This window comes from Methylorubrum sp. POS3 (genome assembly GCF_043352485.1).
In the GTDB taxonomy this organism is placed as follows: domain Bacteria; phylum Pseudomonadota; class Alphaproteobacteria; order Rhizobiales; family Beijerinckiaceae; genus Methylobacterium; species Methylobacterium suomiense.
In genome coordinates this window covers 687,334-740,883 of the sequence record NZ_JAPRBT010000001.1, presented here as the reverse complement: position 1 = coordinate 740,883, position 53,550 = coordinate 687,334, and the positions used below count along the sequence as shown (strand labels likewise).

The 53,550-nt window shown below is 66.6% G+C and carries 41 protein-coding genes and 4 pseudogenes; 18 read left to right on the top strand and 27 right to left on the bottom strand.

Annotated features, from left to right (window positions below; genetic code table 11):
* Positions 1-158: 158 nt before the first annotated feature.
* Positions 159-608 (bottom strand): annotated as a pseudogene (locus tag OWC43_RS03535) (IS630 family transposase); the annotation flags it as partial.
* Positions 599-1,369: pseudogene (locus tag OWC43_RS03530) on the bottom strand (IS5 family transposase); the annotation flags it as partial. The pseudogenes OWC43_RS03530 and OWC43_RS03535, both read right to left, overlap by 10 nt.
* A gap of 266 nt (positions 1,370-1,635) precedes the next feature.
* Between OWC43_RS03530 and OWC43_RS03525 the strand changes: the two are divergent.
* From OWC43_RS03525 to OWC43_RS03510, 4 genes are all read left to right on the top strand, one after another.
* Positions 1,636-1,938 carry a hypothetical protein gene (locus OWC43_RS03525; protein WP_393955731.1) on the top strand — a complete coding sequence of 101 codons (303 nt, stop codon included), beginning with the start codon at positions 1,636-1,638 and terminating at the stop codon, positions 1,936-1,938.
* 439 nt (positions 1,939-2,377) lie between these two features.
* Positions 2,378-2,944, top strand: a complete 567-nt coding sequence (locus tag OWC43_RS03520; protein WP_393955730.1) for an imm11 family protein — start codon at positions 2,378-2,380, stop codon at positions 2,942-2,944.
* A gap of 86 nt (positions 2,945-3,030) precedes the next feature.
* Positions 3,031-3,351: a toxin-activating lysine-acyltransferase gene (locus OWC43_RS03515; RefSeq protein WP_393955729.1), complete on the top strand. Its 321-nt coding sequence runs from the start codon at positions 3,031-3,033 to the stop codon at positions 3,349-3,351.
* A 348-nt stretch (positions 3,352-3,699) separates the two neighbouring features.
* On the top strand, positions 3,700-4,119 hold the full coding sequence (locus OWC43_RS03510) for a hypothetical protein (protein WP_393955728.1): 420 nt from the start codon (positions 3,700-3,702) through the stop codon (positions 4,117-4,119).
* Positions 4,120-4,583: 464 nt separating this feature from the next.
* Here the strand turns inward: OWC43_RS03510 and OWC43_RS03505 are convergent, their stop codons facing one another.
* Positions 4,584-5,705 carry a metallophosphoesterase gene (locus OWC43_RS03505; protein WP_393955727.1) on the bottom strand — a complete coding sequence of 374 codons (1,122 nt, stop codon included), beginning with the start codon at positions 5,703-5,705 and terminating at the stop codon, positions 4,584-4,586.
* Positions 5,706-6,054: 349 nt separating this feature from the next.
* Here OWC43_RS03505 and OWC43_RS03500 point away from each other — a divergent pair, with 349 nt between their 5' ends.
* The 7 genes from OWC43_RS03500 (at position 6,055) to OWC43_RS03470 (ending at position 15,473) form a co-directional block, all read left to right on the top strand.
* Positions 6,055-7,638: an amidase gene (locus OWC43_RS03500; protein WP_393955726.1), complete on the top strand. Its 1,584-nt coding sequence runs from the start codon at positions 6,055-6,057 to the stop codon at positions 7,636-7,638.
* Between the two features lie 142 nt (positions 7,639-7,780).
* Positions 7,781-8,533 (top strand): DeoR/GlpR family DNA-binding transcription regulator, encoded by a 753-nt coding sequence (locus OWC43_RS03495; protein ID WP_137831347.1) that lies wholly within the window; start codon positions 7,781-7,783, stop codon positions 8,531-8,533.
* Complete coding sequence (locus tag OWC43_RS03490; protein ID WP_393955725.1) at positions 8,508-9,791, top strand: Zn-dependent hydrolase; 1,284 nt, start codon at positions 8,508-8,510, stop codon at positions 9,789-9,791. The genes OWC43_RS03495 and OWC43_RS03490 overlap by 26 nt, the downstream gene beginning before the upstream one ends.
* On the top strand, positions 9,788-10,741 hold the full coding sequence (locus OWC43_RS03485) for a phosphotransferase family protein (protein ID WP_393955724.1): 954 nt from the start codon (positions 9,788-9,790) through the stop codon (positions 10,739-10,741). Before OWC43_RS03490 ends, OWC43_RS03485 begins: the two co-directional genes overlap by 4 nt.
* Positions 10,742-10,751: 10 nt before the next feature.
* Positions 10,752-11,690, top strand: coding sequence for a phosphotransferase (locus OWC43_RS03480; protein ID WP_393955723.1), 939 nt, complete (start codon positions 10,752-10,754; stop codon positions 11,688-11,690).
* An 8-nt stretch (positions 11,691-11,698) separates the two neighbouring features.
* A complete protein-coding gene (locus tag OWC43_RS03475) occupies positions 11,699-12,457 on the top strand; it encodes an inositol monophosphatase family protein (protein ID WP_137831351.1) in 759 nt (252 codons plus the stop codon).
* Between the two features lie 283 nt (positions 12,458-12,740).
* Complete coding sequence (locus tag OWC43_RS03470) at positions 12,741-15,473, top strand: PAS domain S-box protein (RefSeq protein WP_393955722.1); 2,733 nt, start codon at positions 12,741-12,743, stop codon at positions 15,471-15,473.
* Positions 15,474-15,937: 464 nt separating this feature from the next.
* Here OWC43_RS03470 and OWC43_RS03465 read toward each other — a convergent pair whose 3' ends face one another.
* The 11 genes from OWC43_RS03465 to OWC43_RS03415 all read right to left on the bottom strand — a co-directional run bounded on the left by OWC43_RS03465 (position 15,938) and on the right by OWC43_RS03415 (position 27,163).
* Positions 15,938-16,414, bottom strand: coding sequence for a hypothetical protein (locus OWC43_RS03465; RefSeq protein WP_393955721.1), 477 nt, complete (start codon positions 16,412-16,414; stop codon positions 15,938-15,940).
* 93 nt (positions 16,415-16,507) lie between these two features.
* A complete protein-coding gene (locus OWC43_RS03460; RefSeq protein WP_393955720.1) occupies positions 16,508-16,789 on the bottom strand; it encodes a hypothetical protein in 282 nt (93 codons plus the stop codon).
* Between the two features lie 14 nt (positions 16,790-16,803).
* A complete protein-coding gene (locus OWC43_RS03455; RefSeq protein WP_393955719.1) occupies positions 16,804-17,499 on the bottom strand; it encodes a tetratricopeptide repeat protein in 696 nt (231 codons plus the stop codon).
* A gap of 17 nt (positions 17,500-17,516) precedes the next feature.
* Positions 17,517-18,602 (bottom strand): hypothetical protein, encoded by a 1,086-nt coding sequence (locus OWC43_RS03450; RefSeq protein ID WP_393955718.1) that lies wholly within the window; start codon positions 18,600-18,602, stop codon positions 17,517-17,519.
* Between the two features lie 148 nt (positions 18,603-18,750).
* The gene (locus OWC43_RS03445) at positions 18,751-21,183 is read right to left on the bottom strand and encodes a N,N-dimethylformamidase beta subunit family domain-containing protein (RefSeq protein ID WP_393955717.1); all 2,433 of its coding nucleotides are present in this window, start codon (positions 21,181-21,183) and stop codon (positions 18,751-18,753) included.
* A gap of 122 nt (positions 21,184-21,305) precedes the next feature.
* Positions 21,306-21,746 carry a N,N-dimethylformamidase, small subunit gene (locus OWC43_RS03440; RefSeq protein WP_137831358.1) on the bottom strand — a complete coding sequence of 147 codons (441 nt, stop codon included), beginning with the start codon at positions 21,744-21,746 and terminating at the stop codon, positions 21,306-21,308.
* 408 nt (positions 21,747-22,154) lie between these two features.
* Positions 22,155-22,853 (bottom strand): urea ABC transporter ATP-binding subunit UrtE, encoded by a 699-nt coding sequence (gene urtE / locus OWC43_RS03435; protein WP_137831359.1) that lies wholly within the window; start codon positions 22,851-22,853, stop codon positions 22,155-22,157.
* Positions 22,854-22,855: 2 nt separating this feature from the next.
* Entirely contained in the window at positions 22,856-23,596 is a 741-nt protein-coding gene (gene urtD, locus OWC43_RS03430) for an urea ABC transporter ATP-binding protein UrtD (RefSeq protein WP_393955716.1), read from the bottom strand.
* A gap of 12 nt (positions 23,597-23,608) precedes the next feature.
* The gene (gene urtC, locus OWC43_RS03425) at positions 23,609-24,721 is read right to left on the bottom strand and encodes an urea ABC transporter permease subunit UrtC (protein ID WP_393955715.1); all 1,113 of its coding nucleotides are present in this window, start codon (positions 24,719-24,721) and stop codon (positions 23,609-23,611) included.
* An 84-nt stretch (positions 24,722-24,805) separates the two neighbouring features.
* The gene (urtB, locus tag OWC43_RS03420; protein WP_393955714.1) at positions 24,806-25,690 is read right to left on the bottom strand and encodes an urea ABC transporter permease subunit UrtB; all 885 of its coding nucleotides are present in this window, start codon (positions 25,688-25,690) and stop codon (positions 24,806-24,808) included.
* Positions 25,691-25,852: 162 nt separating this feature from the next.
* Positions 25,853-27,163: a transporter substrate-binding domain-containing protein gene (locus tag OWC43_RS03415; protein ID WP_393955713.1), complete on the bottom strand. Its 1,311-nt coding sequence runs from the start codon at positions 27,161-27,163 to the stop codon at positions 25,853-25,855.
* 546 nt (positions 27,164-27,709) lie between these two features.
* On the opposite strand from OWC43_RS03415, the pseudogene OWC43_RS03410 reads away from it, so the two are divergent.
* Positions 27,710-28,060: pseudogene (locus tag OWC43_RS03410) on the top strand (porin); the annotation flags it as partial.
* Between the two features lie 1,116 nt (positions 28,061-29,176).
* On the opposite strand, the gene OWC43_RS03405 reads toward OWC43_RS03410, so the two are convergent.
* From OWC43_RS03405 to pedF, 3 genes are all read right to left on the bottom strand, one after another.
* Entirely contained in the window at positions 29,177-30,988 is a 1,812-nt protein-coding gene (locus OWC43_RS03405) for a PQQ-dependent methanol/ethanol family dehydrogenase (protein WP_137831142.1), read from the bottom strand.
* A gap of 340 nt (positions 30,989-31,328) precedes the next feature.
* A complete protein-coding gene (locus tag OWC43_RS03400; RefSeq protein ID WP_393955712.1) occupies positions 31,329-32,195 on the bottom strand; it encodes a substrate-binding periplasmic protein in 867 nt (288 codons plus the stop codon).
* A gap of 2 nt (positions 32,196-32,197) precedes the next feature.
* Positions 32,198-32,617 (bottom strand): cytochrome c-550 PedF, encoded by a 420-nt coding sequence (pedF, locus tag OWC43_RS03395; protein WP_137831140.1) that lies wholly within the window; start codon positions 32,615-32,617, stop codon positions 32,198-32,200.
* A gap of 246 nt (positions 32,618-32,863) precedes the next feature.
* On the opposite strand from pedF, the gene OWC43_RS03390 reads away from it, so the two are divergent.
* From OWC43_RS03390 to OWC43_RS03370, 5 genes are all read left to right on the top strand, one after another.
* Positions 32,864-34,129 carry an ABC transporter substrate-binding protein gene (locus OWC43_RS03390; protein WP_393955711.1) on the top strand — a complete coding sequence of 422 codons (1,266 nt, stop codon included), beginning with the start codon at positions 32,864-32,866 and terminating at the stop codon, positions 34,127-34,129.
* Complete coding sequence (locus tag OWC43_RS03385; protein WP_171015563.1) at positions 34,126-35,121, top strand: YVTN family beta-propeller repeat protein; 996 nt, start codon at positions 34,126-34,128, stop codon at positions 35,119-35,121. Before OWC43_RS03390 ends, OWC43_RS03385 begins: the two co-directional genes overlap by 4 nt.
* Before the next feature lie 56 nt (positions 35,122-35,177).
* Positions 35,178-37,241, top strand: coding sequence for a 4Fe-4S binding protein (locus tag OWC43_RS03380; protein ID WP_393955710.1), 2,064 nt, complete (start codon positions 35,178-35,180; stop codon positions 37,239-37,241).
* Positions 37,238-38,230, top strand: a complete 993-nt coding sequence (locus tag OWC43_RS03375) for an FAD:protein FMN transferase (protein ID WP_393955709.1) — start codon at positions 37,238-37,240, stop codon at positions 38,228-38,230. Before OWC43_RS03380 ends, OWC43_RS03375 begins: the two co-directional genes overlap by 4 nt.
* A gap of 178 nt (positions 38,231-38,408) precedes the next feature.
* Positions 38,409-39,101, top strand: coding sequence for a LuxR C-terminal-related transcriptional regulator (locus tag OWC43_RS03370; RefSeq protein WP_393955708.1), 693 nt, complete (start codon positions 38,409-38,411; stop codon positions 39,099-39,101).
* A gap of 60 nt (positions 39,102-39,161) precedes the next feature.
* On the opposite strand, the gene OWC43_RS03365 is transcribed toward OWC43_RS03370, so the two are convergent.
* Entirely contained in the window at positions 39,162-41,252 is a 2,091-nt protein-coding gene (locus OWC43_RS03365; protein ID WP_393955707.1) for an ATP-binding protein, read from the bottom strand.
* Positions 41,253-41,563: 311 nt separating this feature from the next.
* On the opposite strand from OWC43_RS03365, the gene OWC43_RS03360 reads away from it, so the two are divergent.
* The gene (locus OWC43_RS03360; protein ID WP_137831134.1) at positions 41,564-41,827 is read left to right on the top strand and encodes a hypothetical protein; all 264 of its coding nucleotides are present in this window, start codon (positions 41,564-41,566) and stop codon (positions 41,825-41,827) included.
* Positions 41,828-41,863: 36 nt separating this feature from the next.
* Here the strand turns inward: OWC43_RS03360 and OWC43_RS03355 are convergent, their stop codons facing one another.
* The 9 genes and pseudogenes from OWC43_RS03355 to OWC43_RS03315 all read right to left on the bottom strand — a co-directional run.
* Positions 41,864-42,835, bottom strand: a complete 972-nt coding sequence (locus tag OWC43_RS03355) for a tripartite tricarboxylate transporter substrate-binding protein (RefSeq protein WP_393955706.1) — start codon at positions 42,833-42,835, stop codon at positions 41,864-41,866.
* A 124-nt stretch (positions 42,836-42,959) separates the two neighbouring features.
* Positions 42,960-44,465, bottom strand: coding sequence for a tripartite tricarboxylate transporter permease (locus OWC43_RS03350; RefSeq protein WP_393955705.1), 1,506 nt, complete (start codon positions 44,463-44,465; stop codon positions 42,960-42,962).
* Positions 44,466-44,496: 31 nt separating this feature from the next.
* On the bottom strand, positions 44,497-45,162 hold the full coding sequence (locus OWC43_RS03345) for a tripartite tricarboxylate transporter TctB family protein (RefSeq protein ID WP_137831131.1): 666 nt from the start codon (positions 45,160-45,162) through the stop codon (positions 44,497-44,499).
* Positions 45,163-45,348: 186 nt separating this feature from the next.
* Complete coding sequence (locus tag OWC43_RS03340; RefSeq protein WP_137831130.1) at positions 45,349-46,338, bottom strand: tripartite tricarboxylate transporter substrate binding protein; 990 nt, start codon at positions 46,336-46,338, stop codon at positions 45,349-45,351.
* Positions 46,339-46,506: 168 nt separating this feature from the next.
* On the bottom strand, positions 46,507-47,550 hold the full coding sequence (locus OWC43_RS03335) for a GNAT family N-acetyltransferase (protein WP_393955704.1): 1,044 nt from the start codon (positions 47,548-47,550) through the stop codon (positions 46,507-46,509).
* Positions 47,547-49,772 carry a TonB-dependent siderophore receptor gene (locus tag OWC43_RS03330; RefSeq protein WP_393955703.1) on the bottom strand — a complete coding sequence of 742 codons (2,226 nt, stop codon included), beginning with the start codon at positions 49,770-49,772 and terminating at the stop codon, positions 47,547-47,549. Before OWC43_RS03330 ends, OWC43_RS03335 begins: the two co-directional genes overlap by 4 nt.
* Positions 49,773-50,042: 270 nt before the next feature.
* Positions 50,043-51,326 carry a lysine N(6)-hydroxylase/L-ornithine N(5)-oxygenase family protein gene (locus tag OWC43_RS03325; protein WP_393955702.1) on the bottom strand — a complete coding sequence of 428 codons (1,284 nt, stop codon included), beginning with the start codon at positions 51,324-51,326 and terminating at the stop codon, positions 50,043-50,045.
* Positions 51,327-51,393: 67 nt separating this feature from the next.
* Complete coding sequence (locus tag OWC43_RS03320; protein ID WP_393955701.1) at positions 51,394-53,232, bottom strand: condensation domain-containing protein; 1,839 nt, start codon at positions 53,230-53,232, stop codon at positions 51,394-51,396.
* 13 nt (positions 53,233-53,245) lie between these two features.
* Positions 53,246-53,550, bottom strand: a pseudogene (locus OWC43_RS03315) (porin); the annotation flags it as partial.

Here is a 53,550-nt window from a genome sequence, read left to right as displayed (position 1 = left end):
ACCGGCTTTTCTTCATCGTCCGTCTCCTGATCGACGGACCCTAGCTGCAGAACGAGGGCAGGCCAGGGGGCAAGGTCACCGGGGATGTCACCAATCCGGCCAATTGCATCGTGGATCGTACGAGCTTCGCTCTGGCCTTAGGCTAGAGCCGTGCCCGTTCACGTAGCAACGCACAAGTCGGTTTCGTAGCCGGCGGCGGCGCGGGCGTTGCGGCACTCGTCTGCCGCGAAGCGAGCAAAAGCCAGTCGGATGGCGTGCCACAGGTCGGAGACCGTGCGGGCAGCTGCCGTTCGCAACAGAGCCTTCGGCTTGGCAAAGATCTGCTCGATGTGATTGAAGTCCGGGCTGTAGGGCGGGAGGTAGAACAGCCTCGCTCCGGCGGCCTCGATGGTCTCGCGCACACCCGCGACCTTGTGAGCCTGCAGGTTGTCGAGGATGACGGTGTCGCCGGGCCCGAGCACGGGCACGAGCGTGTCGGTGACGTAGGCTCGGAAGCGTGTGCCGTTGGTGGCTCTGTCGAACAGGGCAGTGGCACACAGGCCATCGCTGCGCAGGGCGGCGGTAATGGTGGTGGTCTTGTCGTGCCCGTGCGGAACGGCGAGGCGGCATAGCGCTCGTAGTCTTTGACGAGCCGGCGGAAGCGAGTGGCCCAGGCGAAGGAGCGCTCCACGACCCAGCGCCGGGGCAGCAGCACGTCCTGCGACAGGCTCAGGATGAGGGCCGCCTTTGGCTTCGGGCAACTTCACGACCTCCAGTTCGATGCCGTGCTTGCGCGCGGCTGTGGCTGGTTTCTCTCCGGTGTAGCCCTGATCGACGAAGGCGATTTTCACGCAGTCGTCGGTGGCCGCCTGCACGGCCTTGGCGAGATGTGCGACCTGGGCGCGGTCATCGGCGTTGGTGGGCGTGACGTGCAGGGCCAGACGTGCAGGGCCAGGAAATGGCCGAGCGCGTCCACCGCCATATGCAGCTTCGAGCCCTGCTTGCGCTTGGCCCCGTCGTAACCGGCCCGCTCACCGCTCTCGGGCGTCGCCCGCAGCGTTCGGCTGTCGAGGATGGCCGCCGACGGCTCGGCCTCGGATCCGGCTGCCAAGCCCAACACGGCGTGAAGGTCCTCGGCTCGTCGCTCGAAGCGGCCCGCCGACAGCCATCGCTGCGCCTGCTGGTAGACCGCCGCCCACGGCGGCAGGACGTGGGGCATCCAGCGCCACGGTGCGCCCGCCTTCACCACATAGCGCAGCCCATTGAACACCTCCCGCAACGGGTGCGCACCCTGGCCCGCATCCTCACGCACCAGCGTCAGATACGGGGCGACCAGCGCGCATTCGTCATCGGACACATCAGACGGGTAGACTTTCCGGGACTGGCTCATGACCTATCATCTGAGCCCCCAGCCAGCACGTCCATAACAGACTCTAGGGTGCTGGCGGCTCACTACCGCATCAATACGAAGAAGGTGGTGACCTAAAGGAAGCGCTCTTCGCAGGTCCAAGGTGTTGTCAGTCGAGGACGAGGTGGAGATCTTCGTCTTTTACAGGCGCGCACACCCTGCCGGCACTCGGCGCCTGCCTCTACGCGTATCACGCAACGATCTGGTACCTGTCGTGGTCATCCAAGACCGGCTTCGGCATAGCATGGATGGACGTGCCCTTCCGGATTTACATACAGCCTGCGCGACCGACTGGCGGGATCTACCACCTGGATCGATGGGCGCTGATATTATCTATAGATTTGATGATTGTCGTCTCGAAATTGATGGATCTTCACTGCCGATTTCATATTCTATATCTCATTACCCAGGCGGACAACACCAGCAACTTCCTGGCTCTGGCCTTCGGTGTGCTGTTCGTGGTGCTGTTGATCGGCGGCTCGGTCTGGATCATGGCCAACATGAACCACAACATGATGCACAGCCCGGCACCGGCGCACGCTCACCATTGACGGGACGTCGAACGACTCGTCCCCCCGAACCGGGCCTCCGCTCGATGATTGCAGGAGCAAGCTGTCTGGCGCAAAACTGGCCTCGGGCCTACCCGATCCGGCTCAAGCCGGAAGACTGGACGGGCGGGGAAACGGCGTGGCTGCTGGATGTGATCGCGCCGTCGCAACGTGTGGCGACGGCGGTTCTGAAGAACTTCCGATAGGTGGTGCAGGACCGTCCGGTGCGGGTGCACCCGGTTGTGGCGCAGTTGGTCGATTTGGCGTCGCTCGAAGCTGAGCCGTTATTTGATCAAACGTGACAGAATCACCTGAATTGTTTGGCCGAAGGGACGATTCGATGACATGGGGCCTCGTCAATCAAACAAATTTTGGCCAATGATTCTTACAGGGCAGCTTTATTCATTGGAAAGATAATATTAGAAAAATTTTCAATGGCACTATGGGAGGCGAACATACAGAGGCCTATGAAAGTTCGTTCTCTGAATATTTTATTGATGTTATCAATAAATTTATTGATGATCCGGAGAAAATCGCTGAAAAGGAGTACCCTACCGATTTCTATGTTATGAGTTTGCAGAAAAAATTTGGATCATTATTAGAGCTGGAAAATCGAATTATAGCAGTTGATACCGACTTGAAGACTCTTATCGAGCGTCTTGAGCCAAATACGCATCGGTTCTGGCCAATAAACATCTACCTAAAAACCGGAAACAAAACTGAAAAGGATTATTTTGGATTTGCAATTTCTCACTTCATCGACAGCTTCAAGCCGAAAAAAAGTTCTGGATTTTACACAAAAACAAACGGCAGATCATATTTTGCTGAAGATAATACAATGAAAGTATACAAAAATCTCTGTATTGACAGCAGTGTCGTAGGTGGCAGAAGTATCTGGAGGGAGAAAAAACTGAGTTCTCCGCGAATATTAATCTCTGACCAGCTTTGCAACGAAATAAAAAGGCAAAATTTAAAAATATTCAAACACTATAAGATGGACTCGATATGATTATATCGTCAAATGATACAACGAGCGCTTACGCTGGTCGGCCTGCCGCGATACCAGCACCTGGCCGTGTCGGATCTGCTGCCCCCGTGATCGAACCGTTGACGCGGGACGGGATCGCCCTGGCGCGCACGGGCGGCGAGGGGCGCCTGGAGGAAACGGCCGGGATCGCCATCTGGGCGAGCGTGTCCGGCGCGGTCGATGCCAAGATCCGCGAGCAGATTCAGGCCCGGGTGTTCCCGATCCGGCTGAAGCCGGAAGACTGGACGAGCGGGGAAACGGCGTGGCTGCTGGATGTGATCGCGCCGTCGCCGTGGGTGGCGACGGCGGTTCTGAAGAACTTTCGACAAGTGGTGCAGTGCCATCCGGTGCGGGTGCATCCGGTTGTGGCGCAGTTGGTTGATCCGTAATATTAAATAACAATGATATTAATGGGGCCAAATAATTGTAAAATTTCATTGTTACTATAGATTTGCTAAGTTGTAAAGCAGCCTTGGATAATATTGAAAGAGCTGGAGCATCGCATGAATGCAAAGGTATACTTCACGAACGTGGCAAAATCTTCAGAAGTTGGTTCGAAAGTAGGGCTTTGTTATAAGTATATGGATAGCGATTGGATCGATATGCGTAATAATCAGTGAGAAAGATCTGATTTTGTTAAACAATATGCATCTGGAAATACGCTGGATCGGAGCGCATTCCCGGAGAAGGCGGCATTAATTAAAAAAAAGTGGTTCGATCAAATTGGTGATATATTTTTGATTAGTGGGTTTATTGCGGTAAAACATGATTTAGCTAATATTATGTTTCATTCAAACCTAGGGAATGGGAGTTTGATAAAATTCCCGATTCTAGATTCCGATTTGCAGACTGAGACTTCACATGACTATTACTTTGTTAATTTAGGTTGCAAGAAAAACACATTCGTTTCAAATTTGAGTAAAAATGTAGAAATTGTAGTTTATAATGAGGATACACAAAAAGAAATTTGGTTTGTTGAAAACTGGGCAGCTGATGGGGATGTTGCCTTACTTGCTGAATCACTCGATGAGTTCGACATTTGGGTTGAAGAAAAAATCTATTCCACATTGTTCGTAAGTGACCGACTTGTTTCCCGTATAAAACTAAGCGGAATTAGAGACGTATTTATGTTAAAGGAGTGTAGGATTATCGAATGATTTGTGAATGTGATATGATTTAATAAAACAACTTTCATATGGTAGCAGCGTACTGAGACGTGTGCAATTCTCATTAGTTAGGTGCTCAAGATTGCCTGCTGAAATAAATATTGATTTTTAAAACTGCCGAAACATAGATGTTCGGTCGGTTGTGTTTGCAAGGATCGGTGCAACGGAATTTGATCACGTTCGCGAGATGGTGCTCAGGGTTGGGAAAAACAGCACATTACTCTAAAATGGGTGCAGTACGATGACTCTTGTGGTGGAGTAAGTACTCAAAATTTCCTAGATGATTTAAGATCTTGCCCGAATATATTCATCGTTTATTAGTGCCGTATTGCTTTCTGATAGTTGACAAGTGTATCAATATAGTCAAATCGACAGCGTTTCGGCCTTGCAGCTTATACGCTGCGACAAGTGGAAGATGAATTTTCATAGATTCATATCTGTGAACGGTTTGGAATTCATGAAGCCGAGCCCCGCAAAGTAATCCGCGTCAACTCGGACGGGCGGCCGAGCCGGAGTGCGAAGCCCGGCCAGAGCCCGGTGCCGTTGTTGACATAGAGCAGCATCGCCCCAATCCGGTACGCACCCGAGACGAAACCGGCATTGCCGCGGGCCACGAGCCGGTCGAGTCCGCGGATCATGCCGCCATGGGTGTGACCCGACAATTGCAGTCCCACCCCGTGTGCGGCCGCGCGAGCGGCGTTGGCCGGTTGGTGATCCAGCAGCACGATCGGTGCACCGGCGGGCGCGCCGGCCAGGGCGGCGGCGAGGTCGGGGCCGGCATGGCCCGTGGCGGGCGCCGAGCGATCGGTCACGCCCGCCAGTACGAGCGCGTCGCCGCCGCGCCTCAGAACCGTGTGGGCATTGGGGAGCATGCGGATCCCGAGCCCGGCGAGATGGCGCATCCAGCCGTCGAAATCGAAAAAGTGCTCATGGTTGCCCGGCACGGCCCACACGCCGTCCCGCGCCCGCAAGGCGCGCAGCGGCGCGACGTCGTTCCGCCGGGCCGCGAGCGATCCGTCGATGAAGTCGCCCGTCACCACGATCAGGTCGGCCCCGAGATCGTTGGCGCGGGCGACGACGGCCTGCGTCCACGCCGCCGGGAACAGGCGGCTGATGTGCAGGTCCGAGAGATGCAGGATCGTGTAGCCGTCGAAGCCGGGGGGCAGGTTCGGGAGGGCCGCCGTGACGTCCTTCGTCGGCGGCACCCGCACGGCCTGCGACACGGCCACCGCCGCCAGCGCCACGGCCACGAGGAGGGCGGCGATGCGCCAGGCAAGGGGGACCGCGAAACCGGTTCCGGGCAGGACCGCGCCGACCAGCGCCGCGGCATCGAGGGCGAGGAGCATGGGTAAGGCCAATGCGAGGGCGCCGAAGGCGAGGTTGAACAGGATCACCACCGGGCGCGGGAATTCCGGCGCGAAGACCGATCCGGAGGAGAGGCGGCTCCACAGGTGATACTGGGAGGCGGCGAGCAGGAGGGCGGTCAGGCCGAGCTTGAGCGCGAGCGGCCAGGGACTCGGCCACACCACCCGCGCGACGACGTAGAGGGCGGGCAGGCTGGGGATCAGGCGGATCATGCGCCCCTACATGGCGAGCGGAACCCCGCGCTTAAAGCTTGGCGCGGATTGAGGCACGGGGCCGGCCTCGCGTCCGCGGGGAAAGCCTGTCGAGGCAGGATGGCTGCACTCAGCGTTCGGGATCGGCGGGTGCCGCCGCGACGCGATGCGACGGCGGGAGCCCGGTTCGGCCCCATGCGCTGTTCCATGGCTCGCGACGCCGCCCGGCATGTTCCGAGGCCCTGCGAGGGATTTGTGGTTTTTGTGGCATAAGCCTTGCTGATCGGGGTCGGACATGACCGTGCGGACCGCGCCGCCCTCGATGGGAAGCGTCGCCCGCGATCGAGACCCTTCGACAGGCGAGACCCCGATGCCAGAGACCGCGCGACACGAGACCGAAGCCTTCGCCGAAACCGGAGAGGCTCTCGCCGCGCGCCTCGTCGAGATGACGGTCGAGGATGTCCGGCGGGCGCTCGACGGGGGTACGGTGACCGCCGAGGCGCTGGCCCGCGCCTTCCTGGACCGGATCGACCGCTACAATCCGCGCTACAACGCGCTCATCGTGATGAATCCGCAGGCGATCGCGGAGGCCCGCGCCATCGACGCCCGACGGGCGGCGGGCGAGACCCTGGGTCCGCTCGCCGGCGTGCCGGTGGTCATCAAGGACACCATGGACATGGCCGGGCTGCCGAGCACCGGCGGCTGGCACTTCCTCTGCGCGGCCTCCGGCGGCGTCGACCTGATCCCGGCCACCGATGCCCCCGTGACGGCGCGGATGCGCGAGGCCGGCTGCGTCATCCTCGGCAAGACCAACGTGCCGGTGCTGAGCCATACCGGCAGCCACGCCAACGACAGCTGGGCCGGCCCCACCCTCAACCCGGCCGCCCCCGACCGCATCCCGGGAGGGTCCAGCGCCGGCACCGCGACGGCCGTCGCCGCGAGCCTCGCGGTCCTCGGGCTCGCCGAGGAGACCGGCGGCTCGATCCAGAATCCGGCTTCGGCGCAGGGCTTGGTCGGCATCAAGCCGAGCTTCGGCCTCGTGCCCAATGCGGGCGTGATGCCGCTCGCGGGCTCGACCCGCGACGTGGTCGGCCCGATCGCCCGCTGCGTGCGGGACGCCGCGCTCACCCTCGACGCGCTCGCCGGCTACAGCGCCGCCGATCCCAAGACGGTCGCGGGCATCGGCAAGCGCCCGGCGGGCGGATACACCGCCGGCCTGACCGCCGATGCCCTGGCGGGCAAGCGCCTCGGCCTGTACGGGCCCGGCTGGCGGGATCTGCCGCTCTCGCAGGAGGCCGCCGCCCTCTACGGCCGGGCGCAGGACGAACTGACGGCCGCCGGCGCGACCCTGGTGCCCGACCCCTTCGCCGATACGGGCTTCTCCGCGCTGGCCGAGCCGACGCCGGGGCTCGTCTATTTCGACGCCCGCGGCTTCGAATCCGCGCCGTTCGACCTCCAGCTCTATCTCGAGCGGATGGGGCCCGACGTCGCCCTCAGGAGCTTCGCGGCCCTGGCCGAGGCGACGCGGGGCGAGGACGCCTTCGCGCCCGGCGGCGTGCTGCACCCGATCACGAATCTGCGCCAGCTCGCTCCCTGCCTCGCCGATCCGGCGCGTCCGCCGGACCTCTCGGACTTCCTCGCCGCCCGCGAGGCCTATCTCGCGTTGTTCGACCGGGTGATGGACGCGCACGGGCTCGATGCCCTGGTCTTCCCGCAGATGCGGGCCGAGCTGCCGCCGCTCCACGGGCCGGGGACGCTGCTGGAGACCACGGTCTGCGAGATCAACATCGCGGGTCTCCCCGGCGTGACGCTGCCGGCGGGGGCCTATGCCTCCGGTTCGCCGTTCAACCTCATCTTCGTCGGCCGGATGTGGAGCGAGGGTGACCTCCTCGCCTGCGCCTACGCCTACGAGCAGGCGACGCATCACCGCCGCGCCCCCACCCTCGACGCCTGAGCGGCGCGCCCGATGCCCGCGACCCGTCTCGCCCCGCTTCCGCGTCCTTCGGCGGCATCCTGCCTTGTGAATGCGCAAAGATCGCGCGCGACCGAACGACGGCCGCGCCGCTATCCTGGCCCCGAACGCGGAAAGGGCCGGGATGCTGACCGATCATCGCCACGAGGAGATTCTCTCGCAACTCGCCCAGACCGGGCGGGTCGGCGTGACCAGCATCGCGGCGGCTCTGGCGGTCTCCGACGAGACGATCCGGCGCGACCTGAAGATGCTGGAGGAGCGCGGCCTCCTGCGGCGCATCCACGGCGGCGCGGTGCTGCCGCGGCTCGATCAGGAGCGCCCGCTCGTGGAACGCAGCCAACTCAACAGTCGCGAGAAGGGACGCGTCGCCGCGATCGCCGAGGGGCTGGTGGAGGACGGCATGTCGATCTTCGTCGACACCGGCACCACGACGCTGGCCTTCGCCCGGCGCCTGACCACCCGCAAGCTCACCGTGACCACGAACTCCCTGGATATTGCCCTGCTGCTCGCCGACAGCCCGGCGCGGATCAACCTGACGCCCGGCACCCTCCGGCCGAAGGACAATGCCCTCGTCGGCTACGACACCGTCGACTACGCCCGGCGCCACTTCTTCGATCTCGCGGTGATGGGGATCGCCGCCTGCGATCTCGCGCAGGGGTGGATGGACTACGAGGAGCACGAATCCGTCCTGCGCCGGGCCCTGCGCGGGCAGAGCCGGCGGGCGGTGCTGCTCGCCGATTCCCGGAAGTTCGGGCGCCAGGCGAATCTCCAGACCTTCGACCTCGCCACGCCCCTCACCCTGGTGACCGACCGGCCGCCGCCCGAGCCCTTCGCGGATCGGTTCGCCCGGCATGACACCGACATCATCTGCACCTGATGCGGGCATCCACGCGCTGCTCGCGGCCTTCTCGGCCTGCGGGGCGACCGGCAGCGGCGGCATCACCCGGCTCGCTGCGAGCCCCGAGGACGGGCAGGCCCGCGATCTCCTGAGGGACTGCCTTCGGCGCCTGGACGCCGAGATCCGGGTCGATCGGGTCGGCAACCAGTTCGGGCTGCTGCGGCTCACGCGGGATCCGGACGCCCCGCTGGTCATGCTGGGCTCCCATCTCGACAGCCAGGCGCGGTCCGGCCGCCTCGACGGCACCTATGGCGTCGCGGCGGCCATCCTCGCCGCCGAGGCGCTGGCGCGGGAGGCGGCCGCGGGACAGCCCTTCTCGGCCAATCTCTGCGTCGTGAACTGGACCGGGGAGGAAGGCGCGCGCTACCGCCCGAGTCTGCTGGGCAGCGGCGTCTATGCCGGGCGCCGCGACGCACAGGCCGTGCTGGCCCTCCGGGACGAGACGGGCCTGACCCTCGGGCAGGCCCTCTCGGCCATCCGCTATGCCGGCACCGACACCCCGCCGCCGATGCCGGCCTGCTATCTCGAACTCCATGTCGAGCAGGGGCGCGTGCTGGAGGAGGCCGGCGCGGTGATCGGCGCCGTGACCCGCAACTGGGGGGCGGCCAAGCTCGATGCGGTGTTCGTTGGCGCGCAGGCCCATACCGGTCCGGCTCCGATGGCGGACCGCCGCGACGCCCTGCTCGGGGCGGCCTACGCCATCGCCGACCTTCGCGCTCTCGCCGACCGATTTCCGGGACGGCTGCACAGCTCGGTCGGGCGCATCCAGGTCGCGCCGAACTCCGCCAACGTCGTTCCGGCCCGGGTCGAGATCGCGGCGGAGCTGCGATCGGCCGACGACGCGGTGCTCGCCGAGGCGACGGCCCTCGCCGAGGCCGCCTTCGCGGCGGCGGCCGAGCGGGCCGGCGTCGCGGTGTCGATCCCGGCACGGGAGTTGCGGGGCATCCGTGCCCTTCCGGCGGCGGTGAGCGACCTCGTCGTCGCCTGCGCCGAGGCGGAGGGTCTGTCCTGCCGGCGCCTCGACACCGTGGCGGGCCACGATGCCTTGAGCCTGCTCGACCGCTGCCCGACGGGGCTGATCTTCGTGCCGAGCCTCGGCGGCATCGCCCACAACGAGGCCGAGGCGACGGCGCCGCACGACCTGGAGGCGGGGGTCGCGGTGCTCACGCGCGCCGCCCGCCGCCTGTGCCGGGCCGCCGGGTCGCCGGACCGCGCGCTCCGGGGAGAATTCGCATGATCGCCATCGGCTGCGCGTCGAACCCGTTCGAGAGCCGCATCGAGGCGGCCATTGCCGGCATTCCCGGCTGGGGCGCCCGCCCCGGCCGCTACGCGCTCGCCGCCGCCCCGGTCGCCTCGCCCACCCATCGCGCGGTCGCCGCCGATTGTGTGCGCGTCGAGATCGAGGGGAGGGGGGCCGCCTTCCTCAAGCTCCGCCACGACGACATGGCCGGCGACGTGCTGCCCTGGGCCGAGGCGGCGGCGATGCGGGCCGCCGCCTGCGGCGTCGGACCGGCGGTGATCGCCGGCGGCGCGGGCGTCCTGGCGCTCGACTGGCTGCCCGAACCGTGGCGCTACGCCCGCGTCGGCGATCTCCAGCCCCATGCGGTCACGGCCCGCGTGCTCGATGCCAAGGCATCGCTGCATGAATCGGGACCGTTCGGCCACGCCGTCTCGCCCTTCGACCGCGTGGCGGCCTTGGGCGGCGAGGCGCGTCGCGCCGGGGCGCCGTTGCCGAGCGACCTCGACCGGCTTCTGGCCGCGTCCGATCTCGCGCGCGGGGCGATCACGGCGGCGGGTTTTGATCCTGTCTTCTGCCACAACGACGGCATCGCCTCGAACGTGATGCTCGACGGCGCGGGCGGCGTGCAACTCGTCGATTTCGATCTCGCCGGCGACAACGATCCCTGGTTCGACATCGGCGCATTGCTGAACGAGGTCTACGAGTTCGACGGGGATCGCCGCGTCCTGATCGAGCATTGCGCGGGCAGCTGCCGCGAGGCCCTGTTCGCGCGCACCCGGCTCTACGGCTTCGTCGACGATCTGATGTGGGGTTTGTGGGGAATCACCCGCGCCATCACCTCGACGCGACCGGGCATCGAATTCTTCAAATACGGGCAGTGGCGGCTGCTGCGCGCCCGCACCACCCTGGCGCAGCGGGATTTCGAGACATGGCTGCGCGCAGTCTGAGGGAGCGGCCATGACTTGGATCGAGCACGGGGCGGGACGCAGCCCGTCGGAACGCGCCGTCGAGGCGGTGCTCGCCCGCTTTCCCGATTGGCGGGAGCGGCGGCTGCGCTACCGCCCGGTGACGGGGGGGATCAGCAACACCAACTGGCGCGTCTCGACCGGCGAGGCCCAAGACTACTTCGTCAAGGTGCCGGGCCGCGGCACCGAGATGTTCATCTCCCGCGATCACGCCAACGAGGCGAGCCGCCGGGCGCATTCCTGCGGCTTCGGCCCCGCCGTGCACGGCTACCTGCCGGAGGACGGCGTCGAGATCTTCGCCTTCGTCGACGGATACCGGGCTTCGACCAATCTCGACTTCCTCGATCCCGCCATCCGCCGCAACGCCGTGTGGGCGTTGCGCGCCTTCAACGACGCCGCGCCGCTGAGCCTGACCAAGACCGTGTTCGACATGATCGAGGAGCACGTCGCGCAGGTTGCGGAGGTCGGCGGCCGGGTGCCGCCGGACTTCGCCTTCCTGATGCGCGGCTTCGCCGAGGCCAAGGCGGCGCTGACGGCGGCCGGCCTCGACCTCGTGCCCTGCATGAACGACACCCTCGCGGGCAACTTCATGATCGGCCCCGGGGGCCACATCATGCTGGTCGATTTCGAATACGCCTCGAACAACGAGCGCGCCTACGAGATCGCCCTGTGGTTCACCGAGATGGCGTTCCCCGAGACGGTCGAGCGGGAGATGATCGAGGCCTATTTCGGCCGGCTCGATCCGGCGATGGAAGCGCGCATCAACGTGCTGAAGGCGCTGGCCGATTTGAAATGGGCCACCTGGGCGATGATCCAGGAGGCGGTCTCGACGCTCGATTTCGACTTCTACAAGTACGGCACCTGGAAGCACATGCGCGCCCGCACCCAGTTCCACCATTCGGATTGGGCGCGCTGGCTGCGGCGGCTGTGAGCGGATCGATGCACCCGGATCTCCTCTCCTTCGCCCTGCACCTGGCCGACCTCGCCCGTCCGCTGGCGCGGGCGCATTTCCGCACCCCGCTCGCCGTCGAGGCCAAGGCCGATGCGAGCCCGGTCACCCAGGCCGACCGGGGAATCGAGGCGCTGCTGCGCGCCGAGATCCGCCGGACCTACCCGTCCCACGGCATTCTCGGCGAGGAGGAGGGCGGCGACCTGCGCGCCGCGCGCACCTGGGTGATCGACCCGATCGACGGCACCAAGAGCTTCATCGCCGGCCTGCCCCTGTTCGGCACGCTGATCGCGCTGGCCGAGGCGGGACGCCCCGTGCTCGGCGTCATCGACATGCCGATCCTCGGCGAGCGCTGGCACGGCGCGGGCGGGCAGACCTGGTTCGGCGACGCCCCGGCCCGGACCAGCCGGCGACGGCTGTCCGAGGCGCGGATGTTCATCGCCTCGCCCGACCGCTTCGAGGGCGAGGACGACGCCGCCGTCGCGCGGTTGAGCGAGCGGGCGGCCCTGCGCCGCTACGGCGGCGATTGCTACGCCTACGGCCTGCTCGCCTCGGGCCATTGCGATCTCGTCGTCGAGGCGGGGCTCGCGATCTACGACGTGTTCGCGCTGGTGCCGGTGGTGGAGGGCGCGGGCGGCGTCATCACCGATTGGCAGGGCCAGCCGCTCGGGCCGGACTTCGACGGCCGGGTTCTGGCCGCCGCCAACCCGACGCTTCACCTCGATGCCCTGGACCGGCTCGCGGGATAGGTCAAACCCCATGGGCTCGACCGTGCGAAGGGCTGCTGACGGTGCGGGGCGAGCCTTGCCGCGGTCATCCGAGAACGGACGATCGACAGCCGACGCATGGCCGTCTCAACAGCCGTCGACCCATCGCGAATGCGGTTCTTTGTCGACCACCCAGGGCGCGATACTAGATGAGCCGCTTCCGATAGCCGCTGATTCCACCTCCGACGTGACGATGCGTCGGCGCTACGCTATCACGACCCTCCTGGGACGACGGCGATCGCCAGGGGGGCGGGCTCAACTCTCGATGGACAGTGATTTGCACGAGCTCTCGCGCGAGGAGCTTGAGGCCGAGATTCTGCGCCTGAGGGCGAAGCTGGGCGAGCGGCCCGATGGCGGTCCGGAGACGTCCAGCCCACGGCCGCACTCGTCCGCGGCCAATGCCGACGTGCTGTTCTCCGCCGTCGACAAGACCGGCCTGCCGATGATCCTGACGGATCCCAATCAGGACGACGACCCGATCGTCTTCACCAACCGCGCCTTCCTCGACCTCACGGGCTACGGCATCGACGAGGTGGTGGGGCGCAATTGCCGCTTTCTCCAGGGGCCGGACACCGAGCCTGACCGCATCGACGAGATCCGCGCCGCTCTCCGTGAAAACCGTGACCTGAAGACCGAAATCACCAATCACCGCCGCGACGGCACGCCCTTCGTCAACGCCCTCTTCATCGGACCCGTCTTCGACGGCGAGGGCCGGCTGCGCTACCGCTTCGGCAGCCAGATCGACGTCACCGAAGCGCACCGCAACCGGCGGCGATGGATCGAGAGCGAGGAGCGGCAGCGCGCGATCTTCAACAGCGCCAGCGAGATGGCGATCATCGTCACGGACACCGAAGGTCGGGTGACCGACTGGAACGTGGGGGCCGAGCGCATCCTGGGCTGGTCGGCCGATGAGATCCGCGGGCAGGCCATCGAGCGGATCTTCACGCCCGAAGACCGGGCCAATGGTCGTGCGCAAGAGGAAATGGCGATCGTTCTCCGCGACGGCCATGCCGAGGATGTGCGCTGGCACCTGCGCAAGGATGGCGGCCGGTTCTACGCGGTGGGCGACATGACCGCGCTGCGCGGGATGGACGGGGCGCATCAGGGTTACGTCAAGGCGATGTGCGACCGCACGGAGGAGCGCCACAACGCCATCAAGTATCAGGCCGATGCCGAGTTCATGCGCAGTGTGCTGGCGTCGTCTGCCGACTGTATCAAAGTCCTGGACCTCGACGGCGGCCTGACCTTCATGAGCGAAGGCGGCATGCGGGTGATGGAGGTCAGCGACTTCAATCACATCAAGGGCTGTCCGTGGCCCGACTTCTGGCAGGACCAGGGGCACTTTGATGCCCTCGCGGCGCTCGATGCGGCGAGGGCCGGCGGCATCGGTCACTTCCAGGGGGCCGCCGACACCTATCTCGGCACGCCGAAATGGTGGGACGTGCAGGTCACGCCGATCCTGGGGGCGGATGGTCGACCCGAGAAGATCCTGTCGATCTCCCGCGACATCACCGACCAAAAAGCCGTCGAAGGTCGCCTCGCGGAGAGCGAAGGACGCTGGCGCCGCCTGTTCGAGGGCATGCAGGAGGGCTTTTTCAGCGCAGAGATGATCCACGATGGCGACGCGGGGACGGTGGATTTCCGGTTGGTGGAGGTGAACCCGGCCTTCGCCAGTCTGACCGAACTACCCGCCGACAGCGCCGGACGGACGATGCGCGATCTCCTGCCGGATATCCCGCAAGGTCTGATCGACACCTATGCGCGCGTGGTGGAAACCGGCCAGCCCGAGAATTTCGAAATCGACATTCCCGAGCTGCGTCGAGCGTTCGAGGTGCGCGCGAGCAAGCAGGACGACCGGCGGCTGGTGGCGCTGTTTCTCGATATCACGGAGCGCAAGCAGGCCGAGGCGCGCCGCGCGGCGACGACCGAACTCGGTGACCGATTGCGCGACGTCACGCAGCAAGAGGACATCAGTGGGATCGCCGCCGAGATCATGGGGCGCACGCTGGGTCTGAGCCATGCCGGTTACGGACAGGTCGATCCGGACGCGGAGACGATCTCGGTGGCGCAGGCATGGACCGCGCCGGGCCTGACCGACGTCTCCGGGCTCCATCGCTTCCGCGACTACGGCTCTTACATCGAAGACCTCAAAGCAGGCCGCGATGTCGTCATCGGCGATGTCCGTCGCGACCCCCGGACCGGGGGCGATGCCGAGGCCCTCGCGTCCATCAACGCCCGCGGGCTCCTGAATCTCCCGGTCCTGGAGCAGGGCCGGTTCGTCGCCATGTTCTACGCGCTGAAGCCCGAGGCAGGGGATTGGTCGCCCGAGGACATCGCCTTCGTGCGCAACGTCGTCGACCGCACCCGATCGGCCATCGCCCGCGTCGAGGCGGAAGCGCAGCAGCGCCTGCTCAATCACGAGCTCAGCCACCGCATGAAGAACATGCTGGCGATGGTCCAATCGATCGCCACGCAGACGATGCGCGGCGCTGCCGATCTGGACACCGCCCGGGATGTGCTGGCCAATCGGCTGATCGCCCTCGGCAAGTCGCACGATCTCCTGCTCGGCGGGTCCCTGTCGAAAGCACCGCTGGCGAACGTGATCGAGAATGCGATCGACATCCACCGCGACCGCCCCGATCGGTTCAGCCTCCATGGCCCGCCCGTGATGGTCGGCTCCAAGGCGGCGCTGTCGCTGTCGCTGATCTTGCACGAGCTGGCCACCAACGCCGCCAAGTATGGCGCGCTGTCCAGCGCGGATGGCCATGTCACGATCACCTGCACCGCCGATGGGGGCGGCGATGACGCGACCGTCACGTTGCACTGGGTCGAGGCGGGCGGTCCGCCGGTGGTGGCGCCGAAGCGGACAGGGTTCGGTACACGGTTGATCGAGCGCGGCTTGGCCGGAAGCTTCGAGGGAACCGTGAATCTCCGTTACCCGGCACCAGGGGTCGTCTGCACGATCAGCGCGCCGCAGCGCGGCCTCCTGGCAAGCTAGACCCGGCCCCGTTCACCGAACCGAGCTGGGCGATTCGTCCGCTCGTGGTGAGTTCGGAAGTGGGTCTCTCGCGAGCCCGCATGAATCGAGGGCCGCCCCTCGCAGGGTCGGTGAAATGGGGTTTCGGTCCTGAGCCTTACACGACTTGGAAGGGAAGACGTGGCGGCCTCCGCCCGGAAGCGGCGCAGATCCAATCGCGGCCGCAGCGGGCGAGACGGCGGGCTTCCAGAACTCGACTTCGTCGTTTTCATCAACGCGATCGGGTTCGAAGACAGCGGCGGGCGCATGCTCATAGCCTGCTCGCCTCCGGAAACAGGCAATGCGGGGCAGGAGCCTGGAGGATCGTCCTGGATCCGACATCCAGGACGAGTCTCGAGCGTTCGCGGTCAACCAACCGAACCGCATGAAGGGTCACCGCGAGCGCTGCGTTGCGAGGCCGCTTTCGAGGCCTCGCAATCGGGGCATCACACGGCCAGTCCCCATTTCTCCGCGTCGGCCGGCTTACGCTTGTAGATCGTGCCCGCGAAATCGACATGCAGTTCGGTCCAGGGACCGTTGTCCTGCCGTGCCAAGACCTCGAAATGCTTCGGTTTGCGGCGAAGCTCTTGGTCGGGTGTCCATCCCGCCGCCTTTACCGCGCCGAGAACATGTCCCGGATCGGCAGGCATGTCCGGGTATTTGTGGCCTGGACCGTGATGGGGCTTCTTGTGCTCGATCGTCACCGGGGCACGGCCGGCAGCGGCGATGCGGGTGACTTTGATCTCGGAGGGGCGGCGCTCGCCCGCGATCGAGACGTGCAGTCCCGCCTGCAGCGGGAACGCCTCAAGTCCCTTGGGCGTCAAGTCGGCCAAGTGTGTCTGACCGTCTGCCGTCAGGGTGAAACGATGTGCGAAGACGTGTTCAATCGTGCCCTCAAGGGCAACGGTGTCGTGGTGCGGCATGATCTTCTCCGTAGAGCGCCCAACCGCAGGCGCGACGCTCAATTCGGGAGCGATCTACGGCTTTTCAAGCCTCTTCCATTTCGATCCGAAACCTCACCCGGCCCGCCGGAACAGGAAGACGTGGCGGCCCTCGCCCGGAAGCGCCGCCGCGCCCTGGCGTCCGCAGATCCAGTCGCGCACCATCGCGGCCGCAGCGGGCGAGACGGCAGGCTTCCACAGCCAGATGTCGCGGGCCTCATCGACGCCGTGCGCGCCGAACAGGGCGGCGGGCGCGTCTTCGGCCACGCCCACGGACCAGGCGGTGAAATCGGCCCCGAACTCCTTCACGTAGCTGATGAACTCGAACTTGATCTGCTGGACGCTGTAGGCGGTCATCTCGAGCGCCCCGCTCAGGCCGGGATCGGTGCGATGCGGCCGGGCTCGGTGCGCCGGGCTTGGGCGCGGGCGGCCCCCTGGCGCTTCTCGTCCGCCGACATCTCGCCGATGACCGCCTCCAGCGCGGTGAGCGCCGTGCCGACGCCGTGCCCAGCCGCCAGCGAGAGCCACGCGAAGGCCTCGATCCGATCCTGCTCTAAGCCGATGCCGTGCGCGTAGAGATGACCGAGCCGGGCCTGGGACGGGTAATGTCCCGCCTCGGCCGCGCTCCGGTAGAGCGTTGCGGCCCGGGCCGGGTCCGCAGGCAGGCCGTCCCCCTTCGCCAGCAGGGTGGCGAGATTGTAGGCCGCCAGCACGTCGCCGCTCGCCGCCGCGCGCTCCAGCCAGCGCGCGCCCTCGGCCCGGTCCTGGGCCACCCCCTGTCCCATCGCCAGCATGGCGCCGACATTGGTGGCGGCCGGGCCGTGACCCTGCTCGGCCGCACGGCGATACCACGCGAAGGCCTGTGCCAGGGAGGCGGGCACACCGGTCCCGCCCGCATAGAGCGCTCCGAGCCAGGCCTGTGCCTCGGGATCGCCCGCTTCGGCCAGCGGCCGGAACACGGCCCACGCCCGGTCGTAGGCGCGCGCCTCGAACGCCGCGACCCCCGCGGCGAGGGTCGTCACGGGGGCAAGGGTCACGGGGGCAAGGGTCATGGGAGCAAGGGTCATGATCATCTCCCGAACGGTCAGCAGCCGCGGCCCTGGGCCGTGGCGTAGAGGGGTTGGGTCTGCGCGGGCGCCGGCCGTGCGTGGACGCTGTCGGCGATGCGTTGCTGGAGCCAGAGGCCGGCGGCGTCGGTGACGATTGGTTCCCCGAATCCGGCGAGCGAGGCCTGCAGCGCGACCGCCGGGGCGAGCCGGGCGGCGATCTCGGCCTGCCATGCCGCCCAGGACGCTTCGAGGTCGGCCGGCGAGCTTCCGCCGCCGCCGAGCAGACCGACCCGCAGCAGCGTCTGCCCGAGGGCGGTGGGCTGAAGCATCACCGCGCAGGTCTCGCCGCGCGCCTCGATCAGCACGAGGTTCGGGAAATGGAAGGCGATCGATGCCGCCCCCCCGGTGGCGAGCTGTCCGGTGAGGTGCAGGCTCTGCGGGCCCGTCGCGCGGGGCGCGCCCGCGGCCAGCGCTTGCGCGGCAAGCTTCCAGTTGGCGGCGAACTCGACCCGCCGGGTCTCGCCCGCGAGCGCGACGAGGCCCGCAGGGGGCGCCTCGGACGAAGCCGCGCCGGGGTCGAGAGTGATCCGGATCAGCGGCCCCCAGGCCTGCACGGCCACCGGGAGAAGCCGTTCCGGCCGCAGGCCGAGATATTGGTGCATCGCCGGCGTCGGCCCCTCGCTGCCGGCGAGGAGCACGGTTCCGTCGCGGCTGTAGCCGCAGGCGGTGAACGAGCAGCGGGTTCGGGTGCCGGTGCGGCATTGCAGCGGCACCGCCCGGCAGCCGCCGTGCTGTGCCTTGTTGAAGCGCCCGACGAGCCCGCCCTCCGCCTCGCGCTGGACATGGATGCCGTGATGGCCGGCGGTGAAGGGCAGGAGGTCGCCGGGGGCGGGGATCTCGGCATCGAGGCCGATCGCGAGCCAGGCGCGGGTCCAGACCGCATCGTCCTCGAGTTCGGCGAAGGCGAGGGCGCGGTAGGCGGCGGGCGGCAGCAGGCGGGGCGCGGACGGATCGAGGCCGTCGGCGAAGAAGGCGGTATCGGCGAGGTCGAGCCCCTCGGCACGATGGCCGAGATCGGGGCGGTCCGGCACGAAGCCGGCGGAGGAGGCTGCAAGCGCCATCGGCTCTTCCTGGCGAAGGGAGGGGCCGGTGGCAGCGCCTGGAGGCTGGGGGCGCTGCCACCGTGACTCCGCCCAAGGAACCGGGAGGGCGGAGCGTCCGATCGGCCCCCGCGGGAACGGGGGCGGGCAGGTCAGTCAATCGGGCCCGTCAGGCGGGCAACGGCTCGCCGCGCTCCGTGCGGCTGCGATGCTCCATCGGGCTCGGATCGTAATCGGCCCGGCCGCGATGCTTGATCGCGCTCGCCGGCGGGGCCGGCAGAGGCCCGTCCATGGCGAAGCGGTCGAGCACGTTCTTGGTCAGCCGCGAGATGTTGTTGTCGCAGTTGTTCCACGGCAGCGAGCCGCAATAGGCGATCGACGAGAAGGCGAAGCAGGCGCCGCCGTTCGGCGTCTCGTGATAGGCGATGTCGCCGCGCACCCGCGGATGGGTGGTGCCGTCGAGGCCCTGCTGGTTGAAGCCGAAATCCTCCATGACGAGGAGATAGGCCTCCGTGTGCCGCCCGGCCGAGGTCGCCACCGTGAGGGTGTGCGGGGGCGAGCCCAGCATCGTGTCGACGATGTCGAGTTCGAGACCCGCCGCGCCGCCGCCGACGAGGCCGAAATTGCCGAGCTTCTCGTCGTAGGTGATGCCCTCGAACGCCCAGGCGACGCGGGTGTCGAGGCTGTCGGGCGTGCGGGAGAAGTAGCTCGACACGTCGAAGCCTTCCGAGGACATGCCGACGCCGGCCACCGAGTGCAGGTAGCGCCCGCGGAAGCGCCACATGCCGCCGAGCTCGCCGGTGCCCTGGTGGTAATATTCACCGGGATCGGCCCGCCACGTGCGGATGCCGGATTCGCAGCGGCGCATCTCGGTGACGACGCCGCGACCCTTGTCCTCGTAGGCCGGGTGGAAGGCGTGGACCCAGTACCACGCGTCCGCCCCCATATACATCAGACGTCCGCCGCGCTGGGTATAGTTGTGGAGCGCGTCGAGCTGGGTGCCAGAATTGTGCTCCGGGTGCGAGCCGGTGATGATGACGTTGTAGTTCTCGATGCGGGCGAGCCCGTCGTAAGTGATGTCCTCGTCGGTGAAGACATCGTACTCGTAGCCCATCGTCTCCAGCCAGTAGATCAGGTGGAGGTCGGCCGGGTACTGCCACGGCGCCTGGGCGAGGAAGTGATCGTATTTGGGCCGGATCGACAGGATCGGCCGCAGGCGCGACGAGATCGAGATACCGGTGCCGTCGGTGTGGGTGTCGTAGATCGAGCCACCGTATTCGCGGTGCTCGGACAGGAACATGTTCTGCTGCTGCATGATCGGCACGCGGTAGACGAACAGTTCGGCGCCTCCCGCATTGCAGGCCACATGCTCGTTGGCATAGGCCATGTAGCTGATGGTCGGCACCATCACCGCGATCTTGGCGGTCTCCTGGCCGATGCGCGGTACCACCCAGAACGGGATGAACTCCTCGTCGCCGTCCGCCGTCGTCAGCTTGGCGGCGTAGAACCGGCTCTTCACCCCGGTCTCCGGCACCGACCAGGCGAAGTCCGAGACCCAGCGGGCATCGTCCACGTCGTCGTCGTGGAAGCTGATGGCGCCGTATTCCTGCGGCGCGTGCTTCCAGTCGAAGTTCTGGCCGGACCAATTGTACCCGGTCATGCCGCGATTGGGGCAGTTCACCAGCGTCGCGTCGAACCGGTAGGGCCCCTCGTCCTTGCAGGTCAGGGTGTCGATGCCGACGGAGAAATTCCAGGCGGCGACGATGCATTCGGAGAGCTTGCCCGTCGGACCGGCATTGCGCCGCTCGGTCAGGCCGGGCTGGGCCCCTGCCTTCATCATCTCGATCTCGGCGCGGGTGAGCGCTCGGTTGCAGATGCGCGGGCTGTCGATCTTGCCGTTATACTTGCCGGCGAAGACCATTCCGGCCGGCTTCGAGGACGCGGCGAGCGGATCGTCGGGCGCCACCCTCTCGACATAGGCGCCGAGGGCGACCGGGACCGGCGCGTGGGCGATGGCGAGATTCAGGCGCGCCTCGACCGGCGCGATCTCGGGATCGAGGGCGTAGACCACCTGCGGCTCGTGGATCAGCGTGACGAGGCCGGTGGCCGCGTCGAAGCTCGCCGCGCAGAAATGCCAGGCATGGTCGCGGATTGGGACGCCGGTGGTGATCCGGTGCTCGTTGATGCGCAGTTCGAGGCAGCCGTCCTCGTTGATGAAGAGGCCGTAGCCGCACTCGTTCGACCATTTGGTCACCAGCCCCTGCGGGCCGTGCTTCCAGTAGCGCGGATGGGTTTTCGGCGCTGTCGGCCAGATCCAGCACTGGAGCGTGAAGCTCTCGACATGGAACGGCTTGGCATCGGGCACGTAGGCGTAGGAGCCGCCGTGGATGATCTGCTTGCGGCCCTGATAGCGGCCGTTGACCGCCGCATCGACCGGCTTGTCGATGTAGCCCGGCCCGCGCGGGTTGGTGTCGCCGTTGATCATCTGGACGATCTCGACCGTGTATTCGGACGGACCGTCGCAATTGACGTAGAATTGGATCGTATCGCCGGGATGGACGCCGAACTTGTCGGCGTAGCCGGTCAGCCTCATGGTGGTCATCGGGTCAATCCTTTGGGAGCGTCTTCGGTCCGCGCCTGCTCACTCACGCGTCCTTGCGTGGGGGCGCCGGGCGGCGTAGGTCACCGCCCGCTCATCGACGTCGCGTCGAGACATCCGGCCTCTCAGGTGATCGGCCAGTTGTCGTCCTTGCGCTTCCAGCCCTCGTGATAGTCTTCCGGGAAGCCGTAATTCTCGGAGAGTTCGTCGAGGCGCATCAGGAAGATCGTGTGCTGGATCTCCTGCTCGTCGGTATAGACCGTGTCATCGACGAAGACCGGCGGTACGCCGCGGATGCCCGAGAGCCGGGCGATCCGCCACTCGGCATCGACCTTCGTGCAGATCACGATCAGCTTGCCCTTCGGGCTCGCGCCGCGCATGCGCAGCAGCACGCGCTTGAGCACCGGGTCGGCATGGACGCCGCCGGTCACCACCGTGGTGTCGCCCGGCGTCTCGCACAGCAGCGCCGAATGGCCCGCCACGCCCTTCATCGAGTCGATGCAGGCCTTGTGCGCGTCGATCAGGCGCTGGCGTTCCGGCGTGCCCTTTCTCGGGATCGGTTCCATCGTCGTCGCTCCTCGTGATCCGCGCCGCGCCGTTGCGGCCGGATGGGATTGCAGGCCGTGCAAGCCGCCGGGGAATCCGGCAGGCGGCCCCTGCCGGCAAAGCATCCACGCTTTGCCGAGAAGTTTAGATGATAGTTTTTCCTCCGAATGTTCGTATATAAACATTCGACATCGGAGTATTTGCTTGTATTATGAGACTAGAGAGATTCTTGTTCTTTCGTCAAGTCGATAATTCCTAGCAGGAAACCTTTTTTACGCTGGGGCTGAATACCCGGGTGCATCTAACGGCGTTGGGCCGCGTCGCGCCTCCGGGGCCTGGTTCTGCCTCACCCGATCCCGACGAGCCGGTGGTCCCTCCGTCGGACGGTGCTCGAACCGCGCCCGCCGCCGCGACGCGGCGAAGCGCGGTCAGATGGTCATGTGCCGGTCGATCAGCTCGTCGGTCATCTCGTGGATCGGGCCACGGGCGACGATGCGGCCGTTCTCCATCATCAGGAAGGCGTCGCCGAGTTTGCGCGCCACCTTGATGTGCTGCTCGGTGAGGATCAGCGTGATGCCGAACTCCTTGTTGAGCCGTCCGAGCGTCTGACCGATCTCGGCGACGATGTTGGGCTGGATGCCCTCCGTCGGCTCGTCGAGGAGCAGGATGCGCGGGTTGGTGGCGAGCGCCCGGGCGATGGCGAGCTGCTGCTGCTGCCCGCCGGAGAGCAGGCCCGCCTTCCGGTGGAGGTTCTCCGCCAGGTAGGGGAACAGGGTCAGGCACAGTTCCGGCACCTCCCGGCGCCCGTCGGTGCGGGCGAAGGTGCCGAGCAGGATGTTCTCCTTCACCGTGAAGTGCGGCAGGATCTGGCGGCCCTGCGGGATGTAGCCGAGGCCGTACTTGGCGCGGACATGGGTCGGCGCCCGGCCGATCGAATCGCCGCCGATACGGATCTCGCCCGAGGTGCGGTCGGTCAGGCCCATGATGGTGCGCAGGAGCGTGGTCTTGCCCACCCCGTTGCGCCCGAGCACGCAGAGGCACTGCCCTTCGGGCAGGCCGAGGCCGATCTCCTTCAGGATCGGCGTCTTGCCGTAGTAGGATGTCACGCGGTCGAGATCGAGCAGCATCGTCAGACCTCCGCCTCGCCGAGATAGACCTCGCGGACCCGTGGGTCGGCCTCGATCTCGCTGAGCTTTCCCTGCGCCAGGAAGGTGCCCATGTGCATGACGGTGACAACGTCGGCGATCTGCCGGACGAAGCCCATGTCGTGCTCGACGACGATCAGGGTGTTGGTGCGCTTGAGCTCGTTGAGGAAGACGATGGTCTTCTCGATCTCGGCCTCGGTCATGCCCGCGACCGGCTCGTCGAGCAGCAGGATGGCCGGATTCTGCATCAGCACCATGCCGATCTCGAGCCACTGCGTCTCGCCGTGGGAGAGGAACCCGGCCTCCACGTCGAGGCGGTCCTTGAGGCCGGTCAGGTTCACCACCTCGTCGAGCTTGGCCGCGAAGCCCGGCGGGCGCCGCCGCAGCATGTTGCGGAACGGGTTGACCTCCCGGGAATAGGCGACCTCGAAGTTCTGGCGCACGCTCAATTCGCGGAACACCGCGGGCACCTGGAACTTCCGGCCGATGCCGCGCTGGGCGATCTCGTGCTCGGACAGCGCGGTGATGTCGTCGCCGCGCAGGGTGATGGTGCCCGATGTCGGCTTCTGGCGGCCGGTGATGAGATCCATCGTCGTGGTCTTGCCGGCTCCGTTGGGGCCGACGAGGCAGCACAGGGTCAGTTCGGTCACGTCGAGGCTGAAGCCGTTGATGACCTTGGTGCCGCCGAAGCTCTTGTGCAGGTCGCGGATTTCGAGAACGCCCATGGCTTCCCCCCCTCACTCGCCCGCGGCCGGCAGGCCGGCCGGTTCGGGCCGCGCATGCTTGGCCGGCTGCCGCGCGACGCTGCCCAGAATCTTCTCGAGGAGGCCGGCGAGGCCCTTGGGCAGGAAGCGCACGACCACGATGAAGAAGGCGCCGAGCATCAGCAGCCAGGTCGCCAGGAACTGGTCGCCGAGATAGCTCTGGCCGCCCTGGATCAGGAAGGCGCCGAGGATCGCGCCGAGCAGCGACAGGCGCCCGCCGATCCCGGCCCAGATCACCATGCCGATGCTGAAGGTGGTGTCGAGCTGGGCCGGGGAGACGTACTGGATCAGCATCACCCAGAGGCAGCCGGCGAGCGCCGCGATGAAGCCGGAGACCGCGTAGATGCAGGTCTCGTAGAGCGCGACATTGTAGCCGAGGAAGCGGACCCGCTCGGGATCGCCCCGCAGGGCCTGGACGACGAGGCCGAACTTGCTCTGGGTGAGCAGCTTGGCGCCGATCGTCGTGGCGACCAGCAGGCCGCAGACGATCCAGTAGGCCGTCGGGCTGTAGGGGTCGATCTGGGCCCCGGCCACGGTGAGGGGCGCGGGCGGCGAGATGCCGTTCGCCCCGTTGGTGTAGGGCTGCATGTCGAGGATCAGCGTGGCGAAGGCCGAGAGCATCGCCAGCGACATGATCGCGAAGAACGGTCCCGAGACCCGGGCGCGGAACATCAGGGTGCCGAACACGACGTAGAACAGCGTCGGGACGATCAGCGCCAGCAGGATGCCGCCGCCGGTGCTCCAGAACGGCTGCCAGAACCAGGGCAGGTGTTCCAGGCTGTTGTTGAGCATGAAGGGCGGGATCGGGTTCGAGTCCGGATCCTGCGACTGCATCTGCATGGTCATCGCCATGCCGTAGGCGGCCAGACCGAAGGCGATGCCCTGTCCGAGATTGAGGATGCCGCCGAAGCCCCAGCACAGGCTGATCGACAGGGCGAGCATGCCGTAGATGCCGTAGACGGCGAATTGGTTGAGCAGGAAGCCGTCGGTGACGAAGGTGGGGATCAGGGCGATGCCCAAGAAGAACAGGCCGTAGACCGCCCATTGCGCCGGCTTGCTGTGGTAGAGGTTCTGCGTCGTCGTCATCGGACTAGGCGCTCTCGGAACAGCGGGGGGAGGGGGAGCCGCAGGGAGGCTCCGTCGGTGTTGGACGTCGGAGGGAGGGATCGCTCATCGGCGGGCCTTGGCCACGGCGAACAGGCCGCGCGGGCGGAAGCGCAGGAAGACGACGATCAGCACGTAGAGGAGGAAGCGGGCGAAGGTGTCGTTGGTCACGAAGGCGAAGATCGACTGGAGCTCGCCGGTCAGCCCGGCCGCCGCGACGCTGCCGAGCAGCGTGCCGCCGCCGACCACCACGACGAGGAAGGCCTGCACCACGTAAGCGGTGCCCATCGTCGGCAGCACGATGGCGAGCACCCCGAACAGCGAGCCGGCGAGTCCCGCCAGCCCGGCGCCGATGGCGAAGGTCGTCATGTAGACCCGGTCGGCATTGATGCCGAAGGAGGCGGCCATCTCCTTGTTCTGCATGACCGCGCGCACCTGCATGCCGAAGCGGGTGCGATAGAACAGCCACGCGGTGGCGGCGACGACGAGCGCCGTGATGCCGATCACGACGAGGCGGAACACCGACAGGCTGGCGAAGCCGATCTCGACGTTGCTCTGGAAGATCTCCGGGACGGCGATGTATTTCGGGTCGGAGCCGAAGATCAGCCGCACGCCCTGCATCAGCACCAGCGAGACGCCCCAGGTGGCCAGCAGGGTGTCGAGCGGGCGGTTGTAGAGGTAGCGGATCAGCCCACGCTCGATGGCCAATCCCACCAGCGCCACCACGACGAACGAGGCAGGCAGGCAGAGCAGGAACGGCAGGCCGAGGAAGGATTGCAGGGCGTAGGAGGTGTAGGCGCCCAGCATGATGAACTCGCCGTGGGCCATGTTGATGACCCCGACGGTGCCGTAGATGATCGTCAGGCCGATCGCGGCGATGAGCCAGATGCTGGCAATGCTGGCGCCCAGGACCAGGGCGTTGGCGAACGGTGCGATGTCGAGGGACGTCACGGTGCCTCCGTCGGGAGTGGCCCGGCCGCGGATCGTCCGCGACCGGAGGGAGCGCTTTTTCGGCGAAGGGGACGCCGGTTCGTCGAGAAGCGCGGAGCAACGGGGAACCCGAGACGCCCCGACCCACCGGGTCGGGGGCGGCTCGAGGGTCACGGGACAGCGTCAGATGACGTTCTTGCGGCTCTTGCCGTCCGGAGCGACGAGGCCTGCGGCGGTGCATTTTCCGGCATTCGGATAGATTGAGTACGGATCGGGAGCGACGTGCTCCTTGGCTTCCGACACGATCTTGAAGCTGCCATCGGCCTGACACTGGCCGATCTTGGGCTTGAGCCACGTGTTGAAGTTGTCGCCGTCGATCCAGATCAGGCCTTCGGGCGAGATCGCATCCTCGACGCGCACGCCGCCGCTGACGTCGCGGATCATCCGCGAGGTGATTTCCTCGACATTGCCGGTCTTCTTAATCGCGGCTTCGAGTCCGGCCTTGAACACGTAGGCCGACAGGTAGGTCTCCTCCATGTTGTAATGGGTGGAGCCGTTCTTGCCGTACTTGCTCTTGAGGAAGTTCTCGACGAATTTCTGGTTGGTCGGGTTCTCAAGCGTCTGGAAGTAGGGTGCCGAGAGGAAGTGTCCGGCGCCGAACTCGGCGCCCATCGCCTTGGTCTCGATCTCGCCGGTGGTCAGCGAGGCGATCGGCATGGAATCGACCTTGAAGCCTTCCTGCTTGAACTGCTTGTGGAAGGCGATGTCCGAGGCGCCGACCACGGTCGAGAAGATGAAGTTCGGCTTGGCGTCGCGGATCTTGCCGAGCACCGGGCCGAATTCGGAGCTGCCGAGCGGGATGTACTCCTCGCCGAGCAACTCACCGCCGGCTTCCTGAAGCCAGATCTTCGCGTTCTTGTTCGATTCCTTTGGCCAGACATAATTCGAGCCGACGAAGAAGACCTTCTTGCCGAAGTTCTTGACCATGTACGGGATCAGGTCTTTCGAGTGCTGGTTGGCCAGCGGGCCCGTACAGATCGTGTTCTGCGTGCATTCCGCGCCCTCGTAACAGGTCGGATAATACAGCAGGCTGTTCTGCGACATCACCACCGGGAGGATCGCCTTGCGGCTTGCCGAGGTATAGCAGCCGAACAGCGCGATGACCTTTTCACGGATGATGAGTTCTTTGGCCTTTTCCGAGTAAACATTGAAATCGGACTTGGCGTCGACAATGACCGGCTGGATCGGGTGGCCGGCAATACCGCCGTTCTTGTTGATCTCGTCGATGGCGTACTGCATCACCAGCGTGGAGTCTTCTTCCGGCACGGCGAGCTGGCCGGTCAGGGAGAAGAGCAGCCCGACCTTAATCGGCTCGCCCTTCTTCAGCGTCGCCCCCCATGCCTCGCGGGCCGTCGGTAGCCAGAGGTGCGGCGCGGCGATTGCGGCCGCAGCGAGCGAAGACCGCTTCAAGAGATTGCGACGCGTGAGGTCCATGTCTGTCACCTCGAAATTTAGGCAATTGCCTGGATTTTCACCGCCATGCCGATGAATTCTGCAAGAGATCGATTTTCATCTTGCTTCTGAACGCTACGGCCGGATTTCGCACTGCGTCAAGAGTAATTTTCTTTCTGGGACAGATTTTTTCTCCAGGGGCAACGTGAGCGGCAAAACGATTGTCCACAGCCGAGGTGTGGCATCCGTGCAGGAGGTATGCCGCAAATGCCAAAAATCCCAATTACGGTGTTGACCGCATATCAGAATCGATGTCAGCCTAGTAATTACGGAAGCATATGATCAAAAATTGCGCATAGGCGTGAGTTTTGATCAATATGCCTCCCAAACGGACCGTCTGCCTGGGACGCCTGGGTTTGCTCGGTACCGGTCATAACCAGAAATCAAACATCACGCGGAATACCGCTCACGGTTGGTTCCGAGCACGACCTTGGATCGAGGTCGGCCTGTTTTGTGCAGCGCACAAGGCTGGGTTGAGCAAGATCTTTCAAGTCTTGATCGGGGCCGGTGCAACAAGGGGACACGACGATGCGACGCGACGGGCAGGGGGTAGACCGGGGGCATCCCCGATCAGGAACGAGGGCGACGGCGGCAGGATTGCTCGTGGCCGCGGGTCTGGCTTTTGGCGGGACGGCGGCGCAGGCGCAGCAGCCCTCGCCGGTGGGCCAGCTCAACGATCAGACCCAGCCGCGCACCGATCCCAACATCGCCGCCAAGCCCGCCGACCCCGTCCGCGTCGGTCCGCTCGCCCCCTGGGCTACCGACATGGCCGCCCGCGGCCTGACCTTCGACATCAACATCTACGACTTCTACCAGGCCAACCCGACCATGGGCCTGCGCCCCGGCGAGCAGTCCAACTCCGCCTACTTCGTCTTCGCCTTTTGGCCACTTCGACGAAGAGGGCCATGTCCCGCAAGACTTGGGGATGGGGCATGCTTGAGCCATCCGCTCCTAATTCAGAATGTCGCCCGCCACAATCATTCCAAGCCGCCCGATTGGATCGCTACAGCGTAGAAATAAAGTCTTGCGAGAAACGGTCGAAGGTCAGCACGAAAAAACGCATCGGCAGCGCCCGGAGCCCGGATGGAGAGTCCGAAGAACCGCTGCCTGAGAAACCTCACACCGGTTGCTGTTCCGCCGACACGGAGCAACAACCCATCAACGTGAGATACTTTTTGATTGTTCACTATCACCGGGAGAATTTTCCCGGCACTCCTAAACCACCTGATTTTTGACGCATGCCGATTTTGAAAAGGATCTTTGGCATTATGCCACGAATAGGTCTGCAACGTTGTCACATCGCGCGGAGGGTCGGACCATCAACGCGGCCAGATGCCTTTAATTTTTTATCCAAAAGCCTCTTGTCATGGGACGATTACGCTACGGCGGAGCATCAATGAAGCAGTACACGAGAGAAGTGATGAACCTGCTTCGATGGTGGCCATTGCATCAGATACTGGGGGAGATTAACCCTCTTTAGGGGCGCTCATCGAAGAGATACGGTGCCGTGTACCAGAATTGCCCGGCCAGTGCGCAGATCCTGTTCGCTGCAGCCGACGCGACATGGCGGACGGAGGCAGCCCGGCTGCTCGACCGGCGTGTCGATGATCCTACCCTCGACCGTTGCCCGGAAGCCAAAGGCCAGCCTCACAGCCTTCTGCGGATCGCCTACGAGGCACGTGCACGAGCCTTTGCCGGATGGGAACGTTCCCGCGATGGCGAGGCGACGGCCTAGCGCATCGGCCCGAAAGGTGGGGCCGGCTTTCGGGCCGATGCAGCACAAGAACCGAGAGCGTCGTGCCGGATCCGATATCCGGCACGACGCTCCAGGGCCGGATCAATCGCCTGGTGGCAAGGGATCGACGCTCGTCCCTCCGCCAAGACGGTCTGAACGAGAAAGCCCCGGAGCGGCCAACCGCTCCGGGGCTTTCTTTTCGACGATGGGCCGAAACCGAACCGAAAGCCGGCCCCCGAGAGGGCCGGCCCGGCCGGCGATCAGCGCGCCGCCATCTTCTTCGGCAGCTTGAAGGCCCAGAAGCTGCCGCCCTGGTTGATGCCCGCGGTGGACTTGGCCACCTCGCCGCCCCAGAGCGGAACCGCACCGCCCCAACCGGCCGCGACGCCGATCCACTGCTCGCCGTCCTGCTCCCAGGTGATCGGCGAGGAGACCACGCCGGTGCCGACCTGGAACTTCCAGACTTCTTCGCCGGTCTTGGCGTCGAAGGCCTTCAGGAAGCCCTCCGGCGTGCCGGTGAAGACGAGGTTGCCGCCGGTGGTGAGCACGCCGCCCCAGAGCGGAGCCTTGTTCTTGTAGTTCCAGACCACCTTGCCGGTCGCCGGGTCGATCGCCTTCAGCGAACCGATATGGTCGTCGAAGACCGGCTTGATGGTGAAGCCGGCGCCGAGATAGGCGGCGCCCTTCTTGTAGTTCACCGGCTCGTTCCAGATGTCCATGCCCCACTCGTTGGACGGGACGTAGAACAGCTTGGTGTCGGGGCTGTAGCCGATCGGCATCCAGTTCTTGCCGCCGAGGAAGCTCGGCACCGCGAACACGGACTTGCCCTTCTTGCCGTCCTCGGACTTCGACGGGTCGCCGGGGCGGAACGCGTCGTCGTAGATCGGACGACCGTCCTTATCGATGCCCTTGGCCCAGTTGATCTTCTCGACGAACGGCGAGGCCGAGATGAACTTCCCGTTGGTGCGGTCGAGGACGTAGAAGAAGCCGTTGCGGTCGGCGGTGGCGCCGGCCTTGACGGTCTTGCCGTCCTTCTGGAGGTCGAACGGCACGAACTCGTTCACGCCGTCGAAGTCCCAGCCGTCATGCGGCGTGGTCTGGAAGCCCCAGACGATCTCGCCGTTGTCGGGGTTGAGGGCGATGCGCGAGGCCGACCACTTGTTGTCGCCGGGGCGCAGGGCCGAGTTCCACGGGCCGGGGTTGCCGGTGCCGAAATACAGGAGGTTGGTCTCGGGGTCGTAGGTGCCGCCCAGCCAGGTGGCGCCGCCGCCATACTTCCACATGTCGCCCGGCCAGGTCTCGTTGACCTTGCCGGTCATCGTGGAGGGCTTGCCGTTCAGCTCGCCCATATGGCCCTCGATGACGGGGCGCTTCCAGATGACCTCGCCGGTCTCGGCGTCGCGGGCCTCGACCCGGCCGACGATACCGAACTCGCCGCCCGACACGCCGGTGATGATCTTGCCGTTCACGATCAGCGGGGCAGCGGTGTAGCTGTAGCCGGCCTTGAAGTCGTCGATGTCCTTGCGCCACACCACCTTGCCGGTCTTGGCGTCGAGGGCGACGAGCTTGGCGTCGAGCGTGCCGAAATAGACCTTGTCCTTGTAGAGCGCGGCGCCGCGGTTCACCACGTCGCAGCAGGGCAGAATGCCCTCAGGCAGACGGGCGTTGTATTCCCACAGCTTCTCGCCGGTGCGGGAATCGACGGCGTACATGCGCGAGTACGAGCCGGTGACGTAGATCACGCCGTCCTTGATGAGCGCCTGGCTCTCCTGGCCGCGCTGCTTCTCACCACCGAAGGAGAAGGAGTAGGCCGGGACGAGGCCCTGGATCGTCTCCTTGTTGATGGCCTTGAGCGGCGAGTAGCGCTGAGCCTGGGTGCCGAGGCCGTAGGTGACGACGTCGTCGGTGGTCTTGGCGTCGTTGAGGATCGCCTCGTTGCTCACACCGCCGCTGCTGGCGGATTTCTCGGTCTTGGTCTCGCTCTTGGCCTCGGGCGCCGCGAGGGCCTGGGAAGCGCCCGCGAGGAGCGCCGCCGCCCCTACGGCTGCGAGGAACCGGTCACGCACCTTCATCGGAACATCCCTCCTGATCTTGAGCGGGCTGCCGACGGACCTTATCGAGTCGCGGTCGTTGAAGCGGCATCCCTCGATCGCAAGCTAGCCACCGGGCGGCGGCCTGGTTATTGGCCATAAGTCCAAGATAAGAATGGTGCATTGCAGCAAATCGATTTTGACGAAGAAGTTCTGCAGCCGTCTACAGTCGAACGACTGAGACCGGATACGAAAAAGCCTCGGACCACGCGGGGGCGCGCTCCGAGGCTTACTTCGTTACAGCGTGTCGAAACACCGCAGTCCTGCCTCATCGAGTAGGCAACCGGTTCCGCATCACGCCGTCAGGGTGATCGCTGTCGGCTCAGAAGCCTTTCGGAGGCGTATAGGTCACGCCGTAGCGCGCGCAGATCGCCTTGAGCCGCCCGTCCTCCGACATGGCACCGAGGACTTCCCCGACGGCGTAGCCGAGGTCGCGGGAATCGGATCGTACGGCCCCGCCGAGTTCCCAATTGGTCTTCACGAGACCGCCGAGCGCGATCTCGACCACGGGGAAGCGGTCCGGCCCGACCTTTGCCTCGAACAGGGCCGCCTCGATCGCGGGCCGCGTGCCGGCCAGGATCGCGGTCTCGCCGGCCAGGAACGCCCTGGCCGCCTCCTCGAAATTGCGGAAATGCTTGAGGTTGTTCCGGTAGCGTCCGTTCTCGGCCATCAGGATCTGGAGGTCGGAGGCGCTGGCACCTTCCACCGCGATCTGGTTCTCCTCGATATCGGGAAAGCTCGAGAGCCCCTCCATCTTGTCCCGCGCCCAGGCGAAGGCGAGGCGCTGCTCGAAATAGGGACGAACGAGGAAGACCTGCTCGTTGCGGATGCCGAGCAGCTTGTCGTTCGGCACGTGCAGCATCAGGTCGGCCAGCGGCGAGCCGGCCAGATCGCCCTTCCAGAGGTTCAGGCGGAAATCGCCGTCGACATTCTCGCCGGCATCGACCAGCCGCAGATCGAGCTTGAGCTTCAGGGCCTGCGCAAGGGCCTGCGCGAGATCCACATCGATGCCGACGGGCTTGCCGTCGCGCATCTCCGAGAACGGCGCGTTCTCACCGTAGAGCGCGACCCGCAGGGTGCCGTCCGCGTTCACCTCATCGAAGGGTCGAGCGAAGACGGGTCGCGCGGCCAGCGCCGCGAGACTCGCCAGTGCCGTCAGCGCACCGCGCCGGGTGAAGGGGTGCGACACGACTACTCTTCGTGCTTGGCTTCGATGTAGGTGCGGATCGCCCACATGGCTTCCTGGGAGAGAACGCCATCGAAGGCCGGCATCTTGGTCACGCCGTTGACGACGGCGCCGTGCTTCATCCGCTCGACGAAGTATTCGTCGCCCTCCTTGCCGGTCGGCAGGTAGCGAAGGTCCGGGGCGAGGCCGCCGGAGATCATCTGCAGGCCGTGGCAGCGGGCGCAGTTCTGATTGAAGCCGGAATCCCCGATCGCCACCGCCTTGGCGTTGCCGCGATAGGGATTCTCCTCCTTCCACTCGGTGCCGAGGGGGTCGAGCCCGTCGGTGTTGACCGGCTGAGGCTGCACGTCGCCGTGGGCGAAGGCGCCGCCCGCGAGCACGAGGCCGAGCAGGAACCCGCCCGCCAGCCGAATCCGTGTCGTCATATCCGTCTCGCTCCCTGGCCGCCCCGCGGCACAGGGCGCACGGGGAACGGCTCGTGTCCGACGAGCGGGACCATGATCCGCACTCCTCGATTGTCCGTCACGGTAGCAAGCGGGCCGGAACCGCCCCATTGTGCTTTGGTACGACGCGCCGCACACGCTCGGGCTGCGACCTTGGTCCAATATCGGCGGGGACTCGGCCGCGCCTATGCTTGCCCCAAAATCCAGGGTGGAACCGTTCGGGACAGGATGCCGAGACGTGCCGATCTCGCCGAGAGCGGCCAAAGGGCTTTGAGCGGGCGTGCCCGGCACGCGCTGCGGGCCCTGCTGGCGGCCGGCATCGTCCTCGCCGCCGCCGCGACGCAGGCGGAGCCCGCTGCCGCCCCTCCCGCCGCGCCGCCGCTGACGATTCACTATATCGAGCGCCGGGTCGAGCGACCGACTCCCCTCAACAACGAACCGCCGATCCCCGACGACGAGGGGCTCAGCGGCGCCGAACTCGGCCTGCGCGACGGCAATGCCACCGGCCGCTTCGTCAAATTGGCCTTTGCCCTGAAATCGACGGTGGTCGAGCCGGGCGCCGATCTGCCCGCGGCGCTGGCCGCCCTGGCCCGCGAGAGCGGCCCCTTGCGCTTCGTCGTCGTCAACGCTCCGGCCGACGACCTCCTGACCATCGCCGACGCGCCCGAGATGCGGGACGCGGTGACGCTCAATATCGGCGCGCCGGATACGCGGCTGCGCGACCGGGATTGCCGCGCCCGGCTCCTGCACGTGCTTCCGTCGCGGGACATGCTGACCGACGCGCTCGCGCAGTTGCTCCTCTACAAGCGCTGGGGCCGCATCCTGCTGGTCTCGGGCCCCGGTGCCGACGACACCCTCTACGCCGACGCTCTGCGCAAGAGCGCCAAGAAGTTCGGCGCGCGGATCGTCGCCGAGGCGAGTTTCGACGCCCGCGGGGCCGATCTGCGCGACTCGGCCCTCAAGGAATTCGCCGTCATCACCCGCGGCCCGGAGCATGACGTGGTCGCCGTGGCCGACGAGCGCGGCGAGTTCGGCGCCAACCTCGTCTACAACACCGCCTCGCCCCGGCCTGTCATCGGCACCCAGGGACTGACACCGACCGCCTGGGGCCGTCCAGTCGAGGCCTGGGCCGCCGTGCAATTGCAGGAGCGCTTCACCAAGCTCGCCGGCCGGCCGATGGGCCCGATCGACTGGGCCGGCTGGATGGCGGTCCACGCGGTGACCGAGGCCGCGACGCAGCTCAAATCGAGCGACGCGACCGCGATCCGCGATCTACTCCTGTCCAAGAAGTTCGAGGTCGGCGGCTTCAAGGGCCGGGCGCTGAGCTTCCGGCCCTGGAACGGCCAATTGCGCCAGCCGGTCTTCGTGCTCTGGCCCGGCGCCGTGGTCGCCGCCGCCCCGGTCGAGGGATTCCTGCACCGGCGCACCGAACTCGACACTCTCGGTCTCGACGAGCCCGAGAGCGCCTGTCGCGCCTTCGGAGGCAATGGATGAGTCTTCTTCGATACTGCGTCGGCGCCGCCCTGTTGATGCCACTCGGCGCGCAGGCTCACGAAGTCTACGTCTCGAACGAGCGCGACAACACCGTTTCGGTGATCGATTCCGCCACCTGGGAGGTGACGCGCACCTTTCCCGTGGGGCGGCGGCCGCGCGGGCTGACGTTCTCGAAGGACGGCAAGCGCCTCTTCCTCTGCGCCAGCGATTCCGACGCGGTGCAGGTGTTGGATCCGGATACGGGCAAGCTCCTGCACGATCTGCCCTCGGGCGAGGATCCGGAGCAGTTCTCGCTGGCCCCGGACGGCAAGACCCTGTTCATCGCCAACGAGAACAACGCCACGACGACGGTGGTCGATGCCGATGCCCGCAAGGTGCTGGCGCAGATCGATGTCGGCATCGAGCCCGAAGGCATGGCGGTGAGCCCCGACGGCAAGCTCGCGGTCACGACCTCCGAGACCACCAACATGGTCCACTGGATCGATACCGGATCGCTGCAGGCGATCGACGCCACGCCGGTCGGCCAGCGCCCGCGCCACGCCGAGTTCACCCGGGACGGCAAGAGGCTCTGGGTCTCGTCCGAGATCGGCGGCACGGTCGCGGTGATCGACGTGGCGAGCCGCCAAGTGATCGAGACCATCGGTTTCGAGATCAAGGGCATCTCCGGCGACCGCATCCAACCCGTCGGCATCGCGCTGTCGGAGGATGGACGAACCGCCTTCGTCGCCCTCGGCCCTTCGGACCGGGTGGCCGTGATCGATACCGAGAGCTTCAAGGTGAAGGCGTATATCCTCGTCGGCCGCCGGGTCTGGCACGTCGCGGTGCTGCCCGGTGGTGAGCGTCTGGTGAGCACGAACGGCGTCTCCGGCGACGTGACGGTGATCGATACCGGCAGCCTGAAGGCCATCCGCAGCATCAAGGTCGGGCGCTACCCATGGGGCGCCGCGGTGCGGCCGGTGGCGAATGCCCGCTCTGCGGGAGCGGCCGAGTGAACCCCTTATCCCTCCGCGGAAGCAGGGATGCCGCGTGGGCGACCCTGTGGCGGTTCTTGGCCGGCATCGTCGCGGCGTTGCTGTGGCTGCTCCCTGCCCAGGCCGGCACCCTCGGCCGCGCCGGCATGGAGAAGAACTTTCCGCCCCCCCTCGTCGTCGGAGAGCGCGACGACCGCATCCCGGTCTGGCCGATCCTAAAGCAAGAAGCGGGCTCCTACGAGGTCATCGCCTACGCCTTCGAGTCGATCGATTTCGCCCGGATCCCCGGTTTCGGCGGTACGGCCCCGAACCTGCTGATCGCCCTCGCGCCGGACGGCACCTTTCGCGATGCGAAGGTGATCACCCATCACGAACCGGTCTTTCTCGAAGGCCTCGGCTCGGAACCGCTCTTCGCCTTCGTCGAGCAATATGTCGGGCTGTCCGCGCGTCAGCCGATCCGGGTCGGACGGCCGAACGCGCGGGCCGCCGGAGCGGCGCCCGCCACGACCGTCGACGGCATCTCGATGGCGACCGCCTCGACCCGCGTGATCAACGAGACGATGCTCACCGCCTCCCTCGCCGTCGCGCGGGAGAAGCTCGGCTTCGGCGCGGTCAATAGCGGCCTGCGGGTCGAGGCCAAGCCCGATTTCGAACCCCTGACGCTCGCCGAGTTGGAACGGCGCGGCTGGCTCAAGCGCTGGCGCGTCACCCCCGCCGAGGTCGATGCGGCCTTCGCCGGCACCGGTTTGAGCGATCCCGATCCCGGTCCGGCGGACGAGGCCTTCGCCGACTTGGCGATCGCCTATCTCAACGTCCCCACCATCGGCCGCACGATTCTCGGGGAGGCGGCCTATGCCCGGCTGATGCGCGAGATCGGTCCGGGCGGCCACGCGGTGATGGTGGTGAGCTCGGGGCGCTGGAGCCCGTTGCCGGAGGATTTCGTGCTCGGCTCGGTGCCGGATCGGCTCACGCTGCAACAGGGCGGCCTGACCGTGAATGCCCGCGACGCCGCCTGGGAGCGGCGCGATCTCGCCCCCGATCTCCCGGCCGGTCCCTGGACCATCCTGAAGATCGGCGACGCGGCCGGTTTCGATCCGTCCGCTCCGTGGTCGCTCTCCGTGAAGGTCACCCGCGAGCGCGGTCAGATCTTCCCCGAGAAGGTCTCCCGCGAAATCGCGACGGAGTATCGCCTGCCGCCCGATTTGTTCACCCGCGAAGTGCCGGATGCCGGGCCGAGCTGGATCGATTCCTGGCGCGCCCGCGGGGTCGAACTCGGGATCATCGCCGCCGCCCTCGCCCTGCTCGTGCCCGTTCTCTCTCGCCAGGAAGCCCTGGTGGCGCGGCCGCAGGCCTTCTCGCTGTTCCGCCTCGGCTTCCTCGCCTTCACCCTCGGCTTCATCGGCTGGTACGCCCAGGCTCAACTCTCGATCGTCACCCTGGTCGGCGCGGCGCGGGCCGCCTTCCATACCGGCGATTTCGGCTTCCTGCTCTACGATCCGCCTTCACTCCTGATCTGGGCCTTCGTGCTCGTGACCCTAGTCATCTGGGGCCGGGGCACCTTCTGTGGCTGGCTCTGTCCGTTCGGCGCGTTGCAGGAATTTGCCGCCTGGCTCGCCCGTCCCTTGCGCATCCGCCAGATCACCGTGCCGCCGCGCCTCGACCGCGCGTTGCGCCAAGTGAAATATGTGGGCCTCGCCGCGATCCTCGGCGCCGCCATCCTCGGCTCGCCACTCGCCGACAGCCTCTCCGAGATCGAGCCGTTCAAGACCTCGATCACCCTGTACTTCGTGCGCTCGCTCCCCTTCGTGCTCTACGCGCTCGGGCTGATTGTCCTCAACCTCTTCGTCTACAAGGGTTTCTGCCGCTATCTCTGTCCGCTCGGCGCGAGTCTCGCCGTGGCCGGGCGCCTGCGCCTCCTCGATTGGATCCCCCGCCGCACGGAATGCGGCTCGCCGTGCCAGCTGTGCAAGGTGCGCTGCCGCTACGGCGCCATCGCACCCTCGGGTCGGATCGATTATCCCGAGTGCTTCCAGTGCATGGACTGCGTGACGATCATCCACGATCCCACGCAATGCGTGCCCCAGGTGCTGGCAGCCAAGCGGGGCAAGCGCGCCGTTCTCCAGCCGGTGGCCGCCGAATGAGCCCCCCCTCCCCCCGACTGCGCCCCGTCGCCGAACGGCGGCGCGTGCTGCTCGGCGGCTTCGGCGCCCTGGCCGCCCTCGCCGCCGGACCGGCGGCGTTCCGAGCCCTGGCGGAGGAACGCGGACGCCGTGCCGCCACGCGCGCCGGGCTCGCCTTCGGCACCACGGTCTCGCTCACATTGGTGGCGGACGGTTCCGATCGCTTCGAGCCGGCCTTCCGAGACGCCTTCTCGGCGATCCGGGCGGTGGAGGCCGCGGGCAGCCTCTTCCAACCCGAGAGCGCCCTCTCACGCCTGAACCGCGACGGCACGCTCGCCACGCCCGATCCGCTGCTCCTCGATATGCTGCGCTTCGCCCTGACCTTGGCGGAGCGAAGCGGTGGCGCCTTCGACCCGACGGTGCAGCCACTCTGGACGCTCTGGTCCGAGGCGACCGCGAAGGGCGAGCGTCCGGGACCGTCAGCCCGTGCGGAGGCGGTGGCGCGGGTCGGCTGGCGGCATGTCCGGGTGGAAGAGACCGGCATCCACTTCGACCGGCCCGGGATGGGCGTGACGCTCAACGGCCTGATCCAGGGATTTGCCGCCGATCAGGTGATGGCGGCGCTCAAGGCTCATGGCATCGCCGATGCCTTCGTGGATACCGGCGAGTTCGGCGCCAGCGGCGCCCATGTCGACGGCTCGCCCTGGCGACTCGGCCTCGCCGCCCACGGCGACGACGCGATGTCCGACGTCATCGCGCCCTTCACCGGCTTCGCGGCCACCTCCGGCGACGACGCCACGACTTTCTCGCCGGATCGGCGCGATCATCATATCTTCGATCCCGCCACCGGCCTGTCGCCCACCGCGCTCTCGCGGGTGACGGTGACGGCACCGAGCGGACTTCTCGCCGACGGCCTCTCCACGGCAGCTTTCGTGATGGGGGCACAGGCTGGCCAGGCGCTCATTCAGCTTTACAGCGGGTGTTCGGCGCGCTTTACGGCGAAGGTCTGATCCCGGCCGGGTTCGCCGCCGCACATTCCCGCGACCGGCACGGCGGAACGGGAACGATCGGTTCGGGACAGTGTAAAGGAGCCGCGGCGAAGGATGCGGAGGCTTTCGACCGCACAGGCGCAGCCAAACTTCCCGAAGTTGAGCCGTGCCGCTCCGACCGCATGAAGTCTCGAACAGGATGTCCAGCCCCTTCACCCCGACAAAGCAGCCCTCCCCGACCGACGGGCCGGTCGCCGTCGTGGCCGATGACGATGCGTTCTTCCGCCTTGCCCTGACGACACTGCTCGTGCGCCGGCTCGGCTTCGCGCGGGTGGTGGAGACGGGATCCCTCGACGAGGCCCTGGCGGCTTTGGCCGAGACGCCGGAAGCGAGTCTCGCTCTGTTCGATCTGCGGATGCCGGGCATGGCCGGCGCCGCCTCCTTGAGCGCGGTGCGCGAGTGCTTTCCCACGGTGAAGGCCGCGATCCTGTCCGGCTCGACCGACCGCGACGACATCCTCACGGCGCTCGCCGCCGGAAGTCACGGCTACGTTCCCAAGACCCTATCCCCGCCGGAGGTCGTGAGCGCTCTGGAGATCATCCTCGGCGGCGCGATCTACGTGCCGCCGTTCCTGGCCGACCTGCCCATGCCCGCCCACTCAGCGCGCGGGGGCAAGGAGGCGGGCGATGTCTCCCTAACCTCCCTGACCCGGCGCCAGCGGGACGTGCTCGAACAGATCGTCGATGGGCGCTCGAACAAGGAGATCGCCCGCATCCTCGCCCTTGGCGAGGGGACCGTGAAGGTCCATGTCGCCGCTCTTCTGCGGACCCTCGGCGTCACCAACCGGGCCGCCGCCGCCGCTCTCGGCGCGCGCGCGCTCGGCCGAGCCTGAATCCAGAATGGGCCGCATCGGGTAGGCCCGATGGATGGCCGTTGGCCCTGCGAAGCAGGTTCAGGCGCAGCGGGCCGATGCGGGCTCGCCGCGGCGACTTGCCCAGCGCTCGACGGTGGCCAGAAGCGCGTCGCGCTTGAACGGCTTACCGATATGCCCCTGCATTCCGGCGGCCAGATAGTCCGACATCTGATGCGGCAGCACGTTGGCCGTCATGGCGATGATCGGCACCGCGGCGGCGGGCCCGCCCATCGCGCGGATGCAGCGGGTGGCGGTCATCCCGTCCATGCCGGGCATCTGGATATCCATCAGCACCAGATCGTATTGGCCCTCGGCCACCGCCCGGATCGCCTCGGCGCCGCTGGCAGCGACATCGACGCTGTGACCGCCGAGCGTCAGAACGGCACGTCCCAGTTCCTGGTTCAGGAACACGTCCTCGACCAGAAGCACGCGGCAGCTGCGGGAGCGGGATGGCTCCGCCGCCGGCACCACGGAGGGGGCCGCCATGACGATGGCGGGAAGCGGGACCTCGCATCGGAAGGTCGAGCCGATCTCCGGCTCGCTCGTGAGGCCGATGGTGCCGCCCATCAACTCGACCAGCTGTCGCGAGATGGCGAGACCGAGCCCGGTGCCGCCGAACTCCCGGCGGATCGTGCCGTCGATCTGGCTGAACCGCTCGAACAGCAGATGCTGCTTGCTGGCGGGAATACCGATGCCGGTATCCTGCACCGCGAAGCACACCCGGCCTTCCGCGGGGACCGTCAATGCGAGGGTCACGCCGCCGCGGCGCGTGAACTTCACGGCGTTGTTGAGAAGATTGAGCAGTACCTGCCGCAATCGATCGCGGTCGCCGACGACCGAGGCCGGCAGGTTCGGACCGAGCGTGACGGCGAGGGTCAGGCCCTTCTGTTCGGCGCTGGCGCGAACGATCGCGGCGGCCTCGTCGGCGAGCGGGGCGAGGGCGAAGGGTTCGGGAGTCAGTTCGATCTGTCCCGCCTCGACCCGCGAGAAGTCCAGGATATCGTCGACGATGGTCAGCAGGGCCGAGCCGGCGGAACGAACGCGTTCGGCGTGCAGGCGCGCGCCGGGCCCGAGGGACGGATCGTCGAGGAGGAGATCGGTATAGCCGAGCATGCCGTTGAGCGGCGTGCGGATCTCATGGCTCATGGACGCCAGGAATTCGGATTTCGCCCGGCTCGCCGCCTCGGCCTGGATGCGGGCCGCCTCCAGCTCCGCCGTGCGCTCGGTGACGCGCTCCGCCAGGGTCGCGTTGAGTTCGCGCAACGCCCGTTCGGCGGATTCGCGGGCCGTGTCGTCGCGCAGCGTCAACACGGCGCCGACTTGGCGCCGGTCGCCGTTGCGCAGGGGGCGCGCGGTGCCGATCGCCAGGACGCGCGAGCCGTCGGGGCGGTGAATGCGCCAGCGCGCATCGGCGACTTCCTCGCCGGCCACCGCGCGGGCAAGCGGAAGTTCGAGGGGCGGATGCGGGCGGCCGTCCTCGGTGAAGAGATGATAGGTGTCGCTGTAATGCTCGGGCTCGACATCGAGGCGGGCGATGCCGTGGATCGCCGCCGCGGCCTCGTTGACGAAGGTAATGCCGCCGGCGGCGTCGGTGACGATCACGCCCTCGGCGAGTTGGCCGAGAATCGCGGCGTTCTGGTCGGCCTGATCCTCGTAGAGGCGCAGATGCGCCGCCACGACGGTCGCCAGATCCCGCAATTGCGCGCGCGCCTCCTGCGAGAAGGAACGCGGGCGCCGGTCCATCAGGCACAGGGTGCCGACCCGGAGACCGGCCCGCAGGATCAGCGGCGCACCCGCGTAGAAGCGGACGCCCGGCTCACCCGTGACCAGCGGATTGTCGGCGAAGAGCGGTTCGGCCAGCGTGTCCTCGATGACGAAGATCTCGTCGGACAGGACGGCATGGGCACAGAAGGCGACCGTCCGGGGTGCCCCCATCGCCTCGATTCCGCACTTCGCCTTGAACCAGAGATCGTCCGCGTCGAGCAGGGCGACGGTGGCGATCGGGACCGCGAACAGGGTGGAGGCCGTGCGGCAGACCGCGTCGAAATGCGGCTCCGCCTCGGTTCCAAGAATGCGCAACGCATGCAGGGCGGCGAGCCGTTCGGACTCGTTCGGCGGATGAGCGACCATACCGATTCAGCGCCCTTCAAGGCGCACCCGGCGGAAGGGCCGTGTGCGTCGGACCCGACCATGAATGCGGGAACAATCGCACCGACCGGTTAGGACGAGTTTAACCGAGCGCCCGACGGCGGGCGCATCACGCTTTCGGGATGGGCCGCGACGCCGCGCTTCGAACCGAGCTGCGGGACCGTCCAGTCCTCCGCATGCCGCCGGTCCTCTGCGGCAAGTCGCGGCAGAGGGCTCCGGTTGATGCGCTGCCCTCTCCACCGGACTATAAGGACTTGTCGAAGACGCCGCCTCCCGCGGCTGAGGAACGACCGATGAGCGCCCTCGACGGATTGCTCCTCCTGGCCTTCCTGGCCCCGCCGACGCCGATCCGGCCGGAACCGCCACGACGTGTTCCCGGCTGGCTACCGGCCTTCCTCATGGGCGCGACCGTGTTCCTGATGGTCGCTCCCATGATCGCGATCTGGGGGTTCCACCGCCCGGACAAGCCGTTTCGCGATGCCTGCGAGGCATCTGGCGGCCGGGTGGTGCCGAACTCGCTGGCCGGCGACGGTCCACCCCGCTGTCGGCATCGGTGAGACGGGCTCCATCGGTCGGAGCCCGCTCCCGACCGCTTACGGATTGGCGTCGACCGCGTTGCGCAGCACCGGGGTCCAGCGGGCGACCTCGCTCTCGACGAGCTTCTGCAGGGCCGCCGGGCCGGCCTCCCCGTCCTTCGGCACCGTGCCGCCGAGTTCGAGGATCCGCTTCTTCGCGTTCGGATCCTTCAGCGCCGCGTCGAGGGCGGCGACGAGCTTCTTGCGCACGTCCTCCGGCAGGCCCTTTGGGGCGAACACCGCGTTCCAGGCGCTGACCTCATAGCCCGGCAGACCCGCCTCCTTGGTGGTCGGCACATCGGGCAGGCTCGGGTTCCGCTCCGGCGTGGCGACGGCGTAGGCCTTGATGGTGCCGCCGGTGATCTGCGTCGCAACATTGACGATCTGGTCGGTCATGAAATCGACCTGCCCGGCCATCAGGTCGTTCAGGGCCGGACCGGTGCCGCGATAGACCACGAGGGTCGGCTTCGCGCCGATCAGCGAGTCGAACAGCACGCCGGTCGAGTGGGAGACGGAGCCCACGCCCGCATGCGCCTGGTTGATCGAGGCGCCGCCCGTCTTCACCGCCTCGACGAAGCTCTTCAGATCGGGCGCGGCCATCGCCTTCTTGGCGACGATGACGATGGGCGTGCCCGCGGCCATGCCGATCGGGTCGAAGCTCGTCGCCGGATCGTATTTCAATCCCTTGAATAGGGCCGGGGCGGCGCCGTGCGTGCCCATGTGGCCCATCATGATGGTGTAGCCGTCGGGGGCGGCCTGCGAGGCGCGGGTGATGCCCGTGGTGCCGCCGGCGCCGGTGACGTTCTCGATCACCACCTGCTGGCCGAGGGCCTTCGACATCGGCTCGGCGACGATGCGGGCCACAATGTCGGTCGGTCCGCCGGCGGCGAACGGCACCACCATGGTGATCGGCCGCTGCGGATAGGTATCGGCGCGGGCGGTCACGGCCGTCAGGGCTACCAGAAACCCGAACGCGAGAGCCTTCTTCACGGTGTTCCCCCCTGCTTGATCTTGATGGACCGGCCGCGCTCGCCGCAGGCCCAATGTTTTTCGAAACTCACGCGCTAAACCGCGCTTCGACAAACGAAATACGTCGCCGGTTTAATCCCGGAGGTCAGGCCTCGGTGAAGACTTCGTCACGACCTTTTCGCAACGATGGCAGCAGAGCCGCGGCAAGGATCGCGAAGGCGACGATGAACAGCACCGCGCTGACCGGGCGCTCCAGGAACACCATCGGATCGCCGCGCGAGAGCGTGAGCGAGCGTCGCAGGTACTCCTCCATGAGCTTGCCCAGCACGAAGCCGAGAAGCAAAGGCGCCGGCTCGAAGCCGAACTTGATCAGCAGGTATCCCATCAGGCCGAAGAACCCGATCAGCATCACGTCGGTCGGCAGCGAATTGATGGAATAGATGCCCACCGAGCAGAACATCAGGATCGCGGGGAACATCAGCCGGTAGGGCACCTTCAGAAGGCGCACCCAGACCCCGACGAGGGGCAGGTTGATGATCAGCAGCATCAGGTTGCCGATCCACATCGAGGCGATCATGCCCCAGAACAGGTTGGGGTTCTTGGTCATCACACCGGGCCCCGGCACGATGCCGTGGATCGTCATGGCGCCGACCATCAGGGCCATCACGGCGTTCGGCGGGATGCCCAGCGTCAGCAGCGGGATGAAGGCGGTCTGCGCGCCCGCGTTGTTGGCGCTTTCCGGCCCCGCCACGCCCTCGATGGCACCGCGCCCGAACCGGCGCGGATCCTTCGCGATCTTCTTCTCGATCGTGTAGGCGGCAAACGGACCGAGCACGGCGCCGTTGCCCGGCAGGATGCCGAGGATCGCGCCGATGGCGGTGCCGCGCAACGTCGCGGGCGCCGCCTGCTTGATGTCGGCCAGTCCCGGCAGGAGCCGGCCGATGCGCTCGCGCACCACGTCGCGGGTCTCGGTCTGGTCGAGATTGCGCAGGATCTCGGCGATGCCGAACAGGCCCATCGCCAGCACCGAGAAATCGACGCCGTCGGTAAGGAAGGAGAACCCGAACGTCATCCGTTCCTGGCCGGTTTCCAGATCCGTGCCGACGGCGGCGAACAGCACGCCGACGAGGATCATCGCCACCGCCTTCAGGACCGAGCCGTGGGCGAGGACCACCGCGAAGGCCAGCCCCATCACCATGAGGGCGAAATATTCGGCCGGGCCGAAGATCAGGGCGAGCTTGGTCAGCGGCGCGCCGAGCGCGGCGATCAGAACGGTCGCGACCGTGCCGGCGAAGAACGAGGCGATCGCCGCGGTGCCCAGCGCGATGCCGGCCCGGCCCTGACGGGCCATCTGGTGACCGTCGAGCGTCGTGACCACCGAGGTCGCCTCGCCGGGAATGTTGACGAGGATCGCGGTGGTCGAACCGCCGTACTGCGCACCGTAATAGATGCCGGCGAGCATGATCAGCGCGCCGACGGGATCGAGGCCGAAGGTGATCGGCAGCAGCATCGCGATGGTGGCGATCGGCCCGACGCCGGGGAGCACGCCGATCAGCGTGCCGACGAGGCAGCCGAGGAAGCACAGGGCGATGTTCTGAAGGCCGAGGGCGACCGAGAAGCCGAGGCCGAGATTTGCGAGAAGGTCCGGCAAGGGGGCCGCTCCGAGTCAGATCTTCGAGGGGTCAGGTCGTCAGGGAGTGGCGCGCCACGTCGACGGGTTCGCGCCGGCCCGAGCGGCGCTGCACGAGGAGAAGGCCGAGCCCGGCCAGCGCCATGACGCCCGCCGCGATCCGCAGCAGGGTGCGAGCCGGCAGCACACCGGTCATCGCTTGGACGACGGCGGTGGGAAAGATCGGGATCGGCAAATTCAGCAGATCACCGAACAGCAGCATGCAGCCCGCGGTCAGGAACAGCGCCAGGGTGAGCAATTCGAGGAAGCGCGCCTCGGTGCCGGCATAACCCGCGATGACGATGGCAAGCGGTCCGGCGACGATGAGGCCGAGGCCGGGGGTCGTGATGCCGCCCAGCACGAAGGGCCGGATCGTGATGGCGAAGGCGAGAACCGCCAGGGTGATGACGACGGGTCCGCGGACGCTGAAGGATTGCAGCGGCGCACCATCATGGGTGAAGCCGGCAATGGCCAGTGCCAATCCGCAGATCCCGACGCCGATGGACAGCCAGAACGGCATCAGGCCGGGGCCGATGGCGCGGAGCGAGCCGTAATCGAGATCGCTCGACGCCCAGACGCCGAACACTCCGAGTCCGATCAGGCCGAGACCGGCGACCAAGCTCTGCGGTGCCCGCACCGCGCCGCGGCGCGACGACGTCCCGTCGAGGGGCGCGTCCATTCCCGTTTCCTCCAGATGATCATGCCGCCGTCGGGGGCGGCCCTTTTTGTCGTTCTGGCACGGCACGCGGGGCGCGTCGCGCTCGAATTCGTGGCGGCGGCCCGCCATCCACCGCGGGCCTGGCCGGATGGTTGCCGTGCCGCGCCAGTCGACGAACAGGTCCGGTCCGTCGACTGGCGCGTCGGATCAGTCGGCCTGGATGCCGGCTTCTTTGACCACCGGCGTCCACTTGGCGATCTCGGACTTCACGTGTTCGGCCAGGGCCTCGGGGGTCGAGGGGGTGAGCTTGGCGCTGAAACCCTTCATCCGCTCGGCCAGCCCCGAATCGGCCAGGGCTTTGACGGCGGCGGCGTTGAGGGCGTCGATGATGGGCTTCGGCGTCTTGGGCGGCGCGAACAGCGCGTTCCACGTGTAGGTCTCGTAAGCCGGCAGGCCGGATTCCGCGATGGTCGGGACGTCGGGGAAGGAGGGTGCGCGCTCCTTCGTCGTCACGGCGAGCGCCCGCAGGCTCCCGGACTTGATGAATTCCGACGCCGAGGGAAGATTGTCGAACTGGATCGGCACCTGGCCGGCCACCACGTCGTTCAGGGCCGGACCGGAGCCGCGATAGGGGATGTGCTGCATCTGCACGCCCGCCAGGCTCTTGAACAGCTCGCCCGACAGATGGAGCGGCGTGCCGACGCCGGAGGACGCATAGTTGTACTTGCTCGGATCGGCCTTCAACAGCGCGATCAACTCCTGCACGTTCTTGGCCGGCAGGTTCGGGTTGACGACGAGCACGTTGGGCACGACCGCGAGCAGGGCCACGGGACTGAAATCGGTGACCGGGTCGTAGGGCTTGCGCTTCAGGATCAGCGGGTTGAGCGCATGGGTCGCCACCGTGCCCATCAGGATGGTGTAGCCGTCGGGCTCGGCCTTCGCCACGCGCGCCGCACCGACATTGCCGCCCGCGCCGACGACGTTCTCGACCACGACCTGCTGGCCGAGGATGTCCGACATCTTCTGCGCCACCAGCCGACCGACCACGTCGGTCGAGCCGCCGGCCGCGAAGGGGACGACGAGCGTGATGGGCCGCGTCGGATAAGCCGGCGCCTGGGCGCGCGCGCCGAACGGCAGGGCCGCGGCGATCAATCCGCCGACGACGAGCGCGCGACGCGACAGGGGTGACAAACCCATCCAAACTCCTCCCGATCATCTCATTGGCCTGCCGACGGATCGACACGCCTCTGTATCAAGGGGAGGAACGAGGCCTCACGCAACCCGTACGCAGCGCGGATGTGCAACAGACTTGTGGAGTCGCAACGCAATCCGCGCCGGACTTCCCGCGAGCGCGCCGCCGCCCGCTCAGGCCGGCCCGGAATGGGGCGGGCCGAAGAAGGTCTCGCGCTCGATGAAGATCAGCTCCGAGCGCTTGTGCGGCAGGTCGAATTCCTTGAGCCGGACGAAGCCCTGCTTCTGCATGTACTCGATCCAGCGCACGTGATCGATGCGCGGGTCGCCGATCACCCGTTGCGTTCGGGGATCGTCCAGGAACATGTAGTGCAGCACGGCACGGAACCACGCCTCGACCTTGCCCGGCCCCTGATGCCGGGAATCGCCGACGAGAAGATGCAGGCCGCGGTCGTAATCCTGCACGTCGAAGAACGGCGAGACCCGGTCTTCCTTCGCCCAGTACATCTCGAAATAGGCGAACGGCGCGTCGTCGAAGCAGCCGACGAAGCTGATCATGTGCGGATCGGCCTCGACGGTCTTGAGATAGGCCCGGTGCTGGTCGAGATCGCCGCGCTCGTTCCAGAACTCGGCCACGCTGTCGAGGTTCATCCAGTGATTGAAGGTCGCGAGATCCCCCTCGATATCGATGGCGCGGATCGAGAAATCCGCCTTGAAGCGGGGCATGTGCCGCCGATAGACCTCGCCGACAGGCTTCGGCGGACGCTTGGGATGACGCTTGTCGCCGCTCATCGCGTAGGCGAGCGGTGTCTGGCCGCTGGCACGGCCCTTTAGCCACAGCGCCGGATGCTGCCAGAACGCGCCGCGGTGAGCGCTGAGCCGCAGGCCGCCCTCACCCGGCTCCGCGGACTGGACGATACCGCCCCGGATCGCTTCGCGGACCCAATCCTCGGAGGCCGGCAGGGTCAACTGCGCGACCTCGATCTTCGGGCGCCGGGCGAAGAGATGGGCCAGCAGGGGCAGCAACGCCTCCGGCGGCATCGCCGCCTCGAAGCCGTCCACAGCCCTGAGGATGTGCGGCTCGGACCGGGCGAGGGTGAGCGTGCCACCCCCCTCCACGATCACGCGGGCGCTCTCGTCGCCGAGTTCGGCGACGACCCGCCGCCCGTCCGCGAGAACAAGGGTGAAGGGTACGATCGTTTCGTCCTGAAAGCTCACCACGTGTAACGGGCTCCGACGATGATCTTCCGTTCCTGACCGTAGAAGCACGACGTCGGGTCGCCACAGGCGCTGACATACTTTCTGTCGGCGAGATTGCGGATGTTGAGGGAGAAGCGCCAATTCTCGTAGGCGTAGGAGACGCCGAGATCGACGAGGAAGAATTCCGGCACCCGGATCGGCGTGAGACTGATCGAGCCGGCGGAGGCCCCGGTATAGCGCAGGCCGGCGCCGAGCCTCAGTCCGCGAAGATCGCCGGTGAGGAACGTGTAGTCGCCCCAGATCGAACCGATACGGTCTGGCACCGCCGTCGGACGGGTGCCCAGTTCCTCCGGCGCATCCAGACTGCCGATCACCCGCACGTCCTGAAGGGTGTAGGAGCCGATCATCCGGAAGCCATTCCCGAATTCGACGAGCGCCTCCATCTCATAGCCGCGCGAACGCAGATCCTGTGCGTAGGAAAGGAGCCCGAAAGTCGAGACGACGTTGGTCTGGGTGATGTCGAAGGCGGCGGCGCTGAGAAGGATCGGCAGGCCGGGCGGCTGATATCGGAGCCCGACTTCTTCCTGCGTACCGAGGCTCGGCCGGAACGGCCCTGTCGCCACGAACTCATTGTCACGAGCGAACCTGCCGCCACCCGGATTGACGGAGAACGACTCCGAATAGCTCACGTAGGGCGCCAAACCGTTGTCGAAGAGAAAGACTGCGCCGACTCGCGGAGACAGGGCCGTATCTTTGGATACACCTGTCTCGTTGGGACTGGCAGAATCTTTGAAATTATTGTTGGCAGCGTCGTATCGAAGGCCTCCCGTCAGCACCAGCCGATCGAAGAACTTGATCTGATCCTGAAAATAAACACCGACCTGGGAAATTCTTTGCTTCTCATCCTGAATCAAGGAAGGCACGCCGGCCGCAATCGGCTCGCTGGCACCCGAAAACACGTCCAGTCTGCCGCCGTCGCGATAGGTCAGGCGATCGAAATTATACTGATTGAGGTAATCTACCCCGACCAAGACGGTATGCTTCGACGGTCCGATCGCGAAATCGGCCTGCAGCTGATTGTCGATCGTGAAAACACGGGAACTGACATTACCGCCGAGCGCAGCGCGATTCATCAATCGTTCGCTGGGATCGGTGCTATCGAGGCCAACGCCGTAGTTTGTGTTGATACCATTACTGACGGTCGCGTAGCGCAAATTTTGCCGAACAGCGAATACATCGTTGAAGCGATGCTCGAATTCGTAGCCAATCGCGTATTGCGTTTTGATGACCTTGTCGAAGCTCCGGGTACCCGTCCAAAGTCGGCGAGAGATGCGCCCATTGATGTTCGGCAGCACGGTGCCTTGAGCCGGCAGGAAGTCGCTATCGATATGGGTGTCGTCGTGCAGGAACGAACCGAACACGATCAGAGAGGTCTGATTGTCAGGCTTCCAGGCGAAGGACGGCGCCAGCGCAATGCGCTGGCCGGTGAAGGGATTGCCGCCGTTGAGCTGACTGTTCTGGCCGAGGCCGACCATTCGGTAGCTCAGCGTACCGTCGTTGTTCAGCGCTCCACCGAAATCGAGGCCGATGCGCGGCTGCTCGAAAGTGCCGGCCTGCATGTCCACGAGGGCGAAGGGCACCGGGGTCGGACGTTTCGAGACGTAGTTGATGGTACCGCCGGGACCGCCCTGACCGTAGAGGACCGATGAAGGGCCGCGCAACACTTCGATGCGCTCGGTCATAAACGGATCGACGCGGTAACCGCCATAGGGCCGCGTCGTCGGAAGACGCAGGTTGTCCTGGAAAAAGTTCGCCGGCAAGCCGCGGATCGTGATGTAGTTGTCCGAGCGCGAGCTGCTGCCATACGTGTCGGCGTTGATGCCCGGCGTATACTGGAACACTTCGCTCGCGCTGGTCGATTGCAGCGTCTCGATGCGGTCGCGCCCGATCACCGTGATCGATTGGGGCGTCTCGATGATCGGCGCGGCGGTCTTGGTGCCGGCGGTGCTGGTCTTGGCGACGAAGCCCTCGACCGGCCCCTTACCGCCCGCCTCGGGATCGCCGGACACCGAGACGACGGCGCGGCTGGGCGCTCCGTTGCGCGTCGGACCACGGACGAGACCGTCGCCCTGAACAGAGATTTCGTCCAGCCGCGTCGTTTCCTGGGCGAAGGCATCGTGGGGCGTCACGAGGCCGATCGCGCCGAGCATTGCCGCCGATCCGGCCGTCAGCGCCGACATTCGGAATCTACCCGCCATCCCCATCAATACCCCCCCGGCAGCACGCATCGTCCAATATCCTAGCCTGCTATACGCTTGACTAGTGTTATGCAACGCATCGATTAAATACTAGAACGGTTTTAAGAACCATTCTATTGTAGTCGATCACGGCATAAATAGTGTTAATCATCAATCGAGGGCTATCGTCTGTGCCCCAGCGGTGACAGCCTCGAGAAAACCATCTCACGCTGCGGAGCTTGCAAGAACTCGCCTCAGAGTAGCAATGCCGGATCAGCCCGTCGGGGCCAATGCCCGACCCGTTTGGCCGGATAGGAGGTCGCCGACGATCTCGGCCGCGCGGAGGGGGAGAATCGAGAGCAGCGTATCGGACAGCCCGTGGCTCCGTTCGTTGCAGCCCTGGAGATAGATTCGCGCCGTGTAGGAGGCCGGTGTTCTGAGCCGATAGAACCGATCGACCTCGAATCCTCCCAGATCTGCCGCCAAGCCCGCCAAAAGTCGCTCGTGGCTGTCATGACGGTAGCCGGTCGCCAGGATCGCGAGGTCGAAGCCTTCGCTGGCGACCGCACCGGTCACGCTGTCCCGCAGGTCGAGGACGAGCCCGTTCCGCTCCTGGACAGCCTCGATGCTGCGCCCGGCCAGCACCCGATGCCGCTCGGTGTCCGCGACCCGCTGGCGATAGAGCAGCGCGTAGATGCGCTCGATCAGGTCGTGGTTCACCACCGCGTAATTGGTGTTGCGCATGGAGGCGATGAGATCGCGACGCGCCTCCGCCTCCATGGCATGCACCGCATCGACGAAAGCGGCGTCGAACACCTCGTTGACGAAGGGGCTGTCGTCGGCCGGGCGCAGGGCGTGGTCCCGCAGGATCAACGTCGCCGCCGCTTCGGGGAAGCGCTGGGTGACGTCGTAGAACACCTCCGCCGCACTCTGCCCGCCCCCGATCACGGCCACCCGCACGGGCCCCCGCCCGGCGATCCGGTCGTCGCGGCGCGAGAGATAGGACGAGGTGTGGATGATCCGCTCCTCTCCCAGCCCCTCGAACAGGGCGGGGATGCGCGGCCGCCCGCCTACGGCGACCACCAGGTCGCGGGTCAGGCGCTCGAAGCGCGCGCCCGACGCGTCGCGGGTCAGAACCCGCAGGCGCGACACGGTGCCGTTGCGCGCCACCGGCTCCACTGCCTCGACGGTCTCGCCGTAGCTCACCCGATCCGTGAAGGCGGCGGCGGCCCAACGGAAATAGTCGGTGAATTCCTCACGCGTCGGCGCGTCCTGCTTCAGGTTGATGAAGCTCTCGAGCCGGCCCTTGTGATGCAGGTAATTCACGAAGGTGAACGGGCTCGTCGGATCGCGCAGGGTCGCCAGATCCTTGAGGAACGAGATCTGGACGGTGCTCCCCTCGATCTGCATGTCGCGGTGCCAGTGGAACCCGTCCTGGCGCTCGACGAAACCCCAATCGAGCCGTTTCGCGCCGGGCATCTCGGCGAGGGCCACGGCCAGGGCGAGATTGGCCGGGCCGAAGCCGATGCCGATCAGATCTTTCTCCTTGTGGGTCATGCGCATCCCGCTCGTTCCGTTGTGCTGTCCGGGGCGTCCAGCGCCGCCCGTGAGGGTCTTCGGCCGGTCAGGCCGCTTCATCGGGCAGGGCCGGGGGTGGCCAGAGCCGTGCGGCGGGGCGGTCCGGGTCGCGGGCGGCGGCCTCCAGCACACCGGAAAGGTCCTGCGCCAGCGCCTCGACGGTCGCGGAGTCGAACAGAGCGGTGAGGTAGCCGATGGAGACGGCGAGCCCCCCGTCGGCCCGCTCCTTGAAGTCGAATTCGAGTTCGAAACTCTCGTCGGTATCGGCGACCGGAAAGTCCCTCGCCCGCAGGCCTGCCAGCAGGTCGGCGCTCTCGGGCTCGACCCGGAGGTAGCTGAACAGGACTTGGAACGGCGCCGCCGCGTGGCTCAGGCGATCCCGGCGGGCGAGAGCGTCGAGGAGGCGGGCGTAGGGAACCGGCCCGGCGGCCTGAGCGGCCAGCCGCTCGTCGCGCACGGCGGTGAGTATCCGTGCGAACGACTGCGCTGGATCGATCTCGAGCACAGCGAGATCGGTGGCGACGAGGCAGCCCATCACCGTCTCCAGCTCCGACGGGCCGCGGTCGGCAACCAGGATGCCGAGGCTCATGGCATCGCGGTCGCTGCGGCGGCGCAGGGCGATACCGAGGGCGGCCATCGCGGCCATCGGCAGGGTGGCGTTCAAGGCCCGGGCGTTCGCCGCGAGGCGCAAAACCGCCGCTCCGGGGATCTCGAAGCGAATTCGGGCACCGCGCATGCCGAGATCGGGCCTGCGGGGTCGGTCGGTCGGGACCGGATCGGGCCGCCATGGGCCGGACAGGCGCTCCAGGGTCTCGGCGAGCCGGGCCTCCGCGGCGGGAGTCCGATCCTGCGCCCGACGCCAAGCGGCGTAATCGATCGCCTGCCGGGCCGGCTCGGGCAGACCGGGCTCGGATCCGCCCGCGAAGGCCCGATAGCCGGCGCCGAACTCGTCGAGCAGCACCGCCATCGAGCGCCCATCGCCCGCGGCGTGATGGACCGCGAGGGTGAGCACGTGGTCCTGACGGCCGAGCCGCACGAGGCCGACGCGGATCGGCAGATCCACCGCCATGTCGAAGGGACGTTCCGCTTGGTTCTGCGCGAAGCCGAGGGCCGCCGTCTCGATGTCGCTGCGGGGGCGGTCCGTCAGGTCGAGGCGCTCGATCCGGATCGGCGCGGAGGGATGCACCACGAGTTCCAGCCCCGCCGCGCCAGCCCGGAACGTGGTGCGCAGGGCCTCGTGTCGAGCGACGATGCGGTCGAAGCTAGCCCGCAACGCGTCGGTGTCGAGGGGGCCCGACAGGCGCAGCGCCCCGAAGATGGTCCAGGCGCTGCTGTCCGGATGGCGCCGCTGCCAGTGCCACAGCCCGGCCTGCATGTCGGTGGCCGGAACGGCCCGGTCGCGGGGCGCACGCGGTACGGCCATATTCGTTTCGGCCGCCACGGCGGGTGCGGCCTCGATACGGGCCGCGAGGGCCGCCAGACCGGGCGCCTCGAACACCGCCCGCAGGGGAAGATCCCGCCCGAATTCGGCGCGAATGCGCGCGACGAGCTTTGCGGCGAGGAGGGAATGCCCGCCGCGCTCGAAGAAGCCGTCCGTCCGGCCCACCCGCTCGACGCCCAGCAGCGCCGTCCACAAACCCGCCAACGCCGTCTCGGTCGCCCCCTGCGGCGGCGCCGCGTCCCGCCCCCGCCAATCCGGCGCCGGAAGCCCCGACCGGTCGAGCTTCCCGCTCGCCAGACGCGGCAGCGCGGCCAGTTCCACGATCAGCGACGGACGCAGGTGAGCCGGCAGACGCGCCGCCAGATGCGCCGACAGGATTGCGGCCAGGTCTGCTTCGCCCTGGGCGGCATCCCCCGCCGGACCCCGCCCGGCGACGTAGGCCACGAGATGCGCCTCCGAGCAGCACGCCGAAGAACGAGTTGAAGCGGATCGGGATGGTCGGGTCGAAGGCGTAGCCGGTGCCGGTGTAGAGCGAGACGGCGGTGGGGTGCAGGTTGACGTCGCCCTTGGTGATCAGCCCGCCATCGGCGCGCCAGACCGTCTGCTTGCCGGTGAGCACGACGCCGGAGGTGCCGGCCTTCTGCAGCACCGGGGCGCCGGGGTTGAGGCCCTTGGAGGTGCCGAAGATGGTCTTGAAGTTGTCGTCGTGGTCGGCGGTGTTGACGAAGCCGGTGAGCGAGACGCGGCCGGGATAGGCGGTGA

Excerpts from the sequence above, each read along its gene's own strand:
- OWC43_RS03525 (WP_393955731.1), top strand. The coding sequence starts at position 1,636 with ATGGACGTGCCCTTCCGGATTTACATACAGCCTGCGCGACCGACTGGC.
- OWC43_RS03520 (WP_393955730.1), top strand. The coding sequence starts at position 2,378 with ATGGGAGGCGAACATACAGAGGCCTATGAAAGTTCGTTCTCTGAATAT.
- OWC43_RS03505 (WP_393955727.1), bottom strand. The coding sequence starts at position 5,705 with ATGATCCGCCTGATCCCCAGCCTGCCCGCCCTCTACGTCGTCGCGCGG.
- OWC43_RS03500 (WP_393955726.1), top strand. The coding sequence starts at position 6,055 with ATGCCAGAGACCGCGCGACACGAGACCGAAGCCTTCGCCGAAACCGGA.
- OWC43_RS03495 (WP_137831347.1), top strand. The coding sequence starts at position 7,781 with ATGCTGACCGATCATCGCCACGAGGAGATTCTCTCGCAACTCGCCCAG.
- OWC43_RS03490 (WP_393955725.1), top strand. The coding sequence starts at position 8,508 with ATGACACCGACATCATCTGCACCTGATGCGGGCATCCACGCGCTGCTC.
- OWC43_RS03485 (WP_393955724.1), top strand. The coding sequence starts at position 9,788 with ATGATCGCCATCGGCTGCGCGTCGAACCCGTTCGAGAGCCGCATCGAG.
- OWC43_RS03480 (WP_393955723.1), top strand. The coding sequence starts at position 10,752 with ATGACTTGGATCGAGCACGGGGCGGGACGCAGCCCGTCGGAACGCGCC.
- OWC43_RS03475 (WP_137831351.1), top strand. The coding sequence starts at position 11,699 with ATGCACCCGGATCTCCTCTCCTTCGCCCTGCACCTGGCCGACCTCGCC.
- OWC43_RS03470 (WP_393955722.1), top strand. The coding sequence starts at position 12,741 with ATGGACAGTGATTTGCACGAGCTCTCGCGCGAGGAGCTTGAGGCCGAG.
- OWC43_RS03465 (WP_393955721.1), bottom strand. The coding sequence starts at position 16,414 with ATGCCGCACCACGACACCGTTGCCCTTGAGGGCACGATTGAACACGTC.
- OWC43_RS03460 (WP_393955720.1), bottom strand. The coding sequence starts at position 16,789 with ATGACCGCCTACAGCGTCCAGCAGATCAAGTTCGAGTTCATCAGCTAC.
- OWC43_RS03455 (WP_393955719.1), bottom strand. The coding sequence starts at position 17,499 with ATGACCCTTGCTCCCATGACCCTTGCCCCCGTGACCCTTGCCCCCGTG.
- OWC43_RS03450 (WP_393955718.1), bottom strand. The coding sequence starts at position 18,602 with ATGGCGCTTGCAGCCTCCTCCGCCGGCTTCGTGCCGGACCGCCCCGAT.
- OWC43_RS03445 (WP_393955717.1), bottom strand. The coding sequence starts at position 21,183 with ATGACCACCATGAGGCTGACCGGCTACGCCGACAAGTTCGGCGTCCAT.
- OWC43_RS03440 (WP_137831358.1), bottom strand. The coding sequence starts at position 21,746 with ATGGAACCGATCCCGAGAAAGGGCACGCCGGAACGCCAGCGCCTGATC.
- urtE (WP_137831359.1), bottom strand. The coding sequence starts at position 22,853 with ATGCTGCTCGATCTCGACCGCGTGACATCCTACTACGGCAAGACGCCG.
- urtD (WP_393955716.1), bottom strand. The coding sequence starts at position 23,596 with ATGGGCGTTCTCGAAATCCGCGACCTGCACAAGAGCTTCGGCGGCACC.
- urtC (WP_393955715.1), bottom strand. The coding sequence starts at position 24,721 with ATGACGACGACGCAGAACCTCTACCACAGCAAGCCGGCGCAATGGGCG.
- OWC43_RS03415 (WP_393955713.1), bottom strand. The coding sequence starts at position 27,163 with ATGGACCTCACGCGTCGCAATCTCTTGAAGCGGTCTTCGCTCGCTGCG.
- OWC43_RS03405 (WP_137831142.1), bottom strand. The coding sequence starts at position 30,988 with ATGAAGGTGCGTGACCGGTTCCTCGCAGCCGTAGGGGCGGCGGCGCTC.
- pedF (WP_137831140.1), bottom strand. The coding sequence starts at position 32,617 with ATGACGACACGGATTCGGCTGGCGGGCGGGTTCCTGCTCGGCCTCGTG.
- OWC43_RS03390 (WP_393955711.1), top strand. The coding sequence starts at position 32,864 with ATGCCGAGACGTGCCGATCTCGCCGAGAGCGGCCAAAGGGCTTTGAGC.
- OWC43_RS03385 (WP_171015563.1), top strand. The coding sequence starts at position 34,126 with ATGAGTCTTCTTCGATACTGCGTCGGCGCCGCCCTGTTGATGCCACTC.
- OWC43_RS03375 (WP_393955709.1), top strand. The coding sequence starts at position 37,238 with ATGAGCCCCCCCTCCCCCCGACTGCGCCCCGTCGCCGAACGGCGGCGC.
- OWC43_RS03370 (WP_393955708.1), top strand. The coding sequence starts at position 38,409 with ATGTCCAGCCCCTTCACCCCGACAAAGCAGCCCTCCCCGACCGACGGG.
- OWC43_RS03365 (WP_393955707.1), bottom strand. The coding sequence starts at position 41,252 with ATGGTCGCTCATCCGCCGAACGAGTCCGAACGGCTCGCCGCCCTGCAT.
- OWC43_RS03360 (WP_137831134.1), top strand. The coding sequence starts at position 41,564 with ATGAGCGCCCTCGACGGATTGCTCCTCCTGGCCTTCCTGGCCCCGCCG.
- OWC43_RS03345 (WP_137831131.1), bottom strand. The coding sequence starts at position 45,162 with ATGGACGCGCCCCTCGACGGGACGTCGTCGCGCCGCGGCGCGGTGCGG.
- OWC43_RS03340 (WP_137831130.1), bottom strand. The coding sequence starts at position 46,338 with ATGGGTTTGTCACCCCTGTCGCGTCGCGCGCTCGTCGTCGGCGGATTG.
- OWC43_RS03330 (WP_393955703.1), bottom strand. The coding sequence starts at position 49,772 with ATGTCGGCGCTGACGGCCGGATCGGCGGCAATGCTCGGCGCGATCGGC.
- OWC43_RS03325 (WP_393955702.1), bottom strand. The coding sequence starts at position 51,326 with ATGACCCACAAGGAGAAAGATCTGATCGGCATCGGCTTCGGCCCGGCC.